This window comes from Bacteroides sp. M10, assembly GCF_014334015.1.
Taxonomy (GTDB): domain Bacteria; phylum Bacteroidota; class Bacteroidia; order Bacteroidales; family Bacteroidaceae; genus Bacteroides; species Bacteroides intestinigallinarum.
The window spans coordinates 3,989,768-4,047,438 of the sequence record NZ_CP060488.1; the positions used below are offsets into that span (position 1 = coordinate 3,989,768).

The following is a 57,671-nucleotide window of genomic DNA, read 5'->3' on the forward strand; positions in this document are numbered from 1 at the left end:
ATCAGTCGACACCTTTGGAAGAGTTGCCCGAAGAATATGAAGAGCCGGATGCTTCCGATGTAGAAGCGATACCACAAAATGTGTTGATGCAGTTTATTGAAGAATTACCCGCCGGCTATCGTACTGTGTTCAATCTTTATACATTTGAAGACAAATCGCATAAAGAAATCGCACAGGTATTAGGTATCAATGAAAAATCTTCAGCTTCGCAACTGTTTCGTGCGAAGAGTGTATTAGCAAAAAGAGTAAAAGAATGGATAATGCATAATGGATAGATAGAGATGGAAGAGAAAGAATTGTGGATGAATAAGTTGAAGGAGAAGCTTGCGGATTATTCCGAACCGGCGCCTGCTTCCGGTTGGGAACAACTGGAGAAAGAACTTATGCCTCCTGTGGAGAAGAAAATATATCCTTATCGAAAATGGATGATGGCTGCTGCAGCTGTTATAATATTAGCTGTCGTTTCGTCAGTAAGTCTGTATTTTCTAGGGACACCCGCTGCGGATGAAATACGTCATATACAAACTCCGGCATTGGCTTCTATGCCCGATGCATTGCCGGGTGTGCAACAACCGGATATGCAGGGAACTGCTGTGGAACCTGTCTTACGACCGGTAACTCGCGAAGATCGTTTGGCGAAAGTCGACAGGAATCATACGGAGCAGAAAACAGGTGTAGATCCATTAGGGATCGGTAATGAAAATAAACCTTCAACAGGAAATGGAGAGGACTCTTTGAGTGAGGAAGATAAGAATGTAAAAGGGAAGGGAGAAACTGAAAATGTAAAAGATGAACCAAAGCAGGCAGAAAATACAAATGTCAGTCAGGGACAGTCACAAGATACAGAGCGATTGAATAACAGACCGCGCCGCCCCTCCGGTAAAGACAAACTTCATATTCCGACAGAAAAAAGATCTTCTCAAAAGGGAACATGGTCAATGGGACTTTCGGTTGGAAATTCAGGAGGTGCTTCGACAGAAGTAGGTGCCGGATCTCATGCTTATATGTCCCGTGTGAGTATGCTTTCAGTTTCCAACGGTCTGATGGAGACGATTCCTAATGACCAAACATTGGTTTTCGAAGATGGAGTACCTTACCTGCGTCAGGCCAAACAGGTGGTTGACATTAAACATCATCAGCCTATTTCTTTCGGATTGTCCGTTCGTAAAGGTTTGGCTAAAGGATTCTCTCTTGAGACAGGACTGACTTATACGCTGCTTTCTTCGGATGCAAAACTGGCAGGTGAGGAACAACAGATAGAGCAGAAACTACACTATGTCGGTATTCCGTTGCGTGCCAACTGGAACTTCCTGGATAAGAAACTTGTCACTCTTTATGTTTCCGGTGGAGGTATGGTTGAAAAATGTGTTTATGGAAAGCTAGGTTCTGAAAAAGAAACAGTGAAGCCTTTGCAGTTCTCGGTATCCGGTGGCGTAGGTGCGCAGATCAATGCAACGAAACGTTTGGGTATTTACGTGGAACCGGGTGTTGCTTATTATTTCAATGATGGCTCCGATATACAGACTATACGTAAAGAGAATCCGTTTAACTTCAATATACAAGCAGGTGTTCGTCTGACTTATTAGTACGAATTACCTCACTAAATATAGTAACGCCATCCGGTTCGGATACCGTCACTATCCTGATTGGATAGCGTCATTATCCTGACCGGATGGCGTTACTATTTGCTATTTACTATCTTTTTCTTCAGAAAAGTCGGATAATTGAGAAAATATTAATAATATTGTCACCTGTTTATGACCTATGGCTGCATACCTTTGTTGCAAAATTCTAAGATATGGTAGATTCTACAGATGAAAAACATTTATTAATCGACTTAAAAGGCGGTTCCTTTCAGGCATTCGAAAGATTGTATAATATGTATAGTGGCAAACTGTACAATTTCATTATGCGACTCTCTTCCGGCAATCAATATATGGCCGAAGAAGTGGTGCAAGCCACTTTCATTCGTATATGGGAAGTGCATGAAAAAGTAGACCCGGCTTCCTCGTTTATCTCTTTTCTCTGTACGATTGCCAAAAACTTATTGATGAATATGTATCAGCGTCAGACCGTAGAGTATGTTTACAATGAATATCTCATGAAAAGTAGCGTAGACCGTGATTCACAGACAGAAGAGAATATTGATCTGCGCTTTTTGAATGAGTATATCGATTCTCTTGCCGAAGAACTGCCTGCGCAACGGAAGAAAATATTCATTTTGAGCAAAAGACAGAATTACACAAATAAAGAAATAGCCGAAATCATGGGAATTTCCGAAAGTACGGTTGCTACCCAATTATCTTTGGCTGTGAAATTTATGCGTGAACAGTTGATGAAGCATTATGATAAGGTAATTACCCTTTTGTTAGCCTTTTTTGTTAATGAAATGTAATAGTAATACTTGTTTTTGGATGGGAAGTAGGATGAAAGTGTATACTTGTAAATAAGTGAAAAGATGGATAAGACACATTATAAAGAGCTAATTGAAAAATATTTCGAAGAAACGATCACGGATGTCGAGATAAAAGAACTGTCAGACTGGATAAAGAATGACCGTCAGTTGCACGACTGGTGGGAACAGGAGTTTGAGAGATCGGATTCCTCCATGAATCCGGTGTTGCGTGATAAACTTTTTGCCCGGATCAAAGAAGAGACTTTGGACAAGGAAGTGCGCCCCCTCCGTATCATCCCTTGGAAATGGGTTGCTGCAATTTTATTACCTGTCTGTGTCGCTTTCTTCACTTACTATCTTTTAGATTCTTCTCCAACGGCAGAAACACCCTTTATTGTGAAAGCAGCCAAAGGAGATAAAGCAACCATTGAGCTACCGGACGGAACAAATGTCGTGCTAAATTCAGCTTCCCAATTGAGTTATCTGAATAATTTCGGAGAAAAAGTTCGTCGCGTGCAACTGAATGGTGAAGCCTATTTTAAAGTAGCCCATGATGAGAAGCACGCCTTCATTGTGCAAATCGGTGATTTGGAAGTGAAGGTACTGGGTACCTCCTTCAATATATCTGCTTATAAAGATGATAAAGAGATAACAGTTGTTTTGCTGGAAGGAAAGGTAGGAGTATATGCACAAGAAAGATCCCATATCATGAAACCCGGAGATAAAATAGAGTATAACAAAATCACCCACCAAATAAAGACTACTCAAGTGCACCCGACTGACTATATTGAGTGGACAAAAGGAAATATGTACTTTGAGAAAGAATCTTTGGAAAATATCATGAAAACCCTTTCACGTATTTATGACGTAGAGATCCGCTTCGATTCCGGTAAACTACCTAAAGAATACTTCACGGGAACTATTCCGGGTGGCGGTATACAGAATGCTTTGAATATTCTGATGCTAACTTCACCTTTCTATTATGAAATGGACGGTTCGGTGATTGTTTTAAAAGAGAAATAACTAGATAAGCATTCTCTCAAATAATAATAAAAGCCATTTCGGAATTTCACTTCTAAGGAATGGCTTTTTTATTCACTGGATTGATTTGGTTAACAAGAGTTAAAGATTGATAGGCGCTTGGACGGGAGGATATAGCAGTCTGTATACCTATCAAACAACTTAAAAGTTTGGATATATGAAAAACAGAAAACACCTTGTAAATCTCCCTCAAACCCATGGGGAGAGAAGTAAGAACTGGAGAACGCTACGGGCTGTATGCCTGCTATTGTTCCTAAGCATCTCTTTTGCCGCTTATTCTCAAATAACGGTTAATTTGAAAGATTTGTCTTTAAGAGCCTCCTTAAAGAAGATTGAGCAAGTAAGCAGTTACAAATTTTTCTACAATGAAAATCTACCCGAGTTAGATCGGAAAGTATCTCTGAATGTAAAGAACGCAACAGTAGAACAGGTGATGAACCAACTACTGAACGGAATGGAACTGACTTATAAGCAAGAGAAGGATAATGTACTTGTTTTACTTCGTAAGTCATCGGAGAAGCAGGAGACAAAGAAAGTGACAGGAATCGTGGTTGATGAAAAAGGAGAACCCATCATCGGAGCCAGCGTTCAGGTGAAAGGAGAGAATAACGGTACGATCACCAATGTTGACGGATATTATTCATTGATGAATGTTCCCGAATCGGCTACCTTAACCATTTCCTATATCGGCTATCGGACAGTCACTCTTCCTGTTAAAAGCCAAAATACCGGTAAAGTGACATTGGTAGAAGATAGTAAGATGATTGATGAAGTAGTGGTGGTTGGTTATGGAGTTCAGAGAAAGAGAGACGTGTCCACCGCCATTTCCTCCATCCGTGCGTCGGATATTGCAGACGTTGCGGCAACAAGTATCGAACAGGCATTGGTCGGGCGTATGGCAGGTGTGCAAATCACTCAACCCAATGGTACACCGGGTGCAGGTTTTGAAGTCAAAGTGCGTGGAGTAGGAACAGTAACTGCCGGGAGTTCTCCGTTGTACGTTATTGACGGAGTGCCGTTGAGTGACGATACAGGAGATGCTACCGGTATCACAGTCAGCCCATTGGCATCCATCGAGACATCTGATATTGAATCTATCGAAGTGCTGAAAGATGCTTCAGCTGCCGCCATTTACGGTTCGAGAGGAAGTAATGGCGTTGTCATTATCACCACGAAACAAGGAAAAGAAGGAAAGCCGGTTGTGAAATACAACGGTTATGCAGGTGCGCAGATGGTGACCGATAAAATCGACGTACTTAATGCCTATGAATATGCCCAACTCGTATTCGACGGTCACAACAATGCCTATTATGACCAATTACGGACAGCCGGAAAAACGGATTTATATAACCCGTATGCAACGAATCTGGAACGTTGGAATAATCTGAAAACCGGAAGCATCAATGAAAATCAAGGCTGGATGCTCCCACCGGAAATACTGCCTTACGTCAAAGGTGAACAAGGATTGGTGGATACAGACTGGCAGGACGCAGTATTGCGTACAGGTTTCATCACGAAACATAACCTGTCTGTAAGCGGAGGAAACAAAAATATAAAATACATGCTTTCCGGAAACTATCAGAATGAAGAGGGAATAGTTATCAATTCCGATTTTACGAAGATGGGATTTCGAGCCAAAGTAGACGTGAACTATAATCGCTGGAAATTCGGAGGTAACGTCAACTTAACCCGGAATATCTACAACCTGGTAAACACCGAAGGACGATATGGAGACGACGGTGTGCTGTCACTGGCATTGGGAGCAGCTCCTATTTATCCAATTTACGATGAAAACGGCGACTTCAATTATGAGCACAACAATACTAGCTACGGACAATCCAAACTGAATAATCCGGTAGCCGTAGCCACACTTATTGAAGACCAAATGACCTCCATCCAAATGTTGGGAACCGCATACGTAGAATATGAAATCCTGAAAGGATTGAACTACAAAATGCAGGGAAGCTGGAATTATAATAACTATGTGCGCGACTACTACCGTCCGGCCGCTTTGCCCAATTCGGCAAACCGCACCCCGCCATCCAATCCGACCGGAGAATCACGCACCAAGAACAAATATACCTGGGTTTGGGAGAATACATTAAATTATCAGAAGAAGATAAACAAACTGCATAACATTAGCGCACTGGCCGGATGGACAGCCCAACGTTATCAAAGTAACGCTAACCGGATAACGGCTACCGATCTTCCGATGAACGACCTGGTGCATACGATACCCGGCAATTCCACAGCCACCAAGTATGACTCCAATAAAGAAGCCTGGTCATTGCTTTCGGGTATTGCGCGTGCCCAATATAGCTACGCTGACAAATATATCTTTTCGGCCACCATTCGTGCCGACGGTTCTTCCCGTTTCGGAGAAAACAATCGTTGGGGATATTTCCCATCCGTGTCAGGAGCATGGTATGTGACAGAAGAGGAATTCATGAAACCGGTATCTTCCTGGTTGACTAACCTGAAACTTCGTGCAAGCTGGGGAGAAACAGGAAATATGAGTATCGGCAATTATGCTTCCTACGGCATTGTGAACGGAGACAACTACGTATTCGGCGGAGTGTATAGCATCGGCTCGAAAGAAAGTACTTATGGCAATCCCAATCTTAGTTGGGAGAAAACATCGCAAGTGAATCTGGGTGTTGAGATCGGTCTGCTCAACTGGTTGAATATTGAAGTGGATATTTATAAAGGTATGACCTCCGATATGTTGCTGGATGTACCTGTTATGGAGGCTTCCGGTTTTTCAACCATTCTCCAGAACATCGGGAAAGTAGAGAATAAAGGACTTGAGATCACTTTAGGCACCAATCTCAAACTGGATAAAGTGCGCTGGACCAATAGCTTTAATTATGCCATGAACCGTAATAAGGTGAAATCTCTGGGAGGTGCCACAGAAATGGTGACGCAGGCGAATAGCGTGATTGATTTCATCACTAAAGTGGGAGAGCCTATTGGCAATTATTATACCTATGTCACCGACGGTGTATATAAGAATCAAGCCGAGATCGAAACAGATATAGCCAATGGCATCATAGTTCCCAATGCACAGCCCGGAGATTTCCGGTTCAAGAAATTTGGAAAAGATGACACTATCAATGCCGACGATAAACAGATAACCGGAAACTATATGCCCGATTTTACCTATGGTTACTCTACTTCGCTGCGATACCAGTCGTTCGACTTTAGCCTCTCCCTGCAAGGAGTCTATGGTAATGAGATAGCCAACATTAATCGCCGTTACCTGGCTAACATGGAGGGAAATGCCAATCAGCTTGCCATAGCAAGAGAGCGCTGGCAGTCGAAAGACAACCCGGGCAGCGGCAGTGTATATAAAGCAAACCGTAGCGCAACGGGAATGAACTCCGTAATTTCTACCTGGCACATTGAAGATGGCTCGTATATGCGTATCCGCGAAATCACACTGGGATATACATTACCCAAATATTTACTGAAACGGATGGGAATAGGCAGTCTCCGCATTTATGGTTCGGCCTTTAATCCATTCACATTTACGAAATACAGTGGATACAATCCCGAAGTCAGCACCAATTCCAGCCCTATCATGCAAGGAGTTGATTACGGTACCTACCCGCTCTCGAAAAGTTTCGTGATTGGAATTAACTTTAGTCTGTAAAAACAAAAAATACAAATGAAAGATATGAAAACCATATTAATCCACCTGTGTATCATAACCGTTACCCTGTTCTCATTGTCGGGGTGTAGCGATTTTCTCGATGAGAAGCCAGAAGGAAACACCGGGACCACCGGGAACTTCTATAAAAACAAAGAAGACATAGAGTATGCGCTTACTGCTGCCTATGCCAACTTACAGGCAGGAGCTATGTATAAAGAATACATGGTGCTTATGACCGATGTCCGTTCGGACGATTTAGGATCATTTGCCAACACCGGAGGAAATGCCGGACGTGAATATAGCATTAAAATATTTACGGCACAGTCTGATAATCAGATCTTCCGTAGCGTATGGCAAAAAACATACGAAACGATATACCGCTGCAATAATGTGATTTACCACATTGACATAGTAAAAGATAGCAAGTTGAAACTCCAGTACGAAGCCGAAGCACGTTTCCTGCGGGCCTTGTGTTACTTCAACATCGTTCGTTTCTGGGGCGATGCTCCGCTGATTCTCACTCCGCTGACGGCTACGGAGGTGGCAGAATGTGAACGCAATAAAGTGGCCGATATATACGCAGCCATAGAAACGGACTTGCAATTTGCTTCGGATGCGAATAACCTCCCGAAAGTATTCACCGGGAAAAACTCCGGACGTGCCACCTCATTGGCCGCCAAAGCTCTGTTAGGTAAAGTGTATCTGCAGGAAAAGAAATGGCAGGCTGCCAAACAGTCACTGGGCGAACTTATAAATACGGATAATGTCGGCACGCATACATTATTGCCCGATATTGCCAATGTATTCAGCACGGCACCGGTACAGGGAAGTTCGGCTTCCGATTTCAAGAATTATACCGGCTGGTCACCGCAAACCATGAATAAAGAAATCTTGTTTGAAGTCATTTTTGATAAAGATATAGCAGGAGAGGGACGCAATGCTCTGACCTATTACGCCAATCAGGCCGACTTGAACGAAGCATTCAAACTAAGTAATGCCGCTCAATGTATCTACCATTCTTCCGACCGTCGCGCCGATTTGATGCGAAGCATGAAAGGCACCAATACCGATAATAATCTGTTGGTGAAATATGCCGATATTCAGAGTACATTGGAACAGTACGGATACAATACTCCGGTGCTCCGTTGGGCGGATGTATTGCTGATGTATGCCGAAGCCTGCAATGAAGTTTCTTTCGACAATTCTGCAACCAGTCCGGCACTGTTGGCACTAAACGATGTCAGAACACGTTCTTACGCTGCCGGAGCATATACAGGCAATCAACTTTCCGATCAGGATACTTTCCGGGATGCCATCTTCCTCGAACGACGTTTGGAATTCCCGATGGAGATGCAACGCTGGTTCGACCTGATCCGTTCGGGAAATGCGATCAATGAACTCTCAAAGATTGGGATCATCATAGATAAAGACGATCTGTTGTTCCCGGTTCCCAATAGTGAAGTGACCTTGCGTGACAATCCGGACAAGTTCCCTCAAAATCCCGGCTACTAATGTGATATAATTGTATACTGTTATGAAAAACTAATAAGTGTAACAACCCAGATGAAAATAAAGAAAACAATAATTGTACTGCTTTTATGTTTTCTCCCTATAGCCTCTTTCGCGCAGAAAGTGGGAGAGGCATTGTCTGCATGGGAGGAAGGATATATGGATATTCACCACATCAATACAGGCTGTGGAGAATGTGCCTATCTCATTCTTCCCGACGGTACCACGATGCTGATAGATGCAGGAGAAAACAAAGCCGGCAACCCCCGACACGTACCACCCAAACCCAATGCCGGCCGTACTCCCGGCGAATGGATAGTGGATTATATCAAAGCCATGGCACCTGCTCAAAATCAGAAGTTGGACTATGCGTTGATTACCCATTTCCATAGCGACCACATGGGAGGTGTACTCAAGATGAAGAACGAATCGGGCAGGTATTATAATACCGGAATAATAGCGGTGGCAGAGAACCTTCAGATAAGTACACTGGTGGACAGAGGATTTCCGGATTACAAATTCCTGGTTGATACAGAAGATAAAATGATAAAGAATTACTTCAATTTTTTGCATTTTACGAAACGTAGAATCAATGCCGAACAATTCCGTCCGGGAGTGGAGAATCAATTCAAACTCTTGCATGATTCCATCCGTTATGCCGGGAATTTCAAAGTGCAAAACATCTATGCCAATGGCTGGCTGTGGACGGGAAAGGGACACGAGACGAAATACCTGTTTCCCGATTTTAGTACATTGGAAAAGTATGATATTCCGCAAGAGAATACGTTGAGTTGTGCGCTGAAAATCACATACGGTCACTTTTCGTATTATACCGGAGGAGATGTGACCGGCTATCCGAAACCGGGAAGAAGCCTGTTTCATGATGTAGAAACGCCGATGGCTCCCGTCGTGGGGCGCACGGAGGTGTGTTGCGTGAATCATCACGGATACAACAATGCCACTAATGATGCCTTTATTTTAACTCTGTCTCCTCGGGTGTTTATTATTCAGGCAAGTGATGCCCTGCATCCCAATCATTCTACATTGGAACGAATGCTTTCCAAACAGTTGTATCCCGAAAAGAGAGATGTATTCGCCACCAATCTGCATCCTGCCGCTGAAATAGTCATTGGCAAGAATACGGAAAAGATGAAAAGCAAGCAAGGACATATTGTTGTCCGGGTATTGCCGGGAGGCGACGAATACTATGTTTACATCTTGGAGGATAACAATACCAAACGTAAAATCAAGCAGATATCCGGCCCCTACGTCTGTCGCCCGACATCCCGTCCGGAAGTTGCAAACTGATATGGAAATGAAGTTGAATTATAGCAGATAAAAAAGATATGAAAACAATCAATTATATAGTAAAGAGAGGCCCGTTAGCGGCATTATTTATCATGTTCATCGTGTTTTATGCTTGTAGCGATGACGACCAACCGCAGAATCAGAAAGCGGAAGTGACAGATTTCTCCCCTGTCACGGGCGGACGAAATACGTTGCTCACTTTGAACGGAACCAACTTTGGCACAGATCTCAATAATGTCAAGGTAACAATAAACGGAAAAGAAGCAGTGGTGAAAACAGTCACCAATGAAGTCATCACAGCCGAAGTGCAGAAAGGTACGAGCTCGGGAACAGTCAGAGTCATCCTCGGTGAAAGACCCAATGCGCAAATCTTGATTTATGACCAGAATTTCACTTATGTATCCAATCAGGTCGTGTCTACCTATTTAGGGGGAAAAGGCAGTGGTGAGACAGACGGAGCTTTTTCTGTGGCTACCCTGTCCAAACCCCGCTATTTGGCGTGGGGAAAAGACGAAGCATTGTATATTGTTGAAGACGGAGCAAGTCTGGCAGATGATATGGCATGTATCCGGGTGGCAGGGAACAACCAGCTGACCACCCTGCTGAAAGCTTCGGAAAGCTCATTGGTACAGCGAATGCGGGCTATCGACTTCTCATTGGACGAGAATACGATGTATATAGCCAATGATAATAATGCAGACGGAATTATGGGATTCGGCACAATGACTAGAAACGGAAATAAGTTCGAAAACCTGACTTCACTGTGGGAACAGGGAGGTATCACAGCCGTGAAAGTACACCCGAAGACAGGTGCTGTTTTCATTGGCTATCATTCCGGCTCATGGATATATCAGTATGACGGAACGAGCTTTATTCCTAAGTTCCAGCTCCCGGATGCTTCGGGCACGGCTGCGAGTAAGGGGAATATCAATGGAATTGCATTTGATAAGTCGGGCACGACCGCTTATATTGTTTCACGTAAGAATCATGTGATATATAAGGTAAGTTATGATCTCGTTACGGGAGAATTTAGTGGTGTGAAATTACTAGCTGGCTCTTTCGGAGTGACAGGATATGCTGATGGGACGGGCACTTCTGCCAAGTTCAACGAACCGTCACAAGGCGATGTGGGTGAAGATGGCAATTTCTATGTAGCCGACAGGGGAAACCATTGTATTCGCATTATCACTCCCGATGGCGAAGTTTCAACCTATGCCGGACAAAATAAAGCAGGCATGGCGGACGGAATTGCTTCACAGGCAGAATTCAATAATCCCGAAGGTTGCCAGTTCGGCCCCGACGGTGCATTGTATGTAGCCGATTACTCCAATCATGCCATCCGTAAGGTAGAAGACGGACCTGCGCAACCCTAATAATCCATATCAATCAAAGAAAGAATAGAATGATAAGAAATAGATTTTTATGTAGCTGTCTGTTAGTGTGGTGTGCTCTTATCTCATGTGCACAACAATCAGACGAAAATGTAAATAAGGCACTTCATAACATTGACGGGCAGTCGGTACTGGTCGTTTCACACCGTGCCGACTGGCGCAACGCTCCCGAAAACTCCCTGCAAGCCATCAAAAATTGCATTGAGATGGGAGTGGATATGGTTGAAATAGACTTGAAGAAAACCAAAGACGGGCATTTAATCCTGATGCACGATAAAAAGATAGACCGTACAACCACCGGAAAAGGATTACCACAGGATTATACCCTGGCAGAACTGAAGAAATTCCGTTTGAAAAACGGAGCCGGACATAAGACCGCCCACCTCATTCCAACTCTGGAAGAGGTGATGAACCTGTGCAAAGGAAAGATTCTGGTCAATGTAGACAAAGGATATGACTATTTTCAGGAGGCCTATCAGATTCTGGAAAAAACGGGTACTACTCATCAATGCATCATCAAGTCTGATTTTCCGTATGAGAAGGTGGCAAGCGAGCATGGAGATGTACTTCAGAAAATGACATTTATGCCTGTTGTCAATCTGGATAATCCCGAAGCAGAGACCATCATCGACGGCTATATCCGGAATCTTAAACCCACTGTTTTCGAATTGGTATTTAGTAAGGATTCCGAAGAGACACTGCGCCTGATTAAAAAAGTGCGTGATAGTGGGGCCGAAGTCTTTGTAAATGTCATGTGGCCTGAACTGTGCGGTGGACATGATGATGACAAGGCAGTGGAGGAACAGAAGTACGAACAGAGCTGGGGATGGATTGTCCGGCAGGACATCCGTCTTATCCAAACAGACAGGCCTCGCGAACTTCTCGAATATCTGAAGAAAAAGAATCTCCATCCTTAAACGGTCAGACATGCTGAAACAACTAATCAACTTTTACAAGGTCTCTTCACCGAGACCTTGTAATGGGGAGTCTTTGTCCTCCTCCGAAGCCCGTCGCCTTAAATACCTGAAATGGTCTACTTTCCTTTCAGCCACTTTCGGTTACGGTATGTACTATGTTTGCCGTCTTAGTCTGAATGTCGTAAAGAAACCCATTGTGGATGAGGGTATCTTTTCGGAAACTGAACTGGGCATTATCGGCTCTGTACTGTTTTTCACCTATGCCCTCGGCAAATTCACGAATGGTTTCCTGGCCGACCGCAGCAATATCAATCGTTTTATGACCACTGGTTTGCTGGTTACGGCTTTGGTTAATCTTTGTCTGGGTTTTACCCATTCGTTCCTCCTGTTCGCCATACTTTGGGGAATTAGCGGATGGTTCCAGTCTATGGGAGCCGCATCTTGTGTGGTAGGCCTTTCCCGTTGGTTCACGGATAAGGAGCGGGGTTCCTACTATGGATTCTGGTCTGCCAGCCACAACATCGGTGAAGCATTAACCTTTCTGATTATTGCCTCCATCGTCAGTGTGCTGGGCTGGCGTTACGGTTTCTTCGGGGCGGGTGTTGTGGGGCTGATTGGCGCACTGATTGTCTGGAAGTTCTTCCATGACACTCCCGAAAGTCAGGGCTTTCCTCCTATGAATGCGCCCGAAGAGAAAAAGGAGATGAGTGCCACAGAAACGGCCGATTTTAATAAAGCGCAGCGACAAGTCCTATTGATGCCTGCCATCTGGATACTGGCTCTTTCGAGTGCTTTCATGTATATCAGCCGCTACGCTATCAATAGTTGGGGCGTTTTCTATTTGGAAGCCCAGAAAGGCTACTCCACACTGGATGCGAGTTTTATTATTTCTATCTGTCCGGTTTGTGGTATTATCGGTACCATGTTTTCGGGAGTCATTTCAGATAAGCTGTTTTCCGGTCGTCGTAATATTCCTGCTTTAGTATTCGGATTGATGAATGTTTCCGCTCTTTGCCTGTTCCTGCTTGTTCCGGGCGTACACTTCTGGATAGATGTACTTGCCATGGTACTTTTCGGGTTGGGTATCGGAGTGCTCATCTGTTTTCTGGGTGGACTGATGGCTGTCGATATTGCTCCCCGCAATGCCTCTGGCGCAGCATTGGGAGTGGTGGGTATTGCCAGTTATATTGGAGCCGGTTTACAAGATGTGATGAGTGGTATTCTGATAGAGGGTCAGAAGACGGTTCAGAACGGAGTTGATGTTTATGATTTCACGTACATCAATTGGTTCTGGATTGGTGCGGCTCTGCTGTCAGTACTCTTTGCATTGTTGGTTTGGAATGCAAAATCAAGAGAGACGGATTAGCTTCAGGTATATTAGGTTAGATTGAAAAAAGCTTGTTTCTAAAAGAGGATAACAAATGTTTATTCTTAATGGTATTGGTTTTTATTTCGGGAAGTTCATAGCTACGATTCTTCCCGAAATATTTTTATTATATTTATGTCGTTTCTACCAGCCAACGATTAATATTGCGAGTTTCCGCACTAAATTCCACACCGATTTTTATTATTTCCCGGTGGTCTTTCTGATAAGGAATTAGATATCCTTTCTCGTCGATCTGCTTCATTGCTTCTTCTGCGGTCCCATTTAATTTGAACTCAAACACGTAGATATATTCCGGTGTTTTAACCACAGCATCGGCACGTCCACGGGCGCTGCGTACTTCCGCTTCTGTGAATTGTCCCATCAGTTTGAATACGAGATAGAAGATAACCTGATAATGACGTTCGGTCTGGGCATTCAATTCATACGGGATATCGGCAAAGAAAGCTTCCAGGCGGGTGAGGAAAGATTCGTAATCACCTGTGCGTAATTCCTGAACGAATTTTCCGATATAAAATCCCTGATCGTTGTTCTTCATTGGAGTGTAAAATGGAACAAGGAAATTAATGAATCCGTAGCGCACTTCATCATTCGGAAAATCAAGTAGATAGTTCTGAAACTCTCTGTCATAATCCTTAATAGTCAGATATCCACTTTGATAAATCAGCGGTACGGGATTATTAGCATCCATTCTGTATTCTGCAAAAGAAGAAGCAGGTGCTTCTATACCATTTAATAATGTACGAAGATCATACTCACTTTTTTGCAGTAGTTCAACCAAGAATGTCGGTGTACCAGTTTGGAACCAATAGCTGCCCAACTCCAATTTGCTGAAAGCATTCAATACACTGAACGGATTGAATACTCCTGCACCATCCGGATGAAAATGATAGCCGTCATAATTGCGTTCCATTGCAGTGACTACCTCTGCCGGTGTCTGATTGTTTTTGAGACCGAAAGTTTCAATTTCGGGTTCGAAAGTACTTTCCAGTTCTTCGCGGGTGATACCGCAAAGCGTGGCGTAAGAATAATCTAGACTAATATCATTCAACTGATTCAGATCACTGAATACGCTGACTTGAGAGAACTTTGTAACTCCTGTCAGGAAAACAAAACGGAGATATGGATCGGCACTTTTCAACACTCCATAAAAGGCTTTCAATGTCTGGCGATAGTCTTCAAGTAATTCCAAATGGGTAATTGCCTGCAAGAGAGGCTTGTCGTATTCATCCACCAGCACAACTACTTGCTGCCCTGTTTGCTCATAGGCGCGATAAATCACTCCGGCAAAACGTCCGGACAGGGTGTTCTCGTCAATTCCTTTTCCATATTGGAGTTCCCATTGGCTTAGCTGGCGACTAAGTATTTCGTGTAATTTTTCACTGCTATCATATTTTTCTGCATTCAGGTCAAGGTGAAGCACAGGATATTCGTTCCATTCTGTCTCCATTTTTTCGATGGCAAGACCCTCAAACAGTTCTTTTTTACCTTGAAAATAAGCCTTGAATGTGGAAAGCAAAAGGCTTTTGCCAAAGCGACGAGGTCTGCTTAGAAAATACGGTTTTCCCAAGTTAGCCATTCGCCACATAAGTGCGGTCTTATCCACATAAAGATAATTTTTCCTACGGATATCTTCAAAAGTCTGTATACCAATAGGAAGTTTACGCATCAGATTGTACATATTCTATGTATCTTTGAATTTTCCTCATCAAAGATAGTGATAATTTCTATATAATAATTGTATTTGCGTAAACAACTTCCCTGTTTCTTTTTTCTCTTTGTACGCAACGAGTTGAATCTTTGCAGACGAGAACAAAATAATAAATCCTAAAAACAGTTGGAATGATGAAAACAGAAAGTTTTACGAATTACATGAGTCGGGTGATTGAAAACCTGAAAAAGGAAGAGCGTTATGGGACGGCTTACATTTACAGCTATGCCCTCAAGGCGCTCCGTATTTATAAAGGGAAGAATGATTTACCTTTCAGTGTCTTCAACAAGATGGAAATGAAGCATTTTGAGCAATACCTGCTCAATAACAAACGAAGTTGGAACACCATTTCCACTTATTTCCGCGCTTTGCGTGCCGTTTATAATCGGGCAGTGGACGAAGAAATCATAAAAGGAGAACTTCGATTGTTTCATCATGTATTTACAGGCGTGACTTCGGAAAAGAAACTGGCGCTGGAAGTCAGTGAAATGCGTGAACTGATAGCGAAAAATTGCAGCCGGACAATGCTTGGTGAAACAGGGCTATCCCCAAGTCTGCAACGTGCGCGTGATTTGTTGACATTGATGCTGCTACTACAAGGCATTGGGTTTTCTGACCTCATCCATTTGCGAAACGTGAACCTGAAGAAGAGCGGTGGAAAACAATATTTCCTACACTTCCGCCGACAGAAGACAGGTACGGAACTAAATATTCAGGTTCCACCGGAAGCGATGGCAATCATCGAGCGCTATCACAGCAAAGATTCCTTCTCCCTTTATCTGCTCGATTTGCTTGACGGACGAAGCAGGGGAGAGGAAGCGTATGGCGAATATCGCCGACAGCTGCGAATATTCAATTATAACCTTTCCCGCCTGGCCACGCTTTGCGGTGTGGACTCTCCTGTCAGCTCCTATACCGCCCGCCACACCTGGGCGACGCTGGCAAAATATTGTGAAGTCCCCGAAGAAGTCATTTCCGAGGGATTGGGACATTCCTCCCTCGAAGTGACACGCACTTATCTGAAGCGTTTTGAAAACGAGAAACTTAGTAAGGCTAATTTGATAATAATGGATTACGTATTTAAAGGAAATCAGAGGCTTTGGAATAGCTGATAGAAACACCGGAAACGGCAAAATAAAGACGTTACTTGCTAAGTAACGGAAAGGCATGATGGTTCGGCAAATATATGAAATATATGGATGAATGATTCCTTTTTTTATTGATTTTTTACTCACAAACAAAAAAGACTATAAAAACACAACTCCAAAAAGCTCTTATCACATATTAAATATAGGTTGAGCTACGAAAAATACAAAATTCTTCTCTATCCGCTTCCCTTCACTTTGGTGCAGACTACTCTTCTTGTGTATATTCTTTTACGAGAATTACAGTAAATGAGATGATTACAGTGCGCAGCGCCCTGTTCTGACTGTAGAATCTGTTTCCGTTACTTAGCAAGTAATTCAAGGCAGGTATGGTAATCATTTATTTAATAACAAAACAAAGTAAAGTATGAGAAGAAACAGTCTCTGTTTGATGCTACTATTCGTAGTAATGGCTATTGGGTGTGATGACGGCGAGCTTGTGCAGCTGCAAAGAGATGTAAAAGATCTCCAGTCGAGAGTCACAACACTGGAAACGTGGTGTAACACGGCAAACACACAAATTTGTGCATTGCAAGGACTTGTCACTGCATTAGAGCAAAAAGACTTTGTGACAGGCGTTACCCCGATTGTGGAAAATTCAAAAGAAGTGGGCTACACTATTTCTTTCAGTAAAAGCGGTCCTGTCACCATTCGGCACGGAGAAAAAGGAGTGGATGGAGAAAAAGGTACGGATGGCATTACTCCCGTCATCGGTGTGAAGCAGGATACGGACGGAAACTATTATTGGACGGTGAAAACAGGCGATGCCGCACCGGATTGGATGCTTGATGCCTCGGGAAATAAAATCTCCACTACCGGTGCTGACGGTCATTCCCCCGTCATCAGCATTGCCGAATTCGAAGAATGCTTCTATTGGAAGATAGATGGTGAATGGCTGCTTAATAATGGCAAGAAAGTACCTGTGACAGGCGAACAGGGAGATGCTATTTTCGCAGAAAATGGGATCGACTATACCACTGACTCTGCAAACGTCATCTTTACGCTTGCCGATGGAACAACGAAAATAACGCTTCCCAAATCAAGTTTTGTGACGGTTGGCTTTGACAGCTACGAGATTTTCTATGCTTCGGCAACCAACAACGAAATCACTCTGACGCTACCGTCTACTCTCAAAGAAGAAGATTATACCACCCTGGCAGCTACCGTTACCAACGAAAGTGGGACAGGCATGGACGTTCAAACCCGCTCTGCCGCCACGCAGGAAGTATGGGGTGTGCAGATCACTAAACCGAGCTTCGCAGGAGGTGCTGTTGTGGCGGGAAGTGCCAAAGTGACGCTCACCGCACCTGCCGACATCAAACTCTCGGCGACAGCCCTGCTGAAAGTAACCATTACCGATAAAAACGGCAAAGAATTTACCGTTGCCCGCCCAGTGAAATATTTTGATGGGGTGATCGCTGAAAGTACGGCAGGCAATTTGAGTACTGTTGTTACAGATGGATCTGTACGCAAACTCGCCATTAAAGGCAGCATGAATGCGGACGATTTTGCATATATCAAACAATCGCTGAATGCATTGGAGGTATTGGATTTGTCGATGACCGATCTGACCGTTATGCCCAACCGTGGACTGGCTTTTTATGACCCTCAACCGGTGAATACCACTCTCAAACGAGTGGTTCTTCCGGCCACCGTTACCGCGATTGAAGAAGCCGCCTTTGCCAATTGTCGCGCACTGGAAACGATTGATACGGAGAACGCCCGAAGCATAGGAAAATGGGTCTTTGAAAACTGCGTAAATCTGCGCAATCTCCGTATAGGCGAAAAAATGGAAACCATCTACGATGCAGCATTTATGAATTGTACCGCTTTGGGAACTATCAATATCCCGGGAAGCGTGCAGACTTTGGGACGCTGGTTGTTCGAGGGTTGTGAAAATCTGGAAACGATCACTCTCAACGAAGGAGTACGGAATCTTTCACCGAGCACATTCTACGGTTGCGGCATCAGGTCAATCTCCATCCCCTCCACCGTGACCGAAATTCCCGACTGGACATTCCAGGAATGTCACAATCTAGAGCATATCACCCTGCATGATAGAATTACGTCGATAGGAGAATCCGCGTTTCTCCGCTGTTACTCTTTGAAAGATTTCCGCATCCCGAAAGGAGTCACCGTAATTCGTAACAATACTTTTGATTCTTGCCAGAGCTTGCAACGTGTGACATTTCATAACGGTATAACCGAGATTCAAGAACGGGCATTTGGCTATTGCATTAATTTGGCAGGAGATCCGGTGGGAGGATATCTTACGCTTCCCTCCTCATTGACGACTTTGGATAACGGAGCATTCCAAAACTGCAATAGCCTGTTGGCTGTTGATATGTCGGAAACAGCCGTTACAGCTATACCGGAGTATCTTTTTGCTCATTGTGAAAAGCTTTCTGCCATCACTTTGCCCAATAATTTACAGTCAATAGGAGAATGGGCGTTCACTTTGTGTCCAATGGCATCAATTGCATTGCCCGCCAGCGTGACTTCCATAGGCAACTATGCTTTCTGGCAGTGTGCACAGTTGAAATATGTTTATTCCAATGCTCCGACAGCCCCTACTATTGGTGCGCAAACATTTGATCCTGAATGCAAAACGGGCCGTACAGCGTATATTCCATCAACAGCCAATTATGCCTCATGGAGTAGCTATTTTGACTCAATAAGAAATTTGTAAATAATTAAGTTTAACTTTTTGCATCAATTAGTTAAACAAATATCTATCTTTGTCATTCCGGAAATACCGCAGCTTTCTGCCTTTTCCGGAATGGCTTTTTTATAACTAAAAGGATTGTTTTATGGAAAATTCATTTAATGATGAATTGTATTGTTCGTTGAAAGACGAACTTCGTGAAGTGAACGCACAAATTGATGTGCATAGTGAACAATTGATGAACTTGCTTGACCAAAAAAAAGAATTATCGGTCAACTGATTCGGGAAGTAAAGTCGCAGACGCCTGCTGCCATAGAATACCGGGGAAATCCGAAAAGGTATGTCACCGTTATTCTGAATGCCATTGACCGGGGGCGCCTGACTTATGACGGGGCTTCTAATAGTGAACAAACCATTCGCGCTTTGTCAACAGTGATAGATGTGATAAGTCCGAAAACGGGCAAACCGCTTAGTGTGGAAACACTGGTCTCTTACGAGAAAAAAGAACATAGTGGAGATTTCAAAGATTATTGTGAAGGAGATTTCGACAAACTTACATAGAGTAGTGAGTTGATTTAAAAATGTGGCGGGAAATTTGAAAAAGACAGTTGTGTTTTTCAGATTTCCCGCCGCCTTTTTTAGAAAACAAATAAAAAAGTGTCAGGTGTGACAGAGGATTTATAACATTCGTATATTTTTTATTAGAATAAAAAGAAGAAACATAAAAAGATGAAAAGTTGAAATTCCTCTGTCACACCTGACACTTTGGGGAATGAGTAAAATGAAAAATAATATAAAAATGTTGATTTTGTTGTATAGTTGAACAACAATCCGTATATTTGCAGTATGGAAAAGAAACGTAAAATCCGTACATACGGAGGTTACTTTGAGGCTTTCTGAAAGAGCATTAAAAATAAAGGAGGAGTATTATGCAGATAAACAATCATCAGCTAGTAGATTATGATGTAGTTCTTGATGCAAAATTTGGAGCAGAAGGAACTCCGGAACGTGCCGAAGCAGAAGAAAAAGCCTATGCTTTCTACACTGGACAGATTATTGAAGACGCACGAAAAAAGGCTAAAATAACCCAGGCTGAATTAGCCCGGCGTATTGGTTCCGACCGTTCTTATATTTCGCGGGTAGAAAGTGGACAGACAGAACCTAAAGTGTCTACTTTTTATAGGATCATGAATGCTTTAGGCTGTAGAATCGAATTTACTATGTCTTTATAAAAACAAAATGCAGAGTGTTATTAAAAGCTCTGCATTTTTGTTTTTGAAAATCAATATTTATTCATATAACCTGTTTGATTTTACTTGTTCTATATCGATGATATACACAGCGTATCTTTTTCCGTTATTTCCTCTTTTAAAGTCAAAGTTATGCTTGGACATCACTTTCCCTAATTGGATTTTTGTATTTGTCGAATATTGATAGCCGGTACGTTCCCGAATAAGTTCCGCTATTTCGGTTACCGTCAAATGAGATACCTTATCAAAACGTTCCGGTTTGCGAATGTGTGTGAGCACCAGTTCTTCTTCCGGTGAATGGAAAACGAAATCCTCATTATTTTCTTCAATCCGTTGATTTTCCGACTGCGTGAACCAATACTGATAACCCGGTTTATGGAGCAGATACTTTATTTGCGCATACAGCTGTGTATAATTGATTTCTATAAACTTGATAGAGTCGGCATGAAAACAAAGGAAACGGCGGTTGCCCGTTGTATCGTGCAGTACCTCCTGATAATTGCACGTTCCCGCAAAAGAAGCAGTGTGAGGGAAATTTTGCGAACGGCGTGCATACGGCAAACGGATACTAATCACTTTGCGGGTGACCAAATCCTTGAAAGTGTTCAGATCACGCCCGCTCATTCCTTCGAACTCATCGAGGTTGATAAGCATTGCCTGCGCTATTTTGGCCAAATCATCTTTATTATTCGGATTGATAAGACCGGTGGAAAGATAGGCGCGCAGTTCGGGTGGCAGCAGGTTGTTGATGAATGTTGTTTTTCCGATATTCTGTATCTCGCTGCATAGTAAGAGTACCGTGTGGTTTACGATCTCATCTTGAGTGGCGGCAGCACACATTCCTACCAGATAACGCTCCAGGCACTCTGCCCAAAAGCTCTGATGATTGGTGCGGACACTGTCCGCCAAAATACGGATATAATCCATCCCGTCCCATTCAGGCAGCAAATCAAAATACTCACGGATGGGGTGATAACTTACACTGAAATCAGAGTATATTAAATTCTGAATCATTTTCACGTTGCAGGCATATCCTAACTCGTTTATCTCCATCCAGATACTGTTCTCCATTTTGTCATCCAGAATGCGGAAAGGCTCCGGCTGCTCTGTGTCGGCTACCATTCGGCGGTATTCCATGATGTGGAGCAGCTCATTATAACGCGTTTCGTAGCATTCGCTGATATGCTGTTCTATCTGCAATATCCGTTTCTGTGTATTATTCAGTTTGCGCGTGTTGAACTCTTCCGTGTGCGTGTAAGCACTGGCAATCAACGAATCCGTTTCGTCTGCGGGGAGGTCGGTAAACTGGCTTTTGATAAACGCTACCGCTTCTTCTTCGGGGATGCCGTGCCGGTTGTATGTACACGCAAGATGATGCAGATAATTGTTCCGGTTTCCGATGATATACTTTTCAGACTTATTATGATAATAATTCAACGTCACCATTAATGCAGCGTGCGAAGAATGATAGTTGAGTGCTGTTTCTTCACTCATCGGGTGGCTGCCTTGTGCAATTTCCTGTTTTTTCTTTTCGGATACCTTCTTTTTCTTTTGAGATTTATAAAATATAGGTGGCTGATCTACGATAAAAGCACTCGCATCGGGATTGAAGTAAATATTCGGATCGTGTGAAAACAAACAGGTACGCCCTACATCCTGACCGGACGTGTCGATTTCTACCTCACAGAGCCGGGCATAGAAAGAAGCAATTTTGTTGTAAGCGGCAGTATGGAAATCTTCTATTTCCTGAATCGTTTCAGGCAATGTTCTGTCCGGGCGGCATACACGTACTACGATTTTCAGTCCCATTCCTTTTGGGCTGATAAAGGCGATGCGGGTGTGCTCACATCCTCTTGCCAAAGACAGGATGCGTATCAACTCTTCTTGATTCTGGTGGTCGATGTCTATCACGATGTATCCTTGGTATCTGATGAGTGTGGCGTTCGAACGTCCGCCCCGGTAGCTGGCCGAGAAGGTGACAGACGGCAGCTCTTTCTTTTTCTCATTGGCTACTTTCTCTCCCTGTTCCTGAAAACTGCGGCGTATATCCTCAATCATAAACTGATATTTTGAACTGCCGATAGTGGATACAATCTCTTCCTCGGTCATTTCTGCTATGATGCGGTAGAAGTCGCGGAAAATGGTGAAATGTTTCATGTCTTTATTTCGTTGTTTTTTCGGTTGCAAAGAAACTTCTTTACGGTGGTTTGTAATGAAACTTTTGAAAAAATAGTGATAAGTTATTAGGGCTCTCCCAAATAATGCACAATGGTCTGTACCTGTTTCGGAGAGAGCAGTCGGTTGCGTGCGCGATAGCCTTCTTCTTCGAGTTCGTGCAGGAGAGGGAGATTATAAACAATCCATCGGCGTAGAATTTGTAAAGCTACTTTTTGGCAGACGGTGGGATTGTAGAGATGAGCCAGTTCCGCTTTGGTATAGGTGCGGATAAGGAATGGGTTTTCTTTGTAATTCATGACTGTTTATTCTTGTTTTATCCTATAAAGTTACTGAAAATAAATGGTTTATCGAAAGGAAAACCTCACTTTTATTCATTGGAAATCAGGAAACTTCGTTGGGGAATATCAACAATGAAAGAGGTCGTATATTTGTGTCGTTAACAAGAAAGGAATGCATTCCGAATGTACGAAAACTTTAAAATGATTAGATTATGGCAATGACAGTTTCTTATTCCGTAGTGCCGCGTAAGAATCCCGCAAAGAAGGATGAACCGGCAAAGTATTATGCACAGGCGCAGGCGTCGGGCGAGTTGGATTTCGAAGAGTTGTGTGAGGCGATTACCAGTCGTTCCACCTGTACGGAGACAGATGTGCGCGCAGCGATTTCCGGTATTCTTTATGAAGCGAAACGCTCGCTGAAAGCCGGACGCATTGTGAGGTTGGGCGATTTGGGTAGTCTGCAAATCGGGCTGAATAGTGAAGGTGCGGCATCCGTCAAGACCTTTTCCGGCTCGATGATTAAGGGGGCGCATATCATTTTCCGTCCCGGAAAAACGTTGGCGGAATTGATGAAGATTCTTAGCTATCAGCAAGTATTGACACGTGCGGTGGCGCAATCGGGTAGTGGCGATGATGGGGGAGATGGTGATGATGACGACAAGGGTTCCGGCAGTGGTTCGGGTGGTGGCGGCGAAGCTCCGGATCCGGCTGCCTGATATTCCTTTTTTTGATAACATTAATTCTTGGAAAAAATGAAAGAGATTGTAAGTAAGATTTTGGAGGTTATCATGTGCCTTCTGCCTTTCTTCGGAAAGAGAAAACGTGACAGGGTGGTGCGGGAAGTGCGTTATAACGCTACGCACAAGGAAGTGTGCAACGTGAAAACAACGGAAAGGGAGCAGGACGATGAGAAAGATTAATCTGATTGTGATCCACTGTTCCGCCACTCGTGTCGACCGCGATTTTACGGCTAAGGATGTAGATACGGCTCATCGCTTCCGTGGTTTTTCGTGCTGGGGGTATCATTACTACATTCGTAAATCGGGACAGGTGGAACCGATGCGGGATGAAGATATGGTGGGTGCACATGCGCGTGGCTATAATGCAACCAGTTTGGGAGTGTGCTATGAGGGCGGTCTGGATGAAAACGGAAAGGCGGCGGACACGCGTACTCCCCGTCAGAAAGAGGCTTTGCACCGTCTGGTACACGATCTGTTACTGCGTTATCCTGAAGCAAAAGTAGTTGGACACCGGGATTTGAGCCCGGACACCAATTACAACGGAATCATCGACCCGTGGGAACGGATCAAAGAATGTCCCTGTTTCGAAGTGAAAGCCGAAATGAATTGACAGTTGAGAGTTGACAGTTGACAGTGCGCAGCCAATTCTCAATTCTCAACTCTCAATTCTCAATTTAATTAACTACTACCGTAGTGAAGTACTCTTTAAATACCTCCGCAGCTTGTTCAAGTTGTTCGGGGGTATTTTCTTTTACGTCTTTCAGTTTGTATTCTTGTTCCATAGCTTCGTACTTGTGTACGCCTAATGTATGGTAAGGAAGCACTTCCACGCGTTGAATCATTTTGTATGTTCCCATGGCTTCTCCCAGTTGGCGGATATCCTCTTCGAAATCGCTGTAGCCGGGCACTAATACGTAGCGCAGCCAGAACGGTTTTCCATTCTCTTCCAGCCATGCTGCTGTGCGGATCGTTTGCTCGTTGCTTCTCCCCGTCAATGCCTGATGGCGGGCGGGATTGAATTCTTTTACGTCTAGCAATACAAGATCGGTCAGGCGGAAAAGCTCTTCCACCTCTTCATTCCAGATGCCGCCGTTGCTGTCTATGCACACATGAATTCCTTTCTCTTTCAGCTCACGAACCAGTGGGATGAGTGCTTTTGCCTGAAACGTCGGTTCTCCTCCGGAGAAAGTAACTCCTCCGCGCTTTCCGAAGAAAGGGCGCTGGCTCATTGCCATGCGGACAATTTCTTCCGGTGGGGTAGGCGTGCCGCCTTTTCCGGCTATCGTGTCGGGATTGGCGCAATACAGGCAACGGAAGTTGCAACCTTGAAGAAAAACGACGAGCCGTAAGCCCGGCCCGTCGAATGTTCCCATACTTTCGTATGAATGTACGTTTATCGTCATATAGAGTAAATAGATTGTTACATACGTTCGTGGAAGCTACGGCTGATAACCTCCAATTGATGTTCGCGGCTCAACTTCACGAAGTTTACGGCATAACCGGAAACACGGATGGTAAGCTGCGGATATTTTTCCGGATGTTCCATGGCATCATACAGCATATCACGGTTCAGAACGTTTACATTCAGGTGGTGAGCACCTTTGGTGAAGTAACCGTCCATCATGGTAACCAGATTCTCGATGCGGTCTTCCGCGGTAGCTCCCAGTGATTTAGGAACGATAGAGAAAGTGTTACTGATACCGTCCTGTGAGTCGCGGTAACGTAGCTTCGCTACAGAGCTCAAAGAGGCGATGGCACCGTTCTTGTCGCGTCCGTGCATCGGGTTGGCTCCCGGAGCAAAAGCGACACCTTTGGCGCGTCCGTCGGGAGTAGCACCTGTCTTCTTGCCATACATCACGTTGGAAGTGATAGTCAGCAATGAAAGAGTCGGACGGGCATTCTTGTAAACCGGAAGTTTCTTCAATTCTTCGCTGAAGAAATATACCAGGTCAACACCCAGGTGGTCTACCTTGTCGTTGTCATTACCGAAGCAGGGGAATTCGCCTTGAATATCGAAACCTTCTGTCAGGCCGATGTCGTTGCGGCGTGCGGTTACTTTGGCATATTTGATGGCCGATAGTGAATCGAGCGCGATAGAAAGTCCGGCTACACCATAAGCAAGGTTGATGCGTGGGTTGGTATCTACAAGCGCCATTTGGGCTTTCTCGTAGTAATACTTATCATGCATATAATGGATGATGTTCATCGCTTCGTTGTAAACGCGGGCGATTTCAATCAATACCTTTTTATAGTTGTCCATCACTTCCTCGAATTTCAGCGTGTCACTAGTCAGTACGGGGATGTTTTTCACCATAACTGTACCGGTGTTTTCGCAACGTCCGCCATTGATGGCAAGCAACAGGGCTTTTGCCAGATTGCAGCGTGCACCGAAGAACTGGATTTGTTTTCCGATTTCCTGGTAAGATACGCAGCAGGCAATTCCGTAGTCGTCCGACTGGCGTACTTCGCGCATCAGGTCGTCGTTTTCGTATTGGATGGATGAAGTGTCGATGGAAACTTTAGCACAGAATTCTTTGAATCCTTCCGGCAATTCCGGGCTCCACAGTACAGTCAGGTTCGGTTCCGGTGAAGGGCCGAGGTTGTACAGTGTTTGCAGGAAGCGGAATGAGGTCTTTGTCACTTTGGTGCGTCCGTCGTTGAGGCGTCCGCCCAGAGATTCGGTTACCCATGTCGGGTCGCCTGCAAAGATGTCATTATAGGATTGCATACGCAGGTGGCGCACCATACGCAGTTTGATGACAAACTGGTCGATCAGCTCCTGTGCGAAAGATTCGGTGATGGTTCCTTTGCTCAATTCATATTCCATATAAATGTCGAGGAACGAAGAAACGTTACCCAGTGACATGGCAGCACCGTCTTGTTCTTTTACGGCAGCCAGATAAGCCATGTATACCCACTGTACAGCTTCCTGTGCAGTGTAAGCAGGACGGCTCAAGTCGAGTCCGTAGTATTCGCCCATTACCTTCATGTCCTTCAATGCCTTGATTTGCTCTGCCACTTCTTCGCGCAGGCGGATGCGGGCATCAGTCATCGGACCAGTCAGGTTATGCAGGTCTTCCTGTTTTGCTTTAATGAGTCGGTCGATACCATAGAGAGCCATACGGCGGTAGTCACCGATGATACGTCCGCGGGCGTAGTTGTCGGGAAGTCCGGTGAGGAATCCCAGAGAACGGAACGAACGGATTTCTTCAGTATATACGTCGAATACTCCGTCGTTGTGCGTTTTGCGGTAGTGAGTGAAGATATCTTTTACTTGGTCGTCTACTTCCATACCGTTTTCGTGGCAGGCTTTGCTTACCACATTGATACCTCCGAAAGGTTTGATTGAGCGTTTCAGAAGTTCATCTGTTTGCAGACCGACGATCAGTTCGTTTTCTTTGTCGATGTATCCGGCTTTATGAGAAGTGATGGTTGAGACGGTGACATTATCCAGGGAGCGTACTCCATTATTGGCTCTTTCTTCTGCCAGTGCTTCGAGGCAGTGGTTCCATACGGCTTTTGTGCGTTCGGTAGGCCCTTCGAGGAAAGAAGCATCTCCGTAATACGGAGTGATGTTATGACTTACGAAATCTCTGACATTGATTTCAGTGCTCCAAAGACCGTCTTTAAAGATCTTATTTAATTCCATAAATGATAAAATTAGAGGTTGTAGTTATCCTTTTCTTTAGAGCGCACAAAGTTACAATGATTTTTCATATAATCAGCATAAATATGCTCTATTTTATGCTTTTCAACATAAAATACCTAGATATTGCTATTCTTTGGAAATGACTTTCTTTCCCCCTGACTGCATTACATAAAAGTGATATGTTTCATCAGTATGGAGGTGATCTGTCCTTTCAGTTGATTGGCATTGATGGGTTTAGGCATATAAGCGTCAAATCCGTTTTCCATCACTCTCTGTTCGTCCGAAGCATAGGCGAATGCGGTAACGGCTATAATAGGAACCCGTTGGGAGTATTTGCGTATCTCTTTGGTTGCCTCGTAGCCATCCATTACGGGCATGTTAATATCCATTAGAATGAGCTGCGGGTTATGTTCCCTGAATAGGCTTACTGCTTCTTCTCCATTCCAGGCATGTAATAAATTGTAGTCTTTTTTAAGAATGGATTCTATCAGGCGGTAATTACTTCCATGATCTTCCGCCACCAGGATGGTGATTTTTTGCTTCTTTATTTTGATCGGTTCTGTTGCTACTTCCAGTTGCGGAGCTTCGAGCGCGGGACGGTAGGGGAGGGTGAACCAAAAAGTGGAACCCTCTCCGGGGGTTGAACATACACTGATTTCACCTCCCATTTGCTGAACAAGAGTTTGGCAAATAGAAAGTCCCAGTCCCGTGCCTTGTACGAAGTTGTTCAGTTTGACAAAACGTCCGAATACGCTTTCTTGTTTGTCTTCCGAAATGCCGCAGCCGGTGTCAGTCACATAGAAATAAAGTTGTTTGTTGTCGCGTATTTGGTAGCCTATGCAAATGTTGCCTGTTTCTGTAAATTTGATGGCGTTTGTTACCAGATTAATGATAATCTGTGAAATACGGTTACGTTCGGCATGAATATAGCATTCCGGTAACGGAGTCTCGAGAGTGAGTGTGACTTGCTTCTCGGGAGAAAGTTTCAAGCGTAACGAGCTTTCCAACTCGGTCATTACACCGTTCAGTTCGAAGTCTGTGTAGACAAATTCCATCGTACCTGCTTCAATCTTCGAGAGGTCGAGAATGTCACTGATAAGTTGTAAAAGCAGTGTGTTGTTATTCTCGATGATACTGACATATTCTCGTTTCTCCTCTTCTTCCTCGGTGGAAGCCAATATTCCGGAGAAACCGACAATTGCATTAAGCGGTGTGCGGATCTCGTGACTCATGTTGGCAAGGAAAGCCGATTTGAGTCGATTGGACTCTTCAGCGCGGTTTTTAGCGGAAATTAAATCGATTTCCATACTTTTCCGGTCGGTGATGGTCAGCGAGGAACCTACTAAAGTAAGTGGCTGCCCGTTTTCATCATAACTTTCTACGGCTACCTGTGCTTCTATCCAGTCTGTATGTTTTACTCCGTCCACTTCATTGATGATACGGTATTCTATCTTTACTTTTCTAGTGTGTTTGGTAATAAGGCTTGTGTAGGCTTCTTTTACCTTGGGGAGGTCGTCTTTATGTATTTTGGCAAAATACAGTTCGTCGGAAATGAGAAGCTGTTCGTCACTTATTTCGGTGTTCTCATTGCCGGAAACGCCGGTTCTGTTTACGTCATAATGTATGGTATGTGTCTTTAAATCCCATTTCCAGGGGATGATGTTGGCAATATCGAGCGCCATGGATAATTTGTGATTGATAGAGCGCATTTGCATCTGGGCATGGTGCAACTCTGTACTGTCCATACAGAATATATGCATGAATCGTCCGTCGTCACTGGCATTGACCACTATGTCATAAAAAGTATCGATCTCTTTATAATAGTAGGAAAAAGTGATGGAACGTTTTTCTGTCAGGGAAATATTCATGAAATGTAGAAATTGCGGCATTGATTCCGGAAATACTTCACTTCCCCGTTTACCGATCACTTTCTGCTTTTCAAAAAACTTCTTCTCGAAATGTAAATTTACATCTATATATGTAGTGTCTACAATCCGTCCATTCTTATCTTTAATAAGTTCTTCCGTCATGTAAAGAATGGGCATACTGTTGATAATGTTGTAATATTTACCGGTGCTTTCTAACGCTTTGTGCTGGATACGCTTCATTCTTTCGAGTGAGCGAACACGGTAATATTGGAAGCCTAAGAGTAGCAGAATGACCAGACAGCTTGTTCCGATGATGGCATATTCATATTTCTCCCAGAATGTGGGAGGTGCAGCATAGAAAATTGTATTTTGAGGACATTTTTTCGGATCGAGTCCGCGTCGCAGTAGTGACTGATAATTGAATACGGGAGTTGCGTTCCCGGCATTATGGATAGGAATATAGCGGGGTTGCTTTCCGTGAATGACCTCTTTAATGGTGGTTAACATCCGGTTGATGTAATCTTTTTCATTGTAGATATAGCCGCCGACAATGCCTCCTTCTTCCTGAATGCCTACTCTTCTGAATGAAAAAAGAGGGACGGAGGAGGTGGCGATAATACGGTGGGAGTTGCTGGTCATCACCAGATTGTCTTCATAGTCTTTTTTTCGTAGCCAGGAAGAAAATAAAAATCCGGTAGTGAGCGGGTTTTGTTGGCGAAGAATGGTGAAAAGACTATCGGTAGAGGTGTTTTCTGCAGAAATAAACTGATATTCCAATTCCGGATGTTTTTGCCTGATTGTTTCGGAAAGGTCATAATCGTTCTGTTGACATATATATGTACCGTCACCGATATAAACAACTTTCTTCATTTGTGGAATGAGCTGTCTCATGAGTTGCAGATTCTCTTCGATATATAGATTGGCATACAGCATGGTCAGGTTCATCGTCTTTTGTAAATCGCTGATAGGGACACGTTGCTGCGGAGCAAGTGCATGAGCTTGAATGATAAGGCTGTCCGGACCTGTATAATCCCGTTCGCCGCATAGCAGCATAGGAATGTCCGGCCATATCTTATTGAGGTTATCACAAAAAACGAAACTTGCATTCCCTATAAATACCACTATTTTGGGAGAAGTGGAAGGAAGCATCTCGCAGATACTTGCTTCAAATTTATCCACGTCTTTGGCATTTTGCAAAGCAAACATATTCAGATTCATGGTGTATGCTCCTATAGTGCTGTCTTGTGAAGCCATAGTGACAATCGGAGTGATGAAGCCGTTACTCCAGGGATTGGAGTCTGCATAAGCGCTGATGACCAAAATATGGTCGATATCTTTTTTAGGGGTACTGCCTACTAATAAAAGTGTGTTTGTGAGTAGACATATAAAAATTATACTTGTCTTAAATATACTTCCCATACTTCTTTTTTCGCTTATTGTTTATTTTGTGGTGAAAACGTGGCGAAGATATGCATAAAATGCAAATTTGCAAAGGAAAACGGGAATTAATTAATGCCGGACTATGGAGTCATTCTGCCGGCATTATTTTCCATCCTATTTTTATTTTTCGTAAATTTTGTCCTAAAAATATTTGCGTATCAAAAAAAGAGTTGTACCTTTGCACCGCTTTTAACGAAAAGCACTTCTGATAAAGAGGTTCTGGAGAGGTGGCAGAGTGGTCGATTGCGGCGGTCTTGAAAACCGTTGTACTGCGAGGTACCCGGGGTTCGAATCCCTGTCTCTCCGCAATAAACGCTGATAATCAGCAATTTACAAGAATGACGCCCAATTTTACACCCTAAAAAGTAGAATTGGGTGTTTTTGCTTTATTTAATACTTTATTCTTTTATTACTTGTTTGGCTTTGCGCTGTCTTTGGTTGCTTAACTATTATTTATTGTATAATTTGAAAAGGGGATATTGTGTTGTTGATGACATTGTTATACTAATATTTATTTAAATCATTTTCTTTTTTTAACTTTTTTAGAGTAGGGAGTCTCCCGAATAATTCTGTCTTTGTTTACAGCTCTTGTATGTTATACTTTTATTTTCATGCTTTGGGCATAATAATGAAATTGAATGGTTATTTGTAATAAAATACCAATTAATTGGTATTTTATTGTACGGGAAAAATCTTTTAATTTGCAAAAAAACTAAACTGCATTAATATGAAAAGAATATTCATTCTTCTATTCGTTTCCTTAGCATTATTTTCCTGTGAAAAAGAAGAAAATAATAAAATTCTTGAATATCAGGTGTTACCAAGTGAGAACGTATCTAAACCATTTAATTGTCTGGGGGAGAAACGTACTATTACTTTTACAATTATTCAAAAAACATTGATAGATGATGTTTTAGATTCAGAGGTTCCGATTATTCCCAAGGATGTTTCGATAGAATTTGATAAAACTCTTTTTTCTGATATAGAGACAAAAGTAAAGGGTGATCAAGTTGTATTAAATATAACCTCAAATATTAATAAGGAAGATAAAATTTTGAATGGTGATTTACAGATTTCTTATTCTACTATTAATGGCATAAAAGTAGAAAAAATTCCACTGATTATAGATAAAGGGGAGTTGACATTTATGTATAAAATCCATTCGGAACAAAATCCCTTTATTCTACCAGCTGAAGGTGGCAAGTTTGAGTTGCCTTTTACGTGTAAAAAACAGACATATTTGAATGGGCAGTTTATAGAGGAAAGGTATTCTGCATTGAAAGGATTAAGATTTAAAACGATAAGTACTGGTAATATCTGGTTTCTTACGGTCAGAAAAGACGGGGAAAAAATCGGTTTCTACAAATTTACTTTTGTGGGAGAAGGGCCATATAACCAAAAGAGAGAACCCGAATGCTATTTTAACATATATATCCATGATGCAGATGTGGTAGCAGATAATCCTCCAGAAATATTCAGACAAGATTTTATGCAGCCCCAAACCCCAGGTGAGGATTATTATATCCCTTCCCGGGCCTCTTATAAGCATGGGACTTTCGATTTCTAACATATTCAGTATTAACCTTAATTATATTAATTATGAAACAGTATGTATGTTGTTGATTTTGCCAATTATGTTTTTAATTTTATGTTCCGATGATACAGTTGAAGAAATAGGAGGCTCTAATCATGTTCTTTTTGAGAGATACCTTCAAGAAGTGATAAATATTTCAATGGATAATCTGGAAAGGGTGCGCTTGGTGGTGCAGGAGTTGGTACTGTCACACTACCTGTTATCGGTACAGTATCGGGAACCGCTTTAGGTGGGTAGAGCGGCGCCTTAGTAGGAGTTGCTACTTTTTGCTAAAACATGAAAAAAAGCACTCTGATAATGATCTTTTGTCTATCAACATTCATTATAATCCCACTGCTTGTTGATTTATTCGAACAGGAATATTATACAAAATGCTTCGTAATAGTTTTTCTGTTTATATTATCTGTTAAAGGATTATGTAAAAAATCGTGCAAAAATCCTGATTGTTCATTTAAATAAATATCGCAGAAATGTAAATTGACAGTGGATTTATTTACAGCCCTTGTGTATGATGCTTTTATTTTCATGCTTTGGGCATAATGATGAAAATCAATATGTATAGAAAGGTGACTACATTAATTAGTTTTGCAGCATTTATTTTGTTTTGGATCATCATGTGTCCTCTTGGGATGTATGGTCAAGAATCGAAGTGGGTTGATATGAATCCTGTGGGAAAACGGTATTTGCGTTTTCACAAAGATTTTGCAGTTGATTCGGTTAAATATCCTATTTGGGAATATCAAAATTCTGTTATTTTTGCAAATTCTGGTGTTACTCTTCAATTCAAGAAGGGTGGGCCGTTTTTTTACACAGACCAAAGTCCTTTACATAAAGGGGAATATAATGTGTCGGGGGTAATAGCCCCATTGTGGAATGGTCACGTTTACGGCATGGGACGCCAAATGAATTTAATTGGTATTGGTGTTTTTAACTATGCTGCTATTGGATATAACAAATCATTGTCAGATAATTTATTTGCTGATGTTGCATTGCATGCAATGAAGTTGAGTACTCCTCGCCATGTGGATGAAACATTTGGTATATCGGGTAAACTTTCTTATTCCTTTAATTCCCGAATGAGTTTGCATGTATTTGGCGGTTTTTTATTTACTCCTGTTACTTCATTCAGCCGTAATGACTACGGAGGCAGTGTTGCTTTCGATATAACGGATTCTTTTGGAACGGAATTAGGTATAAGGGGGTATCGTGAATATCCTTTTGAACGTGGGGGAGTTACTCCTATCTTAATGCCTTACTATAAATTTAAAAAGCATAAAGTGGAAATGGATTTTGGTGGATTGTTACAAGAAATAATATATGGATTGTTTAAATAAAAAATATCATTTATGAAGAAAATAGTATTTGTATTGTTCGGATGTTTGATCATCTTTCAAAGTTGTAGTAATGTGTTTTATAACCATGCTAATAAAACGGAAAAGGTTACTGTTAAGGTAAAGCCTTTTAAATAAAATAATTGTTTAATACAAAATCATACACTATGAAAATTGAAAAGATTTTTGGTTGTATTTTGAGTGCATGCATGATTGTAAGCTTGTTATCTTGCAATAGCGAAAATGAATTTATCGGTTCTGCACAAGAAACCATACCGGATGTTGAGGTTTCGACAATGGATATGTGGGTAAAAGAAACGAGAAGTGTTAGTGAGTACTTGAATATGCCAGTTCTTCATTTTAAAGATGAACAGGTGTATAGCGAGACGCTCCGGCAGCTTAAAAACATGACAGAAAATGAAAGATTTACTTATTTTCAGCAGTTGGGCTTTGAAGGGGCGTATATTTTATGGGAGCAGGCAGATAGGGAGCTCGATAAAATATTTGATATGGAAAGTGATGATTCTCACTTAATACAAGAGATGATAAATACGTACAAGGATAAATATTCAGATATTTTTTCTTTTAATACAGTTGACTTATTCGACGTTACCCCTTATTTTACATTCACTGATAATGATTTGTCCTTACTCGGTAATATAAAAGGTTACGTTGTAATCGGTAATAGTCTAAGAGGGCCTAAATATGATTATCCTACTTATGATTTGGATGAAGTTGTTTCAGCTACACGGGCAGCAGAGCCAACTCCGATTGAGCCAGGTTTTAAGGGATTTAAAGATGCTTCATTAACAATCAAGAATGGAAAATATAAAAGCACAATGACTATTGGGCGTATCGTTAATGGTAATTCTTTTGCTGTGGAATTTAAAACTAAAAAGAAACAACTTTTTTGGAAAAAGAGTGTTAAGGCCGGTTATTCGGCTATGTTAACAATGAAAAGCTCAAAGTTTAATTATAAGAATACAGTCTTTTGTCCTTATGGAAAAGAAGTTTCGATTTTAAATCTACCCATAGAACGAGTTGGAAATGTCTTTGATGCAGTTGTGGAAAACTTTAAATCTTCAAGGGGAGATGCAAAAGGAAACCAATCATTTCATAACATACGTGTAATATAGTCAACAGTAAAGATAGCAATATAATGAGCGTATATAAATCAAAGTTTCAGCCGATAATGGAGCGCTGGTCTCTGGTGTTAAAGATTGTCTTATTAACTACTGGACTTATGTTTCTATTAAGAACTTTTATGCTACAATCTTTGCAGGATCAAATCGCAAGCCTGTTATTGGGTATCATTCTTGTATCTATATACATATACATGCTGATAGTGATTCCTTCATTTATTTGTTTGGAAAAGGATCAACTCGTTATAAAAAGAGTGTTTGGTAAGAAATGTATTCCGTATTCTTGTATTAAGAACGCTTTTGTTTATGACGGTGTTCAAAATGATGTCCGTTATTTTGGAAGTAATGGCTTTTTGGGGTATATAGGTGTAATGGGGAGTACCCATTATGGGAAATATTATTCCTATGTAAAGAATCCCAATCAACAAATTTTTATATTAACAGAAAAAAAGAATTACCTCTTAAGCTGTGAGAACAGAGATATGTTTATAAAAGATTTGTTGATTCACTTATAATATACTGAATATTAATATGGTCTGTTGGAAAATATAGTTATGATATTACTTGACGGGAAGAATATGTTTTTTATTCTTCCCGTTAGTTTTTTAGAGAACTAATAATTAATACCCCTTCTCTGCTATTAAGTAATTATATTTTCAATCCTTTTCGCTGCTTGTTTTCAACAGGTGTGTTTAGCCCTAACTTTTCTTTAATTTCCTGAAATTTCTTCCTGAACCAATCGAGTATGGGTACTCCGTCAATGCACAGCCTGAATTTTCCTTTCTCCTGCGGGTCCCTCTCCACTGTTGCCGTTGAGTGCTCCGTCCTGAACTTCTCCTTGTACTCCTTTGAATAGAGCCTTCCCTTGAACTCCACGGGTTGCAGGCTGACAATTCGTCTTGTCAGTTCTTCGGTGAAGCCCACTTCCCGGCATTGTTCTGCTATGGGTATCAGTTCCTTTACAATAGGAAAGTAGGTGTCTATCAGTTCCAGCCGATTGTCGTATTCTGCGATTTTCTGCCGGTAGCTCCGGTCAACTCTGTTTATCTCGCTGCTGTGACGGTTTTCCATTTTTGTCTGCTCCCTCTGTTCGGCTTGCACCTGCTTTTGCAGATTCACAATGTTCCGTTTCAAATTTTCATTCTCTGCTTCCAGCTTCTTAACTTTGCTGCCGCCGAAAAGTGAGCTCACCCCGTCCGCTATGGCTGTGGTGGCGTTCACCGCCGCTCCCTTCATTTTCTGCACGTTGATTTCCCCCTTTACCTGCTTCAGCTTTTTCATTGCTTCCTCTTCCAGCCCCAGCAGGTTTTCTATGTTCTCTTGCAGGCTGTCCTGCTGCTCCACCAGCTGCTTGTAGTATTGCATGGTGGAAATATGCCTTGCCAATGAGCCGTCCACGCCTCTCTGCAAGCCGTACTTGTTCATGGCTTGGGCATAAGTGTCCTGATAGTGTTTTAGCCTGTGCCTCGCCATTACATCATCTGCGCAGAGTCTCACGTCCTGCGGGTTCTTCTTTCTGTACTTTTTCTTCCCGTTCTGTTCTTCCTGTCCGGCTTTCCTTCGCTCTCCGGTCACTATCGGTATGACTGTGGCGTGTATGTGCGGTGTCTTCTCGTCCATATGCAGGACTGCCGATACGAGGTTCTGTTCCCCGTATGTTTTCCGGAGCCATTGCAGGCTGTCGTTGCACCAATCGTCAAGTCGTCCGTCCGCCTCTATTTGTTTCATGTCCCTGTTGCTTCCGGTGAGCAGTACCCGGATAGCCCTTACTTGGTTGGTACCTACCTTGCGTCTGATACCTGCCGTTTCCACCCGGTGTGCTATCGCCTGCGTGCGGTTTCTCACCCCTTCGGGAAACTGTACGAGCTCCCGGTTCAGGTGCGTGCGTGTTCTGTCCGCATTCTTCGGGTGAACGGTGCGCTCTATGTGTGCGGACATCCTGCTGTCCGTCCCTTTTGCCTTTTCCAGATGCAAAACTGCATATCCCATAACTGTCAATAATTTCAGGTTAATACTTCCCCTGCCTTGCCTTTATGCCGCATGGCAGACGGGGTTTCCAAAGGGGCGGCGCCCCTATGGCTCGTTGGGGCTTTTTTAGCAATGTGTGCATTGCGTTAAGAAAAAGCCCTAATGAGCTATGGCTTTTTTCAAAGCCTTCCGGTGGCTGTGCGGCTACATCCTGATCCCTTTGCCTTTCTTCTTCGGCTGCTCTGTCTGGCTTTGCCTTTTTTCCGCTTCCGGTTTCTCTTGCTGCCGTTGCGCCTGTCCTGACCTTTTATCCCGCAGGAAGTCGTTCAGATCGTTGTACCCTTCGTATATGTGCGATGCGTCCCGTATGCGCAGTCCGTACTCTTTTTGCAACTCCTGAACGGCCTCCATTCCCGCCTTGTCGTTGTCAAGGAAACAATGGATGCTTTCATAACCGCCCAACGGTCGGATTGCTTTGGAAAGGTCGGAAGTCGAGTTCAGTACGATGTAGTCCTGCCCGTCAGGTTCGGGACGGTCGGGACACCTTTCCAGCCGCAGGGTGAGGAAAGAGAGGTAGTCCATGAATCCCTCGAAGATGTAGCATGCCTCCTTCGACTCCGATTGTCGTATATGGGTGATGTCCTTCGGTGCTATGCATCCCTTGAAATGCTTGTTGCGTATCTCGTATCCTCCCGAACGGTTGGGGAAGCCTATAGCATAGTATGGGGTTTCCCCGGTCAGATAGCGGACCTCCCTGCATTCTCTTTTTGCCAGTTCCGTATTTATTCCCCTTTGCCGCAGGTAGGTATACAGGGCGGGAGAGGAGAGCGGTACTACCTCCAACTGCCGGAAACTCGGCTTTGACAAGGGTTGCTTGCCAAAAGAGAAAGAGACCGGGCGCACGTTTTGTGCCTGCTCCCTTATCCTTTCCAAGAGGTAGGGCAGACTGTCGGATGCGTATAGCTCCTGTGCCAGTGCGATGATATTACCACCTTTGCCTGCGCCAAAATCATACCATAGGTTGCGTTCGGTGTTCACCTTGAAGGAGGGTTCCTGTTCGTCCCTGAACGGTGAGTTGTACCATAGACTACCACCCTGTTGCCTTACCGGACTGTATCCAAGACTGTGCAGATATTCCTCTATGCGTATCTGCTTCGCTTCATTCATATTCATCATATTTCTGTTTTAAGTAGATATTGTTTTTTTGGGGGGGGACCCGTACCCTTTCATGTGTTACGGGCTGCATCCGCTTTACTTTATTTTGCTATATATATGCCCCCAGACTAAAGTAAAGCGGTTTCCGGTCTGTGCCGTCATGGTGGAGGCCTGGTATGAGACCATACCCTTTTCCGTACTGTCATACCGTTGTTCTTGTCAGGTGTGAATATTATTTTTTCTTTTCGCCCGTATCTTTTTGTATATTACGGGCTATATCCACTTTACTTTACTTCCGTATATATATGGTACGGGACTAAAGTAAAGTGGTTCCCATACAATACCGCTAATAGTGAAAATCGGGTTTGAAGGTGTATTTCCTGCCGTTCTCCTGTACTATCATCCGTTTGTTTTTCAGTACTGTAATGAGGTCTGTCAGCCTGTTTCCCCCAAGCATGACACCGACAGAGGCGTAGGTTTTCCTCAATTCTTCCGCAAGCTCCTTGTAGCCGTATTCATCTTTGAGTGTGAATGCCGCTTCCAGTGCGATGCGGTGCTGCTTCTCTGTGATGTCCTTGTAGGGGTCGAACTTCTCCTTTTTCCCTTTTCCCGGATCCTTGTGTTTGAACAGGTATTCGTCCAGCAGTTCGGGCAATGCCTCCCCGTTGATGCGGAATGCGAACGGTTCGAAGTTCATCGCCCTGATATGTGCTGCCTTGACCGTACTGATGTCGGGGTCCTTCTCGTCCTTCTCCACTTGCAGCACTGTTTCGGCCTTGTTGCTAAGCTCCGTTCCGATGTGTCCCCTTGCGTTCTCGTCCCCCTTGTTCTGATGCAGTATGGTGTGTATGTGTATGTGTCTTTCCCCCGTCCATGTCATCAGCAGGGAGATTACCTTCGTGGACTCGCTGGGGCTGTTGATGTCGTACACCATATCCCGTATTCCGTCAATGACTACCAGCCCTACATTTTCGGTGCGGTAAATGGCCTCCCTCACGATTGCTATTCGTTCCTCGGGCGTGTACTTCCTTAGGACAAGGAATTCAAGGTCTTTATGGTTCCTGCCTGTCGGCAGTCCCGCCATGCGTAATATTCTTTTTGCCACTTTCGCACAGTGGTAGGAACTTTGTTCGGTATCCACATAGAGTATTTTCCTCCTGTTTTCGGGCAGTTCCGCCGTGTAGCTTAGCACTGTCCCGTTTTTCAGTGCAGCCGCCACGATTGCGGAAACATTGAACGTTTTCTTGCTCTTTGCTTTTCCGATTGATGCGCTGAAGTTCCCCAGCGTGCCTATGACGGAACCGTGTACTTTCAGTATTTCGGGTGCCCTCTCGTAGTCTTCCGAAAGGTCGAGCCGTGAGGCTTGCCACAGTATCACCGCCGCTTCGGGCGTGACTTCTTTTCTTTCTCTGTACTCCATGTCCGTACCTCCTTATCTGCGTCCCCCGCTTTTGTGTCCTGCCAGTTCGAGTGCCATGTCCGCATCTACGATGATTTTGCGTCCTATCTGCGTAATGGCTCTGTCTATCTTCCCACTTTTCTTGATGCGGTTTGCTGTGGGCATACTGCACCCGAACAGGCGTGCTATGCCGCCTATCCCGTACACGTATTTCTTTTCCGTATCGGCTGCGGGCTGTGCTGCTCTCGCTTCCCTTTCCTGCAGGGCGTGTCGGTTCAGTAATATAAATTCCTCTCCCGTCATCTGCCATACGGGCTTTGATAAAAGTTCTCTGATTTCCATGTTGGAATGAATTTAACGTTTGTACTGTAAGCCCTGCGCACGGGCTTTTTTGTTTCGTTCGAACAGTGCAAAGTTAATCCCGGATACGGGTGGTAAGGATGTGGATAGCGTGAATGGGGTATCACGCTATCTCACTAAATATCAGAAGATAATAAAGAGTGGTGAAAAATATTTCGGGTGGTAAAAGTGGTTGTTTCGTGGAATGTCGTGGCGTATCGCTGACTATCGGAATATTGACTGCATTTCCTTCGCAAATATCTGATTGCTGTCACTGGGAAAATCGGAAACGGGTTCTTTGTATTTTGATTTATAGTATGTGTCGTCTATTCCCAGCAGGTTCATGATGTCCTTTCTCCATTTTTCTCTGTCTGGTTTGTGCAGTGTTTCACCCATAAGGAAAATAAGATAACATACACGAGCCTTTTCCCTCGGTCTTATTATCAGTTTGCCTTCGCACGGTTGCAGGTTCATGCTGGCGTAAAAGTCCAGTTCGGAAATGGCTTCGAACTGTTCACCGTTACATTTTTCGTAAACGGCTGACAAGAGTTTCATGGGAAAATAGGTGGGTGAGGGTGTCGGTGTGGCGGCCTCTTTTTCTTCCCCTTCCTTTTTCTTTTGGCCGGTCATGTATTTTTCGAGGATTGCCAGCAGCGATCCGTCCAGCCTGTATATGTCTCCGCAGCGGTTTTTCAGGTATTGTAGGGCTTCCCGCCTTGCCTGTTCCTTCTGTGCATATAGTTCATCCAGCTTGGCTTTCTCCCTGTCGTATTCCCGTTTGCACTGCCCGTATCTTTTTTCCAACCTTTCCTCTTCCTGACGATCATGTTCCCTGAAACCGACTGCCTCCAAAGATCCGTTAGCTTCCATAAGTTCCCGGTAATATTCGTTTGTGATTTGCATTTGTCTTTCGATGTCCCGGTCATGACATCTTTCATGCTGCCGGCAGATATGTTCAATATCGAGACGGTCGAAAAGCTCCTTGCAGGTATTATACATTGAGATATTGTTTTCAATCTCCCGTTTCAGGCTGTTCAGCAATATGGAAAAGTGCGTACCCTCCGTTTCAAGCATGAGGCTGATAAGTGCCTTTTCAAAGGTCTGTGTGTCTTCATACTCTTTGTAAAAGTCATGAATGAACTTCTGCTTCTCAAAAGAGAGGCCGTCACCGGATGTTATTTCCGTATATGTCTTGTTGAGTTTCCCGTAGCGGGGTATCATTGAGGTTATTCTTTCTTCCATGCTATTGTTGTGTTTACAGTTGGTTGAATTTGTTCATCGCATTGGCCTTGATGTCATCGGCAACGTCTATGTATGGTTTCATCGCCTTGTAGTCGCTGTGTCCCGTCCACTTCATCACCACTTGTGCGGGAATACCCAATGCCAAAGCGTTGCAGATGAATGTCCGTCTTCCGGCATGGGTTCCCAGCAGGGCGTATTTGGGTGTGACGGTGTCTATACGTTCATTTCCCTTGTAGTAAGTTTCCCTTACCGGGTCGTTGATTTCCGCAAGTTCCCCCAGTTCTTTCAAATAATCGTTCATCTTTTGGTTGCTGATGACCGGAAGTGCCTTGTGATCTTCAAAGTGTACGCTTTTGTATTTTTCCAGTATCGCCTTGCTGTGGTTGTTTAACTCTATGATAAGGCTGTCCGCTGTCTTTACGGTTGTCACTTCTATATGGTCGGGCTTGATGTCGCTCCGTTTGAGGTTGTACACGTCCGAATAGCGCAGCCCGCTGAAACAGCAGAACAGAAAAACGTCCCTTACCCGTTCGAGATACTGCTTGGTTTGGGGTATCTTGTAGTCTTTCAGTCTGTTCAGTTCCTCCCATGTGAGGAATATCACTTTTTTGGGTGTGTTTTTCAGCTTGGGCTTGAAGCTGTCATAAGCCATGTTCTGATTGTACCCTTTCTTGAAACTCCACCGCAGGAACCATTTCAGGAAGGCTATCTGCTTGCCTATGGTGCTGTTACGCATATCTTTCTTGTTACGCAGGAAGTCCACATAGTCATTCAGTCCGTTCTCGGTGAACGTATCAAAGGAAAGTTCATCCCTGAACTCTTTCAGGTGGTTCTTTACCGCAGCGAATTTTTCGTAGGTTGCGTCTGTCCAGTCGTTCTGTTTCCCGCATTCCCTTACAAACTCCTCGAACGCCTCCCAAAAGCTGATTTTAGGTCCTTCGGCTGTTTCCTGCTCTGTGACTGGTGCATCCTTCATCCTTGCATTGAAGCTGTCCTTTATCTGTGCGGGTGTGGGTAGTACGTTCTGTACTTCAAACTCTTTGAAGATGTTCTGTATCTCCGTATACTGTCTTAGCAGGTCTGCATTGATTTCGGATGCGCTTAGCTTCAGTTTGTTTGTGCATCCGTTCTTTACCCTTTGTTTGTCCGTATCCCATTTGGTAGCGTCGATGCGGTAGCCCGTTGTAAACTCTATACGCTGGCTTGCGAATATCACACGCATACGGATAGGCACATTCTCTGTGATTGGCACACCGTTTTTCTTCCGGCTTTCCAGTGCGAAAATGATGTTTCTTTTGATATTCATAATTGGGTGTGTTTGAAAATTGACACCCAAAAATACACCCAAAAAGTGAGATATGCAAAGATATTAAGAGATATTTTATTTTCTGTTTACTTTGTAATAACTTGGTAATTAACAAGATATTACGAGTTTGTGATATTGTTTGAAATGATAGGTGATAGAACCTGTCTCTCCGCTGAAATGTATCGGATAAAACCGGACAGTAAGAGAATAAAATCCTACAAATCATTGATTTGTAGGATTTTTTGTTGTCTATCAGTCTCGTGTGTTATTTGCAATCTTTACCAGCATCAACATAACCGGAACCTCAACCAATACGCCGACAACTGTTGCCAATGCTGCACCTGATTGTAGACCGAAAAGTGAAATAGCTACGGCAACCGACAATTCAAAAAAATTGCTTGCTCCGATCATTCCGGCAGGTGCGGCAACATCATGGGGTAATTTCCACCACTTCGCCCAACCATAAGCAATAAAAAAGATCAAAACTGTTTGCAGGATAAGCGGAACAGCTATCAAAATAATATGTAGAGGATTATTTAATATCGTTTCTCCCTGAAATGAAAACAGGATAATGAGCGTTAACAGTAGTCCGCCAATGGTGTAATTATCAAATTTCTTACAAAATACATTATTGAAATATTCTACTCCATAATGACGGATAACTGTTGTGCGGGTAATGACTCCGGCGGAAAGTGGAATTACGACAAATAGGATAACGGAAAGTAGTAAAGTGTCCCACGGAACAGATACACCGCCAACTCCCAAAAGGAAAGCTACGATGGGTGCAAACGCTACCAATATAATTAAATCGTTCACTGCTACTTGTACCAATGTATAAGCGGCATCTCCTTTGGTCAGGTAACTCCACACGAATACCATAGCTGTGCAGGGGGCGGCCCCCAATAGTACCGCCCCGGCTAAATATTCTTCGGCTAATCCGGCAGGTATAAATGTCTTGAAAATGACATAAAAGAATAAATAGGCTATTCCAAACATCGTAAACGGCTTTATCAGCCAATTTGTTACACAGGTAACTATGATTCCTTTCGGACGTTTTCCGACATTTTTAACGCTTTGGAAATCGACCTTTAGCATCATTGGGTAAATCATTAACCAAATCAGGATAGCTACAGGGATAGACACATTAGCGTATTCAAGTTTGCTTAGTGTCTGCGGAATTGCCGGAAGCCATTGCCCTATGGTAATTCCAATGATAATACACAGAGCGACCCATATCGTTAAATATTTCTCGAAAAAACTAATTCCTTGTTTCTTTTCCATAGCAATAACTGTTTATTTTAATTGAGGTTTTAATTCGTTCAGGTAAAGAATATTCTTTAGTTATTTTTCCAGGTTATCAGAGCGGTATTTCCATTCGATAATTCTTCTACTTTCTTAATCCAAATCAATTCATTCTTTGCCTTTGCCTGCAAAAACGAATTTTGGGTATCGGTTAATGACAAGCAGGAGTTTACTACCCACCATTTATTATTTATTCCGGCACGTTGCAAATCCATTTGTAAGCGTTCCGCTTCAAATACGGGCGTTGCCTCGGGTAAGGTTACTATAACGACTTCTGTTTCCTGCCGGTTTCTTAAACGTGGCAATAGCTTTCTTACCGAAGCGGGACTATCACCGTGGGTACGTTGTACTTCTTTATGATAACTTTCTGTTGCATCCAGCAGTAGTAATGTATGTCCGGTAGGAGCGGTGTCAATTACGATAATTTCATTTTCTGCTTTATCTACGATTTCTGCAAATGCCCGGAATACTGCGATTTCTTGTGTACATGGTGAACGCAAATCTTCCTCTATGTATTCCATATCTTCGGCAGTCATTGTTTCTGCCGCCTTACTGCGGACTTCGTTTTTATAGGCTTCCAATACTTCCGCTTCATCAATGCGGCTTACTGTAATGCCTGCCTCGATAGCTAGATTATAGTTCAGGTGGTTTGCCGGGTCGGTAGTAGTAAGATGTACCTTTGCGCCCAGTCTGGTTAATTTCAGGGCGATTTCAGTAGCTAACGTGGTTTTCCCTACACCGCCTTTTCCCATAGTAAAGACAACCCTTTTTCCAGATTTATAAAGGTCATTCACCAATTCATTTATATTTTTTGCGCCTGTAATACGCTGGTAATCTGTGTTTTTTGTTAGGTTGTCATTGTATAGCATCCGGCGGATATTTGCTATATTAGACAAATTGTAAGATCGTAAAGGAACATAATAAGAGGGGTATTCCAACAGTTCCACAGGGGTTTGTTTTAAGGCAGATTGTTGCCTGTCATAAATCTGTTTCGATACGCTATCGGATTCATCTACCTGCTGTAAAAGTCCGTTGATTACCAATAATTGGTTTTTAATTCCCAGTAATTGTAATTCATGTGAAGAACGGGCGGCTTCTTTTAATGGCGCGATTTCAGGACGGCTGACTAATACTAACCGGGTGGCATTGGCATCCGAGAGTGTTTCAACGGCTTGCTTATAAATGCCCTTTCGTTCTTCCAAACCGGATAATTGCCCTAAACAAGATGCGCCATGTGTGCTTTCGCTAATAAACGTACTCCATGCGGACGGCAGTTGTAACATTCGTAATGTATGTCCGGTAGGGGCTGTATCGAAAATGATGTGATTGTATTCTTTTGCTTTATCAGCATCCGTAATAAAATCGGAGAATTGGTTGAAAGCTGCGATCTCTACCGTGCAAGATCCTGAAAGTTGCTCTTCCATGTTCTGGATAACACTGTTCGGTAGTTGTCCACGGAAAGGTGCAATAATGCTTTCCCTATATTCTGCTGCTGCTTGTTCGGGGTCGAGATTGACAACGGTTGAACCGGGTACTTCTTTTATGTCAGTGCCATGTCCATTTAATGTCTGATTAAATACGTCTTGTAAGTTTGAAGCCGGATCGGTGCTGATAAGAAGAATTTTCTTCCCATTATCTGCCAAGCCTACTGCAGTAGCACAGGCAATTGACGTTTTTCCTACACCGCCTTTCCCTGTAAAGAAAAGGTATTTAGTCAAATCTATATCTGATAGTTTGAATGCTTTCATTTTTTGAATATATTAGTGGGTAAATGACTATTTTACTGGCATAAAATCCAAATTAATTCCCGTCCATTCACTCATTTGTTGAGTGGTTGGATAGGTTTGCGAAACAGCAACTTCACCATCTACTAAAGTAATAGGCAGTGCATCCGCCCCATGCTTGTGAAGGAACTCATTTATCGTTTTGTTGCTCACATAAACTTGAGGTTCGTCACGCAAGTTGTGCCGGGTAACGATGATGCCCTGTTTCTTCAACGTTTCAATAACAACTGCAATTCGCATCGATTCAGGATTGATGTTTGTTCCACACAAACCTGTAGGGCAACACATTGCCGGGTCGAATATTTCTATCTTTCTCATACTGTTTTTATTTTAAGTGATATTAATTGTTTTTTTATAGATAAAAAATGACTGCATAATAAATTCCTACTGCGATAAAGAGAATAGCAACTATTTTACGAAACCATTTCTCAAATACTTGTATTTGGTTATAAAACTTGCCTAATCCGGCAACGCTGTAAGCCAAAATCCATGCGACAAGGATTACGGGCAATCCTGTAGCAATGGCATAAATTACGGGTAAAAGGTAACCGCCTGTTTCTGCTGCTGATAAAGGCATGAGCATACCGAAATAAAACACTCCACTGGTAGGACAAAAAGCAAGGGCGAATAAAATCCCTAATAACATAGCTCCCCAACCGCCTTTCATTTTCCCTTTTAAACGTTCTCCGTCTATATTGATTTTGGGCAGATTGAGTTTTATCAGGTCGAGCATGAATATTCCAATAATGATTAGTATCGGGGCTATCAGCATTTCCCCGTATTTACTTATGGCTTTTTGAACTAAAAACATGCTTGCGCCCTCACGAAGTATAGGAATAAGGATAAAGCCAAGAATGGTATAGGTCACTATTCTGCCAAATGTGTAAAGCAAACCGTTTATAAATATCCGGTGGTGATTGTCTATGTCCTTACTTATAAATCCTATCGCCGTTATATTGGGAGCTAGCGGACAAGGACTGACAGCCGTTAAAATTCCTAATATAAAGGCTGTAATGACAGGGACGGAGCTGTTATCTAATAATGATTGAAGAAAGTTCATTTTATAACTGTTTTAGCAGGTTGTCAATCTTGCTTCTAATTCCCTCTTTAAACTTTTCCGGCTCATTTCTTGCATTGGCGAAACTGAATTCCGTCATATTATTTACATGCTCTTTTCCGTCTTTCCAGCTATTTACAAATAAAGACGACCAGGCAACTTCGTATTTGTCTGTAATCGCTTCATTCTCTTTCTTGGAAATGTCGATCATTTGATAGATGATTTTACGGTTTGCTTTTTCTTTGGAATAAAGGCTATCCAAAAGGGCTACCGTATTGGCTTCTATCGCTCGGCAAGTAATACATCGCTGTGCGCCATGAAAATAAAGAATCTCAATGCGGTTAGATTGCAATTCTTCCGCTTTAATTTCTCCGGTCTTTTTCTTTGAGCCATTTCCACAGGAAATTAAAACCAGTGTTGCGGTCAGTAGATAGAATAACTTTCTCATAGCCTGTTTTTTATTTGGTTATCAGTTCTTTTATTTCTGCCAGGGATAATCTTTTTCCTGCTGATACCACTTTGCCGTCAATAGCCAAAGCCGGAAGATTTAAAATATTATACTCCATGATTTTTAATAAATTTTCTTCTTTGATTAACGTTGCATCGCAATCTAATTCTGAAATTGCCTGCTTGGTGTTTTCATACAATGCTTTACAGCTTGAACATCCGGTTCCTAATACTTTTATTTCCATTTTTCATTCTACTTTAAAGTTAATATAATAATCGTAATTCGTAGAACTACGAACAATATTCCTAAAAAAAGGTGCTGTTATTCACAGCACGATGTATCTTTACATTTGCAGTTTCCTAAGAAAGCGGCAAAAAGTTTTCGGGCAAGTTCCCAATTTTCCCGATTGATGCAGTACCGGACTTTTGGAGTTTCTATTTCTCCTTGAATTAGGCCTGCTTCTTTCAATTCTTTCAAATGCTGCGAAACTGTTGCTTTTGCAATAGGTAGTTCTTCGTGAATATCACCGAAGAAACAACTCTCTTGTTTTGCTAAAAAAGCAAGAATTGCCATTCGTGCCGGGTGTCCCATTGCTTTGGCAAAACGGGCAACCTGTTCCTGCTCTGTTGTGTATTGCTTTTCTTTCACTTCAATTCTCCTTTCTTGTTAGTTGTTCGCAAAACTACGAACGTTTTTGTAGATAACAAAATAAAATAGATTTTTTTTCGATTGAACACAGGGTACGAGTGTATGTATACTTGTGTCTACGTTGAAATATCTATATTTAGGTATTTGCGTAATTCAAAAATGTATTTCTCCATTAAGATTATTGTAGGAATTATGCAAGTTGTTGATTTGCAGGATTTTTATCGTCTGTAAGTTTATCTCTCAATGATAGTCGGAAATATTTCGTATGATAAAAGTATCTTGGATGGATGGTAATCTAAATAAAATGTATATTTTTGCTGCTTTATATTTAATTGGAAAGTAATGAGGTATATTTTGCTTTTCTTCGTCATATTTCTTTTGCCGCTTTCTCTTCAGTCTAAAGAGAATATGGCAGATAGTTTGAAGACCTTGTTTATTCATGCACAAACACAGCAAGAACGGATGGAAAGGTGTCTCAACCTTGATAATTATTACAGAAATTATCTCTTGAAAGATTCTATTCCGCTGACTCGCATCTTGTTTGACGAGGGAGTGAAGGCAAAAAATGAATATATCATAGCTGATGCTCTGCGTAAACTTATCATGAATATCAACAGGAAAGAGCGTGTGTTGACGAATGACTCTGTGATTTACTACCTCAAGCTTGCTGACAAATACCTGACCGGTGAACGAAAGAAGAGCTTTATAACGGAGGTGCATTTGAAGAATATTCGTTCGATAGTCGATTGGACGGACAATGAAGGCCAAACGATTGAATATTTGACAAAGATGTATACTGATCCCGAAGAAAATCAGGAGGACATCTATTTTCAGATAGAACGCAATTATGCTTTAGGCATGGCGACGACGCTGACTATTTCTGAAACCAGAATTGAAAATTATAAGAATGCCTCCCGTTATTTCGACCGTGTGTTTGAATTATTATTGAAACTGTCTGTGGAGCATGCGGCGGAATTACTGTTCTGGGCCAATGATAATATCTATCTTGCTTATCTTAATTCACACGAAGGACCTAAAACAGTAGCTTTTCTGGAGAAAATGATGGATATCCTGGAACACTATAGAGAAATGCCGGAAGTAAAAAAGGATATCTATCAGAATTTCGAATACGTTTATTCATTGTATTATATGGGGATCGCTCATTTTCCGTCATTAGTGGGATATGAGAAAGCGTATCACTGTCTGGAAAAGACGGATGAAATGCTTCGGAAAAGGGGGGAGCTGTTGACATTGTATTTTGCTTATGAAGGCTTTTATGAAGATGCTGGCAATTACAGAATGGCAATTGCTTATAAGGATTCGGTTATCAATACCATGGGGAATGAAAATACTGCAATCGTATTGGCGGTTACATCCAGCATGTATAAGGAACAGGCCAAATGCTATGCGCGCCTGCATGACTATAAGAATGCATACGAGCGGATGGAAGTCTATGATTCATTGCGGGAGAAAGTGGTGGATGCAGAATCCAGTGAACTGCGGGCGGAAATGGATACCCGTTATGATCTGAATCATCTGGAGCTGGAAAAGGAACGCTTGACTTCGCGAAATCGGCAGATCGGTTTCCTTTCTATAAGTTTTGTACTTCTTTTATCTATCGTTTGGGGAATCAGCCAACGTATTCATCTGAATAAGTTGAAGCGGATGCAAAAGGAATTGCTGGAATCCAATGAGGAAGTACTCCGGCAGAGCGAAAAGGCGCAGGAAAGCGAGAAGATGAAAACTGCTTTTATCAATTCCATGTGCCATGAAATTCGTACACCGCTGAATGCAATCAACGGTTTTAGTAATTTGCTGCTGGATGAAACGATAGATGCCGAATGTAAAGTGGAATTTCCGGAGTTGATTCAACAGAATACGGATTTGTTGACTCGTCTGTTGAACGATTTGCTGGAAGTTTCCAATTTGAGTAGTTCGGTGGAAGAGCTTCCGATGGAGAAGGCGGATATTTGTTCTATCTGTGTGCAGGAAATGGATAGGCTGCAGACAGGAGAGGGGAAAGCAAGCATTCACTACTGTTTGGATGTGGATAATGGTGATTGTAATATCCGCACGAATATTCCTTATTTGTCGCAAACCCTTGCTCATCTGTTGAATAATGCCAATAAGTTTACCGAAAGCGGGGAAATTAAGTTGAGCTGTCACAGGGAGGGAGAGCAGCTTGTAATCAAAGTGACCGATACTGGTATTGGCATTCCGGAAGAAAAACAGGAATGGGTTTTTGATCGTTTCACCAAACTCGATGAATTTAAACCGGGAGCAGGACTTGGGCTTTATATTTGCCGACTAATTGTCAGGCGCTTGGGAGGGACAATAAATATTGACCGTGAATACACGGGAGGTACTCGCTTTGTACTTGTATTTCCAGTGAAAAATTAGCTTTTTTAAGGAAAAGGCGAAAAAGTATTTGGATATATCAGAAAGATGTCTTACTTTCGCGCTCCGAAAACGAGGAGAGATGCTCGAGTGGTTGAAGAGGCACGCCTGGAAAGCGTGTATACGCCAAAAGTGTATCGCGGGTTCGAATCCCGCTCTCTCCGCAGTTTTTAATATACATTCCTTTCTGAAGCTCTCTTTTTTAGTTAAATATTTCTATTGCCACTAAAAATACTTGTTTTATTTTTGTAATAGTTGCAAATTTAGATTATGTTTGCATCGAGATTTTCTAAACTCAATTACTTACACATTAACAAACAAACATTATGAACTTATTGAGAGGGATTACCCGGGGGACTACCCTATTGTTATTACTGGGCGTTATTGCAAGTTGCGCAGAGAAAGATTTGTATAACAGTGACGAAGATTCACGGAAGTCTAAATTACCATCCGAAGATTCTTATTTTGGTTTTCAATTGAGAGGAAATATTCCACTCAATGTAGATTATGCTGCTTCAGGTTTTGTAGCTAATGTAGAAGTGTATGCCGAAGATCCGGTAGATGCTTCAGGCAAATTGAAAGAGGGGATATCGCCTATTTATAAGACTTTTATAAAAGATGGTAAAATCTCGTCTACTATGTATGTGCCTACTGCTGTGAAAGAAGCGTATCTGTATACAAATCGTATGGGATTGCCTCACTCTGTGAAATTGACAGGTAGCGCAAGTGGCTTTTCGTATGATGCTAATAAGGCAACAGGTTCTAAAACTCGTGCAGCTGCCGCAGCTGGAGTGCTAAATGATCAAATACCTTATCAATTAGGACCTGCAGGTCGTGGAGATAATATGTATTCTTTGTGTACTTGGAATGGTAATGGATATCCGACGACCGCCAATTATTTGTCTAAAACGTCTTATGATATGGATGGATTGACTTCTCGCGTGCAAGCTTATTTAGCAAACAATAGAGCTGCAAATGGCGGGAAGAATGAAAATCTTCGTATTGATGCCGATAAGTTGAATATTACTATTCCTGTTGGTGTTACTGGTGGTAGTGCAAAGGTTGAAGTTTCTTTTGTAGATGAAAATGGAGCCTTCCAGAATGTTTTTGGATATTATTATTATAAGACAAATTCTGCTCCTACTACTCGCAATGATTTTTGGGGAATGAAGAAATATGTGATTTTCCCTAATGCAGGTTATAGAAGCTATGGCTTAAAATGTGGTGATACTGCCAAACTTCTTTTCTTTGGTGAAGATGGTAAGGCTGCTCCGACAGAAGATTTTCCGGGCGGATATACTATTGGTTGGTTCCTGTTGAGTAATGCTGCTCCTTGGGTGAGCGATAATGGGGATAATATCAAGAAAGTAAATGACCTTTATACACAATATCATACTCAATCTACAAGAAATATCTGTTTGTCGAATGAAAGTGGCGATGATCGTCAGTTCATAACTCTGTATGACACCAAATCTAAATTATTAGTAGTAGGTGTAGAAGATGAGTTTGGCGCTACTAAAGGTGATAATGATTTTGACGACGTAATGTTCTGTGTGAAAACTACGCCTGAAATTACTGGTGACGACCGTCCTATTATTCCTGATGAAACTCCTGAAGTAAAACCTGAAACAGAAACAATCGTAGGTACTTTGGCTTTTGAAGATAATTGGCCTAAAGCTGGCGACTATGATATGAATGACGTGATAATAGAATATAAGCGTGCCATAACCTACGATAAAGATAATAAGGCTATTAAAGTGGAAGAAAGTTTCACTCCGAAGCAGAAAGATAATGCTGCTATTTATGACAATGTGTTCGCTTATCAGGTAGATAATATGGGAACTGTAACTTTACCTGTAGGATGTGAAATTGAAAACGGATCACGTTCTATCGTTATTACTAAAGGGGTGAAATATTTGCAAAACCAGACATTTACTATTACTCGTGAATTTGGCTCATCTATTGATAAAGATAAAGTGAAAACAGACTTCAATCCTTATGCGATTATAAAAGGAATCCGTGGAACCGGACGTGCAGAAGTACATTTGCCGAAAAAGTCACCGACTGATTTGATCGATAGAAGTAAATTGTATTCCGAGAGTGATGCTTACTTTATTGACAAGGATGGTAAATATCCATTTGCAATAGATATTCCAATAGTAGGATTTATACCGGCTGACGAAACAAAGCAAATAGATTCGGCTGGACAATATCCGTCATTCAAGACTTGGGTTAACTCCAATGGATCACAAGCTGCAGATTGGTATCTTAAAGATAAAGGTGCTAAGTAGCAATTTCGATTTGAACTAAAATAAAAAAGGGGATGTAGGGTTTAGGGTGTACATTCCCTTTTTTAGGCTTAACAATATAAATATGCAAAACAAGATTCTCTCGCTTATTCCTGAATACTTATCATAGGGAGTTGTTTTTTACGATAAAGATGGATATCTGAAATATGCCAATAATGTAGCATTAAACATGTTCAGCACAACTATGGAGCAGGTTCTTGATATCAATATCTTCGACGATCCGAACATCACCGCAGAAGATAAGGCTGAACTAAAAAAGGGGGTTAATGTGTCTTTTGAGACCGATTATGATTTTGATCTCTGTGGAGAGACCTTTTTTAATACGGGAATAAGAGGAGCCAGAAAGTATTTTGTTACTAAGGTAGCAATCATGCGGAGTGAAGCGGGAGATGTGCAGGGCTATTTATTAACTTGTGAAGACGTCACAGAAAAGAAAGAGCAGGAAAGGAAAATAAAGTCCGTGCAGAAGGAACTGGCATTGGCTTTGAATGCCGGAAAGTTGACGTCATGGAATTACCGTCTGGAAGATAGTATGTTCTATAAGTTTGATTATTATATTGAAAATATAGAGAAACGTTCGCTTGAATTTATCCGTAAGAGGATTCATCCGGAAGAAAGGGAGCGTTTTGAAACACTCTTGAATGCTATTATTCGTAAGGAAGAATTTCTTACTAACAGTATTGTTCTGCGAATCAAGGAGGATGGAGAAGAGGATTATCGCTACTGTAATTTCACTTACTGTCCGAAAGAGGATGAAGCAGGACGTGTTGTTGTGATTACTTTTATTCAACAGGATATCACTGAAGATATCATTTATCAACAGAATCTGATTCTGGCAAAGAACAGGGCGGAAGAAGCGGATAAGCTCAAATCTACTTTTCTTGCTAATATGAGCCATGAAATCCGCACTCCTCTTAATGCGATAGTCGGGTTTTCAGAGCTTTTGTCTGATACGGACGAGCCGTCAGAAAAAAATGAATATAAACAGTTGATAGAAACGAATAGTGATATTCTTTTGCGATTGATTGGTGATATTCTGGATCTGTCAAAGATAGAGGCAGGCTCTATTGATATCAAACGTCAGGATCTGGATTTATTGCAGTTGTGCAATGAATTATACCTCTCTTTCCAGCAGCGTATTAAGAATCCTGCTGTAACATTGAAATTGATAAATCCTTATTCAAAGTGTATAGCGGAATTCGACAAATATCGTTTTATCCAAATATTTACCAACTTTGTGACGAATGCCATTAAATATACGCCTAGTGGTGAAATCGTGATGGGGTATGAATGTGAACCGGGAAAGGTCAGATTATATGTAAAAGACACAGGTATCGGCATCCCTGACAAGAAAAAAAATCGTATCTTTAGTAGATTTGAGAAATTGGACAACTTCGCACAGGGTACTGGTCTGGGGCTTTCTATTTGTAAAGCGATTGCAGATGCTACAAATGGTGAAGTTGGTTTCGAGTCTGAAGAAAATGTCGGTTCGGAATTTTGGTATATTGCTTATATAAAAGTGGAGTATACAGAGAAAACCGGACTGGAAGAGGTGGAAGTAGAGGAAGATATATCGGAACAAGACTTTAGTGTCTTCTCCGAAAGACTGGGACAGTTGAATATTCTTGTAGCGGAAGATATTGACAGTAACTTTCAGTTGGTAAAGAAAATATTAAAAGATAATGATCTGGATCGTGCTATTACCGGAGCCGAAGCATTGGAAAAGGCGCGTAACAATTCTTACGATCTTATTTTTATGGATATGAGAATGCCTGTTATGGATGGTTTGGAAGCCACTTTCCTGATACGGCAATTTGATGAGAATATTCCGATTATAGCTCTTACAGCTAATGCTTTCGATTCGGACAAAGAAGCGGCATTCGCAGTAGGATGCAATCATTTTATGACGAAACCTCTGAAAAAGAAAGAATTGATGAAATTACTTTCTGATTTTGTAGAAGAAAGGACTTTCTAGTCAATATATGGGGTAGGTAGAAAAAAGACAGCCTGCAAGATGTGGGGAACTTGCAGGCTTTTTTTGTTTCTATTCCAATTCTTCAATAATCTTCTTTACATCTACCGGTTGCAGTCGTCCGTACACCTTTTCGCCGATCATCACTACCGGAGCCAGTCCGCAGGCACCTACACAACGCAGACAGTCTAATGAGAACTTTCCGTCCGGGGTGGTATCACCGACTTCGATACCCAATACACGTTTGAACTCTTCCAGTAGCTTTTCAGAACCACGTACATAACAAGCTGTACCCATGCAGACAGAGATGGGATGTTTTCCTTTAGGAGTCATGGTAAAGAAAGTATAGAAAGTGACGACACCATACACTTTCGATACGGGAATTCCGAGTTTGGAAGCGATAATCCGTTGTGTTTCCTCGGGTAGATACCCTTGCAGATGCTGTGCCTCGTGCAAAATATTGATAAGTTCGCCCGGGTTGTTTCCATGCTTGTCGCAGATCGTTTTGATTTGCTCTGCCATGTCACAGGCTAGTTTGATATCTGACATAATACTCTTCATTTAAAAGTTAATCAATCGCTTTGTTGAAATAATGCGTATGCAGGAGAGTTTCCGATTTCTCACCCAGCGGTTTGCCGAGATAATCCTCGTATAATGTCTTGATATACGGATTCTCGTGCGATTTGCGCAAAGGTTTGTTGGCGTCTTCGCGGTAAAGTGCGTTAGCGCGTGCATAGAGTATTTCCGAGTTGCCGTGATGCAAAGGTTGCCCGCCGCCACCGATACAGCCTCCGGGGCAAGCCATAATTTCGATTACATGATATTCGTTGTGCCCGTTCCGTATATCTTCCAGTAGATGACGAGCGTTGCCTAGTCCGTGTGCGATGCCTACTTTTAATTCAAATCCGTTTAGGTTAATAGTAGCACGACGAACACCGCTTAGTCCGCGTACTTGTTCGAAATTTACATTTTTCAGAGGTTCTCCGGTATAGATTTCATAGACAGAACGGAGAGCGGCTTCCATTACGCCACCTGTTGTTCCGAAAATGACACCGGCACCTGTCGATTCACCCATCGGGTTGTCGAATGGACTGTCCAGTACGAGAGGGAAGCCGATATTGGCACGTTTAATCAGCCGTGCCAGTTCACGGGTGGATATGGAATAATCCACATCGGGGATACCGTTCACTTTGAATTCATCACGGGCACATTCGTACTTTTTAGCCAGACAAGGCATGATAGATACGACAACCAGCTTTTCTCTGGGTATGCCCATTTTCTCCGCCCAATAGGATTTGGCAATGGAACCGAACATCTGTTGTGGGGAACGGGCGGTGGACGGAATGTCCAGCATGTCCGGGAAATGATGTTCGAAGAAGTTGACCCATGCCGGACAGCAGGAGGTCAGGATAGGTAACCGCACGGATTTATCTCCGTTGAGATAACGTGTCAGGCGGTTCAGAATTTCGGAACCCTCTTCCATAATGGTAAGGTCCGCTGCAAAATCAGTATCGAATACATAGTCGAATCCCAGTTCGCGAAGCGCGTACACCATTTTTCCGGTTACCAGAGTGCCGGGAGGAAATCCGAATTCTTCACCTAGGGCAGCCCGTACGGCAGGTGCGGTCTGCACAATCACTACTTTGTCCGGATTAGCCAGATCGTCGAGCAGACGGTTGGTGTAGTCACGTTCTGTTAATGCGCCTACGGGACAGACAGCCACACACTGACCGCAGTAAGTACATTCACTTTCCGTCATCATTCGGTCAAAGGCAGGAGCGATGGTTGTATTGAATCCGCGACGGATGGCGCCCAATGCTCCGACCGTCTGTACATCATTGCAAACACTTTCACAACGGCGACAGAAAATACATTTATCCATATTACGGACGATAGAAGCGGTAATTTCCCGTTTGCGGGGGGACAGCTCACCGCCATTGAAAGGCATTTCGCGAATGTTGAAACGCAGTGCTAACGTTTGGAGTTCGCAGTTGCCGCATTTAGGGCAAGTGAGGCAGTCATTGGGATGATCCGAAAGGATCAGTTCAGCCACCACTTTGCGAGCGTTCATTACGCGCAGGGTACTGGTTTTTACTACCATGCCCTCCGTGCAACGGGTAGCGCAGGCAGGAGCCAGGTTGCGTCGTCCCATCACTTCAACCACACAAATACGGCAGGAAGCCGGATTATTTTTTATACAGGTTCCTTTCAGGTCGATATGACACAGCGTAGGTATATTGATACCGATTTTGATAGCGGCCTCAAGAATGGTGCTTCCCTCGGGCACAGTGATGAAATGACCGTCTATCTGGAGAGTAATTTGTTTTTCTTCCATAGTAAATAGATTTTAGCAGACAAGAATAGCATTGAATTTGCAGCGTGCCATGCACATGCCGCACTTGATACATTTATCAGGATTGATTACATGCGGTTTTCGCACTAAGCCGCCGATTGCATCAGCCGGACAGTTTTTGGCGCATAAATGACAACCGATGCAATGCTCCGGATTAATCGTATAAGTCAGCAGTGATTTACATTGCTTGGCGCGACAGGTTTTATCCCGCACATGCTCCACGTATTCATCATAGAAATTGTCCAGTGTTGATAGAACAGGATTCGGAGAAGTCTGCCCTAATCCGCAGAGGGCGGTATCCTTAATCACTTGCCCCAAAGTGGCAAGGGTATCCAAGTCTTTTTCCGTGCCTCTTCCTTCTGTTATCTTGTTCAGTAGCTCCAATAGACGTTTGTTGCCGATACGGCAAGGCGTACATTTTCCACAAGATTCTTCAACAGTGAAATCGAGGTAGAAACGGGCCACGGATACCATGCAATCATCCTCATCCATGACAATCATACCTCCCGAACCCATCATGGAGCCGGCAGCCAAAAGATTGTCGAAGTCAATAGGCGTATCCAGATGCTTCTCTGTCAGACAGCCGCCCGAAGGTCCGCCTGTCTGCACAGCCTTGAACCTCTTTCCGCCTTTGATACCACCGCCGATTTCATAGATTACTTCACGGAGAGTAGTTCCCATCGGCACCTCAATCAGACCGACATTATTTATTTTTCCTGCAAGGGCGAATACTTTCGTTCCTTTGGAGCGCTCCGTTCCGATGGCTGCAAACCAGTCGGCACCTTTCGTCAGAATGATGGGGATATTGGCAAGTGTCTCTACATTGTTAACATTGGTAGGCTTGCCCAAATAACCAGATTCGGCGGGGAAAGGTGGTTTGAGGGTTGGTTCGCCTCGTTTTCCTTCCATAGAGTGAATCAGGGCGGTTTCTTCTCCGCAGACGAATGCACCTGCCCCATATCGTATTTCTATATCGAAACAAAAATCAGTCCCCAAGATATGATCTCCCAGCAACCCATATTGGCGTGCCTGATCGATAGCGATTTTCAGACGGTTGATAGCCAACGGATATTCGGCACGGATATACACCAATCCTTTGGAAGAACCGATAGAATAACCGCAGACACACATCGCTTCTACGATCGAATGAGGGTCTCCCTCCATGATGGAACGGTCCATAAACGCACCCGGGTCTCCCTCATCGGCATTACAAACCACATATTTGACGTCTGATTTCTGTTTATGGGCAAACTCCCATTTCAATCCGGTAGGAAAACCGCCACCGCCGCGTCCACGCAAACCGGACTGTTTGATAATATCAATCACATCCATCGGTTGTTTGTTGAGCAGGCAATCGGCTAATGCGAAGTACCCCTCTCGGGCGACATATTCTTCGATGTTTTC

At 42.7% G+C, this 57,671-nt stretch carries 48 protein-coding genes and 2 tRNA genes (2 of these 50 running past the window's edge); 28 read left to right on the plus strand and 22 right to left on the minus strand.

The window, feature by feature from the left end; all coding sequences use genetic code 11:
• The 10 genes from H8796_RS14220 to H8796_RS14265 all read left to right on the plus strand — a co-directional run.
• Positions 1 to 275: the 3' portion of an RNA polymerase sigma factor gene (locus tag H8796_RS14220; RefSeq protein WP_004305819.1), read on the plus strand. The gene continues 274 nt to the left of window position 1, outside the view; 275 of the gene's 549 nt are visible here — the last part of the coding sequence; its start codon lies off the left edge, out of view; it ends in the stop codon at positions 273 to 275.
• Positions 276 to 281: 6 nt separating this feature from the next.
• Positions 282 to 1,586, plus strand: a complete 1,305-nt coding sequence (locus tag H8796_RS14225; protein ID WP_117935206.1) for an outer membrane beta-barrel protein — start codon at positions 282 to 284, stop codon at positions 1,584 to 1,586.
• A 212-nt stretch (positions 1,587 to 1,798) separates the two neighbouring features.
• Positions 1,799 to 2,395 (plus strand): RNA polymerase sigma-70 factor, encoded by a 597-nt coding sequence (locus H8796_RS14230; RefSeq protein WP_004302285.1) that lies wholly within the window; start codon positions 1,799 to 1,801, stop codon positions 2,393 to 2,395.
• 63 nt (positions 2,396 to 2,458) lie between these two features.
• Complete coding sequence (locus tag H8796_RS14235) at positions 2,459 to 3,418, plus strand: FecR family protein (protein ID WP_117935204.1); 960 nt, start codon at positions 2,459 to 2,461, stop codon at positions 3,416 to 3,418.
• A 175-nt stretch (positions 3,419 to 3,593) separates the two neighbouring features.
• Positions 3,594 to 7,088, plus strand: a complete 3,495-nt coding sequence (locus tag H8796_RS14240; RefSeq protein WP_117935202.1) for a SusC/RagA family TonB-linked outer membrane protein — start codon at positions 3,594 to 3,596, stop codon at positions 7,086 to 7,088.
• 24 nt (positions 7,089 to 7,112) lie between these two features.
• Positions 7,113 to 8,600, plus strand: coding sequence for a RagB/SusD family nutrient uptake outer membrane protein (locus tag H8796_RS14245; RefSeq protein ID WP_158570823.1), 1,488 nt, complete (start codon positions 7,113 to 7,115; stop codon positions 8,598 to 8,600).
• 51 nt (positions 8,601 to 8,651) lie between these two features.
• Positions 8,652 to 9,905: a ComEC/Rec2 family competence protein gene (locus H8796_RS14250; protein ID WP_117935198.1), complete on the plus strand. Its 1,254-nt coding sequence runs from the start codon at positions 8,652 to 8,654 to the stop codon at positions 9,903 to 9,905.
• Positions 9,906 to 9,943: 38 nt separating this feature from the next.
• A complete protein-coding gene (locus H8796_RS14255) occupies positions 9,944 to 11,278 on the plus strand; it encodes an IPT/TIG domain-containing protein (protein WP_117935196.1) in 1,335 nt (444 codons plus the stop codon).
• A gap of 29 nt (positions 11,279 to 11,307) precedes the next feature.
• Complete coding sequence (locus H8796_RS14260; RefSeq protein ID WP_117935194.1) at positions 11,308 to 12,213, plus strand: glycerophosphodiester phosphodiesterase family protein; 906 nt, start codon at positions 11,308 to 11,310, stop codon at positions 12,211 to 12,213.
• Between the two features lie 10 nt (positions 12,214 to 12,223).
• Positions 12,224 to 13,579, plus strand: coding sequence for an MFS transporter (locus H8796_RS14265; protein ID WP_117935192.1), 1,356 nt, complete (start codon positions 12,224 to 12,226; stop codon positions 13,577 to 13,579).
• 133 nt (positions 13,580 to 13,712) lie between these two features.
• Here the strand turns inward: H8796_RS14265 and H8796_RS14270 are convergent, their stop codons facing one another.
• Complete coding sequence (locus H8796_RS14270) at positions 13,713 to 15,278, minus strand: ATP-binding protein (RefSeq protein ID WP_117935190.1); 1,566 nt, start codon at positions 15,276 to 15,278, stop codon at positions 13,713 to 13,715.
• Between the two features lie 161 nt (positions 15,279 to 15,439).
• Between H8796_RS14270 and H8796_RS14275 the strand changes: the two genes are divergently transcribed.
• From H8796_RS14275 to H8796_RS14290, 5 genes are all read left to right on the plus strand, one after another.
• Entirely contained in the window at positions 15,440 to 16,420 is a 981-nt protein-coding gene (locus H8796_RS14275) for a site-specific integrase (protein ID WP_309574224.1), read from the plus strand.
• A gap of 400 nt (positions 16,421 to 16,820) precedes the next feature.
• Positions 16,821 to 19,142, plus strand: coding sequence for a leucine-rich repeat protein (locus tag H8796_RS14280; RefSeq protein WP_117935188.1), 2,322 nt, complete (start codon positions 16,821 to 16,823; stop codon positions 19,140 to 19,142).
• A gap of 121 nt (positions 19,143 to 19,263) precedes the next feature.
• On the plus strand, positions 19,264 to 19,398 hold the full coding sequence (locus tag H8796_RS25415) for a hypothetical protein (protein ID WP_255421189.1): 135 nt from the start codon (positions 19,264 to 19,266) through the stop codon (positions 19,396 to 19,398).
• Complete coding sequence (locus H8796_RS25640) at positions 19,398 to 19,679, plus strand: hypothetical protein (protein WP_370449213.1); 282 nt, start codon at positions 19,398 to 19,400, stop codon at positions 19,677 to 19,679. The genes H8796_RS25415 and H8796_RS25640 overlap by 1 nt, the downstream gene beginning before the upstream one ends.
• Positions 19,680 to 20,047: 368 nt before the next feature.
• The gene (locus tag H8796_RS14290) at positions 20,048 to 20,350 is read left to right on the plus strand and encodes a helix-turn-helix transcriptional regulator (protein WP_117935184.1); all 303 of its coding nucleotides are present in this window, start codon (positions 20,048 to 20,050) and stop codon (positions 20,348 to 20,350) included.
• A gap of 57 nt (positions 20,351 to 20,407) precedes the next feature.
• On the opposite strand, the gene H8796_RS14295 is transcribed toward H8796_RS14290, so the two are convergent.
• The gene (locus H8796_RS14295; RefSeq protein ID WP_187343814.1) at positions 20,408 to 22,525 is read right to left on the minus strand and encodes a BT4734/BF3469 family protein; all 2,118 of its coding nucleotides are present in this window, start codon (positions 22,523 to 22,525) and stop codon (positions 20,408 to 20,410) included.
• 86 nt (positions 22,526 to 22,611) lie between these two features.
• Positions 22,612 to 22,842 carry a DUF4248 domain-containing protein gene (locus H8796_RS14300; protein WP_117935182.1) on the minus strand — a complete coding sequence of 77 codons (231 nt, stop codon included), beginning with the start codon at positions 22,840 to 22,842 and terminating at the stop codon, positions 22,612 to 22,614.
• Positions 22,843 to 23,036: 194 nt separating this feature from the next.
• On the opposite strand from H8796_RS14300, the gene H8796_RS14305 reads away from it, so the two are divergent.
• From H8796_RS14305 to H8796_RS14315, 3 genes are read left to right on the plus strand one after another with little or no spacing between them, the layout of a single operon-like run.
• Positions 23,037 to 23,540: an HU family DNA-binding protein gene (locus tag H8796_RS14305; protein ID WP_117935180.1), complete on the plus strand. Its 504-nt coding sequence runs from the start codon at positions 23,037 to 23,039 to the stop codon at positions 23,538 to 23,540.
• 36 nt (positions 23,541 to 23,576) lie between these two features.
• Positions 23,577 to 23,744: a hypothetical protein gene (locus H8796_RS14310; RefSeq protein WP_187343815.1), complete on the plus strand. Its 168-nt coding sequence runs from the start codon at positions 23,577 to 23,579 to the stop codon at positions 23,742 to 23,744.
• On the plus strand, positions 23,731 to 24,174 hold the full coding sequence (locus H8796_RS14315; RefSeq protein ID WP_117935178.1) for an N-acetylmuramoyl-L-alanine amidase: 444 nt from the start codon (positions 23,731 to 23,733) through the stop codon (positions 24,172 to 24,174). Before H8796_RS14310 ends, H8796_RS14315 begins: the two co-directional genes overlap by 14 nt.
• Before the next feature lie 64 nt (positions 24,175 to 24,238).
• On the opposite strand, the gene pflA is transcribed toward H8796_RS14315, so the two are convergent.
• The 3 genes from pflA to H8796_RS14330 all read right to left on the minus strand — a co-directional run bounded on the left by pflA (position 24,239) and on the right by H8796_RS14330 (position 30,500).
• Positions 24,239 to 24,967: a pyruvate formate-lyase-activating protein gene (gene pflA / locus H8796_RS14320; protein ID WP_117935176.1), complete on the minus strand. Its 729-nt coding sequence runs from the start codon at positions 24,965 to 24,967 to the stop codon at positions 24,239 to 24,241.
• A gap of 17 nt (positions 24,968 to 24,984) precedes the next feature.
• Positions 24,985 to 27,213, minus strand: a complete 2,229-nt coding sequence (gene pflB / locus H8796_RS14325; protein ID WP_117935174.1) for a formate C-acetyltransferase — start codon at positions 27,211 to 27,213, stop codon at positions 24,985 to 24,987.
• 164 nt (positions 27,214 to 27,377) lie between these two features.
• Entirely contained in the window at positions 27,378 to 30,500 is a 3,123-nt protein-coding gene (locus H8796_RS14330) for an ATP-binding protein (RefSeq protein ID WP_117935173.1), read from the minus strand.
• Positions 30,501 to 30,742: 242 nt separating this feature from the next.
• Between H8796_RS14330 and H8796_RS14335 the strand changes: the two genes are divergently transcribed.
• From H8796_RS14335 to H8796_RS14360, 6 genes are all read left to right on the plus strand, one after another.
• A tRNA-Ser gene (locus tag H8796_RS14335) sits at positions 30,743 to 30,827 on the plus strand.
• A 421-nt stretch (positions 30,828 to 31,248) separates the two neighbouring features.
• On the plus strand, positions 31,249 to 32,088 hold the full coding sequence (locus H8796_RS14340; protein ID WP_008659036.1) for a hypothetical protein: 840 nt from the start codon (positions 31,249 to 31,251) through the stop codon (positions 32,086 to 32,088).
• A 67-nt stretch (positions 32,089 to 32,155) separates the two neighbouring features.
• Positions 32,156 to 32,344, plus strand: a complete 189-nt coding sequence (locus H8796_RS25425; protein WP_032575541.1) for a hypothetical protein — start codon at positions 32,156 to 32,158, stop codon at positions 32,342 to 32,344.
• Between the two features lie 310 nt (positions 32,345 to 32,654).
• Positions 32,655 to 33,449: a hypothetical protein gene (locus H8796_RS14350; protein WP_032497375.1), complete on the plus strand. Its 795-nt coding sequence runs from the start codon at positions 32,655 to 32,657 to the stop codon at positions 33,447 to 33,449.
• A 164-nt stretch (positions 33,450 to 33,613) separates the two neighbouring features.
• A complete protein-coding gene (locus tag H8796_RS14355) occupies positions 33,614 to 34,582 on the plus strand; it encodes a DUF4848 domain-containing protein (protein ID WP_011965615.1) in 969 nt (322 codons plus the stop codon).
• 23 nt (positions 34,583 to 34,605) lie between these two features.
• Positions 34,606 to 35,103 (plus strand): PH domain-containing protein, encoded by a 498-nt coding sequence (locus H8796_RS14360; RefSeq protein WP_008659045.1) that lies wholly within the window; start codon positions 34,606 to 34,608, stop codon positions 35,101 to 35,103.
• A gap of 133 nt (positions 35,104 to 35,236) precedes the next feature.
• On the opposite strand, the gene mobV is transcribed toward H8796_RS14360, so the two are convergent.
• The 13 genes from mobV to H8796_RS14425 form a co-directional block, all read right to left on the minus strand.
• Positions 35,237 to 36,577, minus strand: coding sequence for a MobV family relaxase (gene mobV, locus H8796_RS14365; protein ID WP_187343816.1), 1,341 nt, complete (start codon positions 36,575 to 36,577; stop codon positions 35,237 to 35,239).
• Positions 36,578 to 36,760: 183 nt separating this feature from the next.
• On the minus strand, positions 36,761 to 37,729 hold the full coding sequence (locus H8796_RS14370; RefSeq protein WP_117935169.1) for a toprim domain-containing protein: 969 nt from the start codon (positions 37,727 to 37,729) through the stop codon (positions 36,761 to 36,763).
• Between the two features lie 328 nt (positions 37,730 to 38,057).
• Positions 38,058 to 39,131 carry an AAA family ATPase gene (locus tag H8796_RS14375; protein WP_005677638.1) on the minus strand — a complete coding sequence of 358 codons (1,074 nt, stop codon included), beginning with the start codon at positions 39,129 to 39,131 and terminating at the stop codon, positions 38,058 to 38,060.
• A 12-nt stretch (positions 39,132 to 39,143) separates the two neighbouring features.
• A complete protein-coding gene (locus H8796_RS14380) occupies positions 39,144 to 39,452 on the minus strand; it encodes a DUF3853 family protein (RefSeq protein WP_005809723.1) in 309 nt (102 codons plus the stop codon).
• A 222-nt stretch (positions 39,453 to 39,674) separates the two neighbouring features.
• The gene (locus H8796_RS14385; RefSeq protein ID WP_008659055.1) at positions 39,675 to 40,691 is read right to left on the minus strand and encodes a hypothetical protein; all 1,017 of its coding nucleotides are present in this window, start codon (positions 40,689 to 40,691) and stop codon (positions 39,675 to 39,677) included.
• A 13-nt stretch (positions 40,692 to 40,704) separates the two neighbouring features.
• Positions 40,705 to 41,997 (minus strand): site-specific integrase, encoded by a 1,293-nt coding sequence (locus tag H8796_RS14390; protein WP_005677642.1) that lies wholly within the window; start codon positions 41,995 to 41,997, stop codon positions 40,705 to 40,707.
• 252 nt (positions 41,998 to 42,249) lie between these two features.
• Positions 42,250 to 43,278, minus strand: coding sequence for an ACR3 family arsenite efflux transporter (arsB, locus tag H8796_RS14395; RefSeq protein ID WP_117935167.1), 1,029 nt, complete (start codon positions 43,276 to 43,278; stop codon positions 42,250 to 42,252).
• Between the two features lie 56 nt (positions 43,279 to 43,334).
• Positions 43,335 to 45,047, minus strand: a complete 1,713-nt coding sequence (arsA, locus tag H8796_RS14400; protein ID WP_117935165.1) for an arsenical pump-driving ATPase — start codon at positions 45,045 to 45,047, stop codon at positions 43,335 to 43,337.
• Positions 45,048 to 45,074: 27 nt separating this feature from the next.
• A complete protein-coding gene (gene arsD, locus H8796_RS14405) occupies positions 45,075 to 45,401 on the minus strand; it encodes an arsenite efflux transporter metallochaperone ArsD (protein ID WP_117935163.1) in 327 nt (108 codons plus the stop codon).
• A gap of 34 nt (positions 45,402 to 45,435) precedes the next feature.
• Positions 45,436 to 46,143: an aromatic aminobenezylarsenical efflux permease ArsG family transporter gene (locus H8796_RS14410; RefSeq protein ID WP_187343817.1), complete on the minus strand. Its 708-nt coding sequence runs from the start codon at positions 46,141 to 46,143 to the stop codon at positions 45,436 to 45,438.
• Between the two features lies 1 nt (position 46,144).
• Entirely contained in the window at positions 46,145 to 46,588 is a 444-nt protein-coding gene (locus H8796_RS14415) for a nitrophenyl compound nitroreductase subunit ArsF family protein (RefSeq protein WP_117935159.1), read from the minus strand.
• Between the two features lie 10 nt (positions 46,589 to 46,598).
• Positions 46,599 to 46,832 (minus strand): thioredoxin family protein, encoded by a 234-nt coding sequence (locus H8796_RS14420; RefSeq protein WP_117935157.1) that lies wholly within the window; start codon positions 46,830 to 46,832, stop codon positions 46,599 to 46,601.
• A 77-nt stretch (positions 46,833 to 46,909) separates the two neighbouring features.
• Positions 46,910 to 47,236, minus strand: a complete 327-nt coding sequence (locus tag H8796_RS14425) for a helix-turn-helix transcriptional regulator (protein WP_117935155.1) — start codon at positions 47,234 to 47,236, stop codon at positions 46,910 to 46,912.
• Between the two features lie 408 nt (positions 47,237 to 47,644).
• Between H8796_RS14425 and H8796_RS14430 the strand changes: the two genes are divergently transcribed.
• The 4 genes from H8796_RS14430 to H8796_RS14445 all read left to right on the plus strand — a co-directional run bounded on the left by H8796_RS14430 (position 47,645) and on the right by H8796_RS14445 (position 53,917).
• Entirely contained in the window at positions 47,645 to 49,636 is a 1,992-nt protein-coding gene (locus tag H8796_RS14430; protein WP_158577281.1) for a HAMP domain-containing sensor histidine kinase, read from the plus strand.
• A gap of 73 nt (positions 49,637 to 49,709) precedes the next feature.
• Positions 49,710 to 49,797, plus strand: a tRNA-Ser gene (locus tag H8796_RS14435).
• A 162-nt stretch (positions 49,798 to 49,959) separates the two neighbouring features.
• Positions 49,960 to 51,924 (plus strand): LruC domain-containing protein, encoded by a 1,965-nt coding sequence (locus tag H8796_RS14440; RefSeq protein ID WP_117935151.1) that lies wholly within the window; start codon positions 49,960 to 49,962, stop codon positions 51,922 to 51,924.
• A 187-nt stretch (positions 51,925 to 52,111) separates the two neighbouring features.
• Positions 52,112 to 53,917: a response regulator gene (locus tag H8796_RS14445; RefSeq protein WP_233530376.1), complete on the plus strand. Its 1,806-nt coding sequence runs from the start codon at positions 52,112 to 52,114 to the stop codon at positions 53,915 to 53,917.
• A 69-nt stretch (positions 53,918 to 53,986) separates the two neighbouring features.
• On the opposite strand, the gene nuoE is transcribed toward H8796_RS14445, so the two are convergent.
• The 3 genes in view from nuoE to H8796_RS14460 are tightly spaced (at most 19 nt apart) and all read right to left on the minus strand, a layout consistent with a single transcriptional unit that may run on beyond the window.
• Entirely contained in the window at positions 53,987 to 54,463 is a 477-nt protein-coding gene (gene nuoE / locus H8796_RS14450) for an NADH-quinone oxidoreductase subunit NuoE (RefSeq protein WP_117935149.1), read from the minus strand.
• 19 nt (positions 54,464 to 54,482) lie between these two features.
• On the minus strand, positions 54,483 to 56,249 hold the full coding sequence (locus H8796_RS14455) for an NADH-dependent [FeFe] hydrogenase, group A6 (protein WP_117935148.1): 1,767 nt from the start codon (positions 56,247 to 56,249) through the stop codon (positions 54,483 to 54,485).
• Positions 56,250 to 56,261: 12 nt separating this feature from the next.
• A protein-coding gene (locus tag H8796_RS14460; RefSeq protein ID WP_117935146.1) for an NADH-quinone oxidoreductase subunit NuoF crosses the window boundary here: on the minus strand, positions 56,262 to 57,671 show its 3' portion. Its footprint extends 498 nt past the window's final position; 1,410 of the gene's 1,908 nt are visible here — the last part of the coding sequence; the start codon falls outside the window, past its right edge — the gene reads right to left on this strand; the stop codon is at positions 56,262 to 56,264.

Excerpts from the sequence above, each read along its gene's own strand:
- H8796_RS14225 (WP_117935206.1), top strand. The coding sequence starts at position 282 with ATGGAAGAGAAAGAATTGTGGATGAATAAGTTGAAGGAGAAGCTTGCG.
- H8796_RS14230 (WP_004302285.1), top strand. The coding sequence starts at position 1,799 with ATGGTAGATTCTACAGATGAAAAACATTTATTAATCGACTTAAAAGGC.
- H8796_RS14235 (WP_117935204.1), top strand. The coding sequence starts at position 2,459 with ATGGATAAGACACATTATAAAGAGCTAATTGAAAAATATTTCGAAGAA.
- H8796_RS14240 (WP_117935202.1), top strand. The coding sequence starts at position 3,594 with ATGAAAAACAGAAAACACCTTGTAAATCTCCCTCAAACCCATGGGGAG.
- H8796_RS14245 (WP_158570823.1), top strand. The coding sequence starts at position 7,113 with ATGAAAACCATATTAATCCACCTGTGTATCATAACCGTTACCCTGTTC.
- H8796_RS14250 (WP_117935198.1), top strand. The coding sequence starts at position 8,652 with ATGAAAATAAAGAAAACAATAATTGTACTGCTTTTATGTTTTCTCCCT.
- H8796_RS14255 (WP_117935196.1), top strand. The coding sequence starts at position 9,944 with ATGAAAACAATCAATTATATAGTAAAGAGAGGCCCGTTAGCGGCATTA.
- H8796_RS14260 (WP_117935194.1), top strand. The coding sequence starts at position 11,308 with ATGATAAGAAATAGATTTTTATGTAGCTGTCTGTTAGTGTGGTGTGCT.
- H8796_RS14265 (WP_117935192.1), top strand. The coding sequence starts at position 12,224 with ATGCTGAAACAACTAATCAACTTTTACAAGGTCTCTTCACCGAGACCT.
- H8796_RS14270 (WP_117935190.1), bottom strand. The coding sequence starts at position 15,278 with ATGTACAATCTGATGCGTAAACTTCCTATTGGTATACAGACTTTTGAA.
- H8796_RS14275 (WP_309574224.1), top strand. The coding sequence starts at position 15,440 with ATGATGAAAACAGAAAGTTTTACGAATTACATGAGTCGGGTGATTGAA.
- H8796_RS14280 (WP_117935188.1), top strand. The coding sequence starts at position 16,821 with ATGAGAAGAAACAGTCTCTGTTTGATGCTACTATTCGTAGTAATGGCT.
- H8796_RS25415 (WP_255421189.1), top strand. The coding sequence starts at position 19,264 with ATGGAAAATTCATTTAATGATGAATTGTATTGTTCGTTGAAAGACGAA.
- H8796_RS14290 (WP_117935184.1), top strand. The coding sequence starts at position 20,048 with ATGCAGATAAACAATCATCAGCTAGTAGATTATGATGTAGTTCTTGAT.
- H8796_RS14295 (WP_187343814.1), bottom strand. The coding sequence starts at position 22,525 with ATGAAACATTTCACCATTTTCCGCGACTTCTACCGCATCATAGCAGAA.
- H8796_RS14300 (WP_117935182.1), bottom strand. The coding sequence starts at position 22,842 with ATGAATTACAAAGAAAACCCATTCCTTATCCGCACCTATACCAAAGCG.
- H8796_RS14305 (WP_117935180.1), top strand. The coding sequence starts at position 23,037 with ATGGCAATGACAGTTTCTTATTCCGTAGTGCCGCGTAAGAATCCCGCA.
- H8796_RS14310 (WP_187343815.1), top strand. The coding sequence starts at position 23,577 with ATGAAAGAGATTGTAAGTAAGATTTTGGAGGTTATCATGTGCCTTCTG.
- H8796_RS14315 (WP_117935178.1), top strand. The coding sequence starts at position 23,731 with ATGAGAAAGATTAATCTGATTGTGATCCACTGTTCCGCCACTCGTGTC.
- pflA (WP_117935176.1), bottom strand. The coding sequence starts at position 24,967 with ATGACGATAAACGTACATTCATACGAAAGTATGGGAACATTCGACGGG.
- pflB (WP_117935174.1), bottom strand. The coding sequence starts at position 27,213 with ATGGAATTAAATAAGATCTTTAAAGACGGTCTTTGGAGCACTGAAATC.
- H8796_RS14330 (WP_117935173.1), bottom strand. The coding sequence starts at position 30,500 with ATGGGAAGTATATTTAAGACAAGTATAATTTTTATATGTCTACTCACA.
- H8796_RS14340 (WP_008659036.1), top strand. The coding sequence starts at position 31,249 with ATGAAAAGAATATTCATTCTTCTATTCGTTTCCTTAGCATTATTTTCC.
- H8796_RS25425 (WP_032575541.1), top strand. The coding sequence starts at position 32,156 with ATGTTTTTAATTTTATGTTCCGATGATACAGTTGAAGAAATAGGAGGC.
- H8796_RS14350 (WP_032497375.1), top strand. The coding sequence starts at position 32,655 with ATGATGAAAATCAATATGTATAGAAAGGTGACTACATTAATTAGTTTT.
- H8796_RS14355 (WP_011965615.1), top strand. The coding sequence starts at position 33,614 with ATGAAAATTGAAAAGATTTTTGGTTGTATTTTGAGTGCATGCATGATT.
- H8796_RS14360 (WP_008659045.1), top strand. The coding sequence starts at position 34,606 with ATGAGCGTATATAAATCAAAGTTTCAGCCGATAATGGAGCGCTGGTCT.
- mobV (WP_187343816.1), bottom strand. The coding sequence starts at position 36,577 with ATGGGATATGCAGTTTTGCATCTGGAAAAGGCAAAAGGGACGGACAGC.
- H8796_RS14370 (WP_117935169.1), bottom strand. The coding sequence starts at position 37,729 with ATGAATATGAATGAAGCGAAGCAGATACGCATAGAGGAATATCTGCAC.
- H8796_RS14375 (WP_005677638.1), bottom strand. The coding sequence starts at position 39,131 with ATGGAGTACAGAGAAAGAAAAGAAGTCACGCCCGAAGCGGCGGTGATA.
- H8796_RS14380 (WP_005809723.1), bottom strand. The coding sequence starts at position 39,452 with ATGGAAATCAGAGAACTTTTATCAAAGCCCGTATGGCAGATGACGGGA.
- H8796_RS14385 (WP_008659055.1), bottom strand. The coding sequence starts at position 40,691 with ATGGAAGAAAGAATAACCTCAATGATACCCCGCTACGGGAAACTCAAC.
- H8796_RS14390 (WP_005677642.1), bottom strand. The coding sequence starts at position 41,997 with ATGAATATCAAAAGAAACATCATTTTCGCACTGGAAAGCCGGAAGAAA.
- arsB (WP_117935167.1), bottom strand. The coding sequence starts at position 43,278 with ATGGAAAAGAAACAAGGAATTAGTTTTTTCGAGAAATATTTAACGATA.
- arsA (WP_117935165.1), bottom strand. The coding sequence starts at position 45,047 with ATGAAAGCATTCAAACTATCAGATATAGATTTGACTAAATACCTTTTC.
- arsD (WP_117935163.1), bottom strand. The coding sequence starts at position 45,401 with ATGAGAAAGATAGAAATATTCGACCCGGCAATGTGTTGCCCTACAGGT.
- H8796_RS14410 (WP_187343817.1), bottom strand. The coding sequence starts at position 46,143 with ATGAACTTTCTTCAATCATTATTAGATAACAGCTCCGTCCCTGTCATT.
- H8796_RS14415 (WP_117935159.1), bottom strand. The coding sequence starts at position 46,588 with ATGAGAAAGTTATTCTATCTACTGACCGCAACACTGGTTTTAATTTCC.
- H8796_RS14420 (WP_117935157.1), bottom strand. The coding sequence starts at position 46,832 with ATGGAAATAAAAGTATTAGGAACCGGATGTTCAAGCTGTAAAGCATTG.
- H8796_RS14430 (WP_158577281.1), top strand. The coding sequence starts at position 47,645 with ATGGCAGATAGTTTGAAGACCTTGTTTATTCATGCACAAACACAGCAA.
- H8796_RS14440 (WP_117935151.1), top strand. The coding sequence starts at position 49,960 with ATGAACTTATTGAGAGGGATTACCCGGGGGACTACCCTATTGTTATTA.
- H8796_RS14445 (WP_233530376.1), top strand. The coding sequence starts at position 52,112 with ATGTTCAGCACAACTATGGAGCAGGTTCTTGATATCAATATCTTCGAC.
- nuoE (WP_117935149.1), bottom strand. The coding sequence starts at position 54,463 with ATGTCAGATATCAAACTAGCCTGTGACATGGCAGAGCAAATCAAAACG.
- H8796_RS14455 (WP_117935148.1), bottom strand. The coding sequence starts at position 56,249 with ATGGAAGAAAAACAAATTACTCTCCAGATAGACGGTCATTTCATCACT.